Below are 56,506 nucleotides of genomic sequence, written 5' to 3'. Positions count from 1 at the left end.
GAGATGAATATCGGGTTTTTCCCTGATGTCGGCGCGAGCTATTTTTTTAATCAAATGAAGGGAAGTACCGGAAAATATTTGGCTCTTACTTCGGAAATGATTCAGGGAGCCGATGCGATTTATCTCGGTGCCGCTGATCGATACATAAAAAGTGAGCGTTGGGAAGAATTGAAAGGGGCGATCCAGGCAACGGATTGGTCCAAAGGATCTGCTGAGGAAAAATTAGATCGACTGTTGGATCGTTTCTTTGTTGCATCGCCTTCTTCTGCCATTGCAAGATTCCAAAACAAAATCGACCAGCATTTTTCGCTGGATACGGTTGAACAGATTTTGGCTTCCTTGGATGAAGCGGGGGATGAATGGGCGGCGCATTCGGCACAGGTTATTCGTGCGAAATCTCCAACTTCTTTAAAAGTCGCCCTTCGCCAAATTCAAGAGGGGAAGGGGAAGACCCTACAAGAATGCTTAGAAATGGAACTAATGCTTGTCATGCACTTCATGCAAAGTCATGATTTCTACGAAGGCGTAAGAGCGGTACTAATCGATAAAGACCGTAATCCGAAATGGCAACCAGATACCCTGGAACTCGTGACAAAAGACGTCGTGGATGCTTATTTCCAATATGACTGGAGGGCTACTCCGGAATTTCGACTGTAGCGGCACCCTTTGCTTCTTTCCAAATTTCCAGGGAAGGCCGGGGATCCGCCTCCACTTCCTCAAACGAACGGGGATGTTTTTCACACCAGTGGACGTACTGGGTGAACTCTTTTACCGTTAGACCGTTTTCCGCGGCTAATGCGTGGACAAGCTCATCCCACCTTTTTCGGTCTATCAAGGGCTGGATCTCTTTGCGATTAATCCAGCGAAAAGGGTTATGCGATGACTTCAATTTATTAAGTTCACGACCAAGTGGGTAAAGGTTTCCCTTCACATCGCCTCCATGCCCCCAAATGAGAGGAATGAAATGATCGACCGTGGCTATGGTCGATCTTTTTTTCGAAATCACGCAAGGTTGGCAGGCAAGAGCTTCCCATTCCTGGTCTGTAATATTTTTCGGTAGGGCTTTCCGAATCTGTTTTCGTAGATTTTTCATGGGATGGGATTCTTCCTTCTTTGTATTAATGTACATTTGGATCGTCGGCCCGATTCCCCCTTGAAAAAGGGCCTTTTATAAAAAATAACGGATCCACGTTCCGCCCACTATGTTAAAATAAATCTGTTGAACTTTTTTAGCCTAAAGGAGAGTACTGCTTTACTATGAAACTTGTATCATGGAATGTCAATGGAATCCGGGCCTGTGTCAAGAAGGGCTTTTTGGATTATTTTAAGGAAATCGATGCCGACTTATTCTGTGTTCAGGAGACGAAGCTTCAAGAAGGGCAGATCGAACTGGAATTAGAGGGATATGATCAATATTGGAATTACGCAGTGAAGAAGGGATACTCAGGGACAGCGATATTTACAAAGACAAAGCCCCTTTCGGTCAACTATGGGATCGGTGTAGAAGAGTTTGATGCTGAGGGAAGACTGATCACGCTAGAATTTCAAGATTTTTATATGGTGACGTCGTATACACCGAATGCGCAAAGGGATCTGGCACGGCTGGACTATCGCTTGCGTTGGGAGGAGTTATTCCGGGGGTATCTGCAGGGACTAGACGCCCAAAAACCGGTGATTCTCTGCGGCGATCTAAACGTCGCGCATCAAGAGGTTGATCTGAGAAACCCGAAAAACAATCGTGGAAACTCAGGTTTTACAGACGAGGAGCGGGGGAAGATGACCGATTTGCTCCGAGCTGGTTTTGTAGATAGCTTTCGTTATATGTATCCAGATCAGGAGGGAGCTTACACTTGGTGGTCTTATATGGCAAAGGTCAGGGAAAGGAATATTGGCTGGCGTATTGACTATTTTATTGTTTCTGAGCGGTGGAAGGACAAAATTAAGGACGCCCGAATCGATTCGGTGGTCATATGGGCAGTGATCATTGTCCTATCGTTCTGGAAATAGAGTAGTCGGGTGAAACCCGTTTTAAAGGAGTGGTAACGGTGTCGCGTGTCAACTACGGGGAACCATTGGTGATGCTAGCAGCTTTGATCCGGTGGTTTTTCTTGGCTTCAATTACGGGTGTGATCGTTGGGGTTGGAACGAGTCTATTTTTGTTAGGATTAAATTATTTATCGGAACAAACAGCAGGGGTATCCCTTGGGGTGCAGATGCTTCTTTTGCCGTTGGCTGGTTTATTGAATGGGCTGATCCTTTATTACGGATATGAAAAAGTGAAAAACCGCGAAAATGACTCGGTGATTACCGCTGTGCACGAAAGATTTGGCAGAATGCCGTTGAAAACGGGGATTGTTAAGCCCATCGCTGCCATCCTCACCCTTTCTTTTGGGGGATCGGCCGGGAAAGAGGGACCGAGTGCGCATATCGGGGGAACGCTTGCGTCTTGGTTTGCGCGCCTGATTCGATTGCAGCCGGAGACGCAAAAAGTGCTTGTGACCTGCGGGATTAGTGCTGGATTTTCCAGTGTTTTTGGCACCCCTTTAGCGGGAACGATTTACGGGATTGAAGTTTTGACGATCGGCCAGTTGCGCCATGATGTGCTTTTTCCATCACTAGTTGCAGGGGTAACATCGTATCAGGTCAGCCGCTGGTTTGGCATCCCTTATTCCTATTATCGTTATCAGCACGAGGTGCCCCATTTGGAAGATTTGTTTCTGAAGATGATTATAATCGGGATCTTCTGTGGACTAGCTTCCTGGTTATTAATTGAGATGTTAGAGCGGACCCGAACACTCTTTCAATCTATACAGCAGCGTTTTCATATTTGGAAACCTGCGATGCCTCTTTTTGGAGGGATCGTTCTTTCTAGTTTACTTTTGTTTTTGCCGACAGACTACCTTGGATTAAGCCTTCCATTGATGGGTCAAGCCTTGGCAGGGGAGCAGGTGGATTTTTTCACCTTCTTTTGGAAAGCTCTCTTTGTCGCGATCACCTTGGGCTCGGGTTTTTATGGGGGAATCGGGACGCCGCAGTTTGTCATTGGGGCCACTGCCGGGAACGTCATTGCTCGAATGTTAGATCTTGATCCTGTTTTAGGTGCTGCTGTGGGGATGATGGCCGTGCTTGCAGCTTGTTCCAATACACCAGTGGCAGCGATCGTCATGGGATTTGAACTGTTCGGCAGTTCAATTGGTATGTACCTCGTAACGGCATGTGTGACCGCCTATTATATCGTGGGCCATCGGAGTGTCTACCCTGATCAACGGGTGATTTTTCCGAAAACCAGGTGGATGTATTTGGAAAGCGGGGTTTCTCTCGAACGGGAGGATATTCATATTTCCTATCGTCTACTCAGACAAATCAAGCGGTGGCGCCGTGGGCCGCACTAATAGAGGAAGATTTTATACCTATTATCAAATTGAGGGTTATTTTGGGTAAAATAAGAGGAGTTTTTACACTTAAAGCATGGGAAATTCTAAGATTTCCTTGGTTTTTAACTCATTAGGTGGAATTGCTCCCCCTATTTCAGCCATTATTATCCTCTATTTTAAAATTAAGGGGAATTCCTCTACCTATTTTTCTGATTCAGGCTCTAATAAAAATTAAACCAAGCAATAGAAAAAAGAGAGCAACCTTCTGAAGCTGATTCAATCTTTCCTTATATAATAGAATGGATCCAAATACCATCACTAGGCTGTTCGTTGCAAAGATTGGAATAACTACATTCGCTTTTCCAATCGCCAGGGCAAACGCATACAGCTGCAGTCCACCATATGAAAAAAGTCCAGCAATTGCCCCCCATTTCAAACCGACGCGAATGGATTCAGTGGATTCTTTCGCTTTCCAGGCTGTCCATCCAAACCAGATGCAAGATAGCAAATAAGAGAGAAAAAGAATTTGTGTATTCGCCATTCCCATTTCTTCCGTAACCTTTAACCCGCCATTGCGAACGGCAAATAAGAGAATGACACAAACGATCAGCAAGTACCATTTCTTTTCCTTGATTGTAATCGGTTCTTTGCGGACGGAAATCAGAACAATCGAGATGAAGATGAAGGTGATTGCGATGAGCTCCATCAGGCTGAGTGGCTCCTTATAATACCAGGTAGAAACGAGCACGATCAGCACGACATACATATTCATTAATGGCGAAGAAAGGCTTGCCGGCCCGTACTCAAGAACCTTCATAAAAAGGAGGTTTCCTCCTGCTGACCCAAGCCCAATCAATAGGCCTGCCAGCCACAAGGACCAGTCGTTCAAAATCATGTTTCCTTCAAATAGACTGTTCACGTAAAATCCCAACGCCCCAGTTAGGTATAATCCAAACAGCAAATGCTGCAGAGAACCTTTTGCCATTTGCGACACTTTCATCAGAAAGCCCGTTGCTCCAAAGACAACGGCACTTAAGACAGCGATCATAAACCACATACTCTTTACCCCTTTGAAATAGAAGAAGGCGCCCCAAGGATCTCTGGGATCACCTTCTTTTTTTATTTAACTAAAAAACCCAATAAACAGCTTTAACGAAGACCAGATGGCAAGAATCGTACACGCAATCAGGATGAAGTTTTCAAACCAGTTGTTGCGGTATTTCCCAAGCTTTGATTTTTGATTGGATAAGATCAACAAACCGATCGAAATGACAGGTAGCCCCACGACAGAAAGCACGTTGACGAAAACGACGAGGCTGATAAAACCAGGCATCCCGGGAATCGACCAAACGATCGGAGAGATGATGATAAACAAACTGGACCATTTGAACAAAGGATCTCTTTCTAAATCCCCTGCGTATTTCGCACGACGCTCAGGATTCGCGGTTTGCAAGGAGTCAACAATCAGCTTCGGGAAACCGGTGGCAAATCCGACCACACTGCTATAAAGGGCGCCTAGTACACCCAAATAGAAAATGATATAGCCGAATTGTCCAAAAGTGATCGCAAGGGTCTGCGCCAAGTCGTCAATATTCGAAATCTCAATCCCGTTGGGTCGGAGAATCTCTGCACCAACGATCCAAACCGCCAGATCAAGAACAATCGCCATACAGATGGCAAACAATAGATCATTGCGTTGCGCCCGTTTATGAAGAGGACTGGTCCATCCTTTGTCCTTCATAAAATAAGGGTAGATAAAGTTGGCAACTGATCCGGAAACGGCCCCAGTCAAAGAAATGGCAATTAAGAAAGCACCGTATAGACCCACATCAGAGGGAATTCCAAAGCCAATCGTCCCTTTGGCAATTTCCCCCACGCTTGGGGTGGACCAGATTGCGATCACCAGGAAAGATATGGTCATGATGGCAAGAAGAACTTTCATGAAATTTTCCAAGCGTGAGTAAAAGCTTTTGCCAACAAAGATGACAGCGGAAATGACGACAATAATCGCCCAAACAAAGGGATGGCCAAAACCGAGAAGATGTGAAAGGGCTTCACCGGATCCTTTAATCATGTAGGAGTTGAATAAGTGGCCCATCAAGAGACCATAAGCGCCAAGGAAGTAGGGGTAAAACCGGTGTAGTCGGGTAAACCCTTCCAATAGGGAAATTCCCTCGTTGTTACACAATTGGTACCGAGACATCACATTCACAATAACAAAGCGAATGATCAAAGAAAGCGCAAGCACCCACATTAAATCGTAGCCGTAATGGGCTCCGGCAATCGAAGCATCAACCAGATCCCCAGCACCGATCCAGGTCAATACGACGATAATTCCCGGACCAACTGAGGCGATGAGCTCCTTTAACGTTCTGCGTGGTTTGGGACCTGGATCCACTTGGCCTACAGGATTCATCACAATTATACCTCCTTCATTTTCTGTTGTGTACTACCTTGTTTTCACAGCTAGATTTGGTTTTTTTAAACTAGAAACGGATGTGTACCGAAGAACGCCATGGTCACCAATCACCACCCTTATCCTTTCCTTGTTCCAATTAATGGAATGCCATTCAATTCAGTGAGTAGAAACTTGGAGTTAATAATGTATACAAGGTGTAAATGCAACTTATTCTAATAATTACAAAAATAAAAAATAGGCTCACACGGAATAATTTTCACGCATAAAACTATATATGATACTAGTTGGAATACCATCCTACATAATGGAACGAGGGAAGGGAGGGAGGAAGAAAGATGGCATCCTTCAACGCCAATGTGATCTCGAAAACGTTCGCAGTACTCCGAGCCTTTACTGATGTGCAAATGGAATGGGGGGTGCATGAGCTATCTCGTCATTTAAACATTCCAGCAAGCTCTTTACATCGCATGTTGAAGATGTTAAAGGATGAGCATGTGCTTCAGATCTCTCCGATCAGCGGGAAATACCAGTTTGGTCCGGAAATGGTGCGGATGGCGGCAATCATCTCCGTTGATGTAGACATCAAGAAAGCAGCCAAACCTTGTATGAAAAGACTGTCTACAACTTTTAATGAATCCGTGTATCTGACTCAGTATCATCCGCAACACAAAAAGCTTAGCTTCATCGACTGTGTGAACAGCCCCAAGCCGTTGCAGTATGTGTTAGAAATGGGAGTTCTGCAGCCTGTTCATATCGCCGCAAGTGGAAAATCCATTTTGGCTTTTCTCGAGGAAAAGGAAATCGCGGCGGTGTTAGAGCTTGAAGGGGTTGCAGAGGGGAGAAAAGATGAGCTTTATAAAGAAATAGTGAGAATTCGTGAACAAGGCTATTGTATGACGACAAATGAGCGGAAACAGGGGGCATTAAGTATTGGTGCACCGATTTTTGACGCCGCGAAGAAGGTCATTGGCAGCATGATTTATACAATCCCGGAGAACCGCTTTGATATGAGGGAGAAAGAGGCGATTGTTAAACAAGTCATGCAGGAAACAGGAAATATTTCTTATGCCCTTGGCTATCGTCAGGATTTGAATGTGACTGCCAACCTATAGGAGGTGTGCACTTGATGAAATTAAACAACATTATTGACTGTGATGTTCATCCCCATCCAAGAAACATGGAGGAGATCCGTCAATACCTTCCTTTGCCTTGGCGCCATCGCCTGCAAATGGTAAACAGCCGAGGCATGTACATGAATCCGATTCATGTGAACCGGCTCGATTCTGAGACACCAGACGGTGGATTTCCCTGTTCGGACCCCGATTTTATGAGAACACAGCTAATGGATGCCTATGGGATCAACTATGCGATCTTATTGCCGCGGGCATTTGCCACGATGTATCCGAATCCCGATTTCGCGGCAGCGGTTGCTGCTGCTTATAATGATTGGCTGGCTGATCGCTGGCTCGATAACAACAATAAGGATGGTCGCTGCAAAGGTTCGATCACAGTGGCTCCGCAAGATCCCACCCTCGCTGTGAAAGAAATCGAGCGCTGGGCTGGGCACCCGCACATGGTACAAGTCATGATGGATGGGGGATCGCGCGCGCCATACGGGCAGCGACAGTTCTACCCAATATATGAAGCTTGTGCGCATTACGGCCTGCCTGTAGCCTTTCATCCCGGGACAGAAGGGGTGGGAATCAATGAATCACCGGCGCCGGGTTATCCTTCAACCTATATCGAATGGCATGTAGGTTTAATGCTTGCCTTTCAGGCGCATTTGATCAGCTTTATAACAGAAGGTGTGTTTGAGAGATTTCCAAAGTTGAAAGTGGTGCTGGTAGAAGGCGGATCGGCCTGGCTGCCCCCGTTGTTGTGGCGACTCGAGGCAGAATGGAAGGCACTGCGGGAAGAGGTTCCTTGGGTAAAGAAACGACCGAGTGAATATGTACGCGACCATGTCAGGATTACCTCACAGCCTTTGGAGAATCCCGATAACAAACAGCAGTTGCTGCAAATTTTCGAGATGATGGGGGCGAAAGACATTTTAATGTTTTCATCCGATTATCCCCATTGGGATTTTGACTCACCTACGCGCGCATTTCCAAAGCTTGAAGAAGAAATCAAGCGAAGAATCTTCTATGAAAATGCAAAAGAGCTCTATAACCTTGATTAGGAGATTGATAGAAAAAGGAGGATGTCCATGGCACAGCATCGGGTAGCAACAGTCGATGAAATTAGGCCAGGCGAAAGAAAAATTGTGCAGCTTGAAGGGCGATCGATCGGTGTTTTTAATGTAAAGGGGACATTTTATGCGCTGCGCAATGTCTGTCCACACCAAGGGGCAGAGGTCTGCCTGGGGAGTATCGGGGGGATGACGGTCTGCGGCAACCAGGAAGATGGGACCTTAAGTGAGCTGCGCTTTGAAAAGGCGGGGGAGATCTTACGCTGTCCCTGGCATGGCTGGGAATTCGAGATCAGAACGGGCAAGTCCATTTTTAACCCGTTAGGCTGTTATATCAAGAATTATCCCGTGACGATCGGGCAGAAGGATGTGGCTGATGGGGAAACCCTTCGGGTAGAAACCTATCCTACTTCGGTTGAAGAAAAGTTTATCATCGTCCATCTGTAACCCGACCTGAGGGCCGGCCATGGGTTCTCCGGGAGGGGGAGAAATATGCAAGTCATCTTGACGGTTACACATATTGCTTCGTTGATATGTATTGCGTTGTTCAGTTTGCTTGCGTCATTTATTGGCGGTTATGTGTTTGAAGTGGGTTTATGTGTTAGCTCACTCTTTTTGATTCTTGTTTTATTGGTGAAAACCAAAGGGTTTGTAAGAGCATCTTACACCTTTTTCTTTTTCTTAAGTCTGGGTTTATCCTTCTATTACGAAATCCCGTTGGAACAAATGGTCAAAGCCATCATCTCCAATGCCGAATTTATTTTATTGTTTGTCTGTGTTCCATTGATCAAAATCCCGATCGTGCAAGGCAATTATATGGAGCAATTGCTCCCTCTTGTGCGGAACTTATCGATGAAGCGGCTGCACCCGATTCTCGTATTCACCAATTTTGGCTTTAGCTCGTTTTTGAATTTTGGCGGGTATCGGATCGTGCACGAGTTTTTTCAGGATGTGATGAAAGATCGTCCGCTTCTTTACGGGAAAATATTGAGTCGCTCGTTTAGTTTAGGGGCTTTTTGGACGCCTTATTATGGGGCTTTTTCCATTGCGGTAGCCTATAGCCATGCCAAACCAGCCTCGATCATTGGATTTGGACTGTTGATTTGCTTGCTGATTTTGTTTGTTTGGAGTGCGTGGCTGTACAAAAAGGCGGCAGATGAAGGGATGGAACCGCCTGCAGAATGTCCTGAGATTGGCAGATTGTACCATCTTCCCGTGTTCTTTGGGCTGTTGATCGGTTCTGTGATCCTCCTTAATCAGTGGGTCGACCTTGGCGTGATCGTGATTGTCTCCATGATGAGTGTCGCGGTTTCCGTGATTTGGTGCCTGTATTTAGGCAAGTTTAAAGAATTTCTAAAATCCCTTCGCGGCTATGGGACCAATGAAATGCTGTTCGTTCGGGAGGAAGCTTTTCTTTTTATCTCAATTGGTTTCTTAGCGAAAACCCTTCTCTATTTGGACTGGAAGATTGAGCTACCAGAGCTGCACATCGGTCAATCTTGGCTGCTCTTTTTCTTTATATTGCTGTTTGGTTTTATCGTCATTGGCTTGGCTCAGCTTGGGATACACCATTTGGTGACGATTACGCTGTTCAATACCTCTTTACACATGCAAAGTATGGGGATTGAGCCGGTGGTTTATGCGCTGATTATTTTAATGTGTTGGGCGATCAGTCCGATGCTGTCCCCTTTTTCTCCGGCGAATCTTTTAACGGCTCGGATCACTGGAAAGACGACGATGGAGATTGGCGTTAAGGGGAATGGAAGATTCGGGCTTGCTTGTTTAGTATTTGGTGCCATTTTTCTAACGGTAGTTCAACAGTTGGTGGGATAAGGCTGGGATATATCTTGGATCTGGAGATGGAGGGAAAGAGAATGGAAAAGGATCTTGCGGTGAAAACACGTACGGGTGTGATTGATTGTGATGTGCATCATGCTGTTCCTTCCATGGCGGCGCTTTATCCATATTTGTCGGAGCGGTGGCGTGACTATGTGAAGGAACACAATATCAAAAGCTTGGAACCGAATTATTACCCAAGGGGAAATCCGCTTTCGGCAAGGCCGGGGTCTGAACCTTCGCCGGGGGCTTTGCCGGGATCGGATTTGGGGTTGCTGCAAAGGCAGGTGTTGGAGCCCTGGAGTGTTCAGTATGCGATCCTGCATTGTCTGTATGGAGTGCAGATGATTCATAACGAAGATTTGGCGGCACAGTTGGCACAGGCGGTTAACGATTGGCAGGTGGCAGAGTGGCTTGAGAAGGATTCGCGTTTGCGCGCCTCGATTGTAGTGCCGAGTCAAAACCCGCTGCGGGCGGCAGAAGAAATACATCGGGTAGGGAAGCACCCCGGGTTTGTCCAGGTTTTGCTGTTGGTTCGCTCGGAAAAGCCGTATGGAAAAAGGTATTACTGGCCGATCTATGAGGCAGCGGAGCAATACGGGTTGACGGTCGGCATTCATGCCGGTGGGGTCACCGGATATCCGATTATGCCGGTCGGCTGGCCATCCCATTATATTGAGGACTATGTCAGCCATGCTCAAGCTTTTCAGTCGCAATTGATTAGTTTGGTTAGTGAAGGGGTATTTGTGAAATTCCCACGACTTCGGGTCGTGATGATGGAAAGCGGGTTTACCTGGGTGCCATCGTTAATGTGGCGATTCGATAAGAACTGGAAAGGTTTGCGCCGGGAGATCCCTTGGGTGGACCGGTTGCCATCGGAAGTGATGCGTGATCATATTCGTTTCACCCTACAACCGCTTGATGAACCGCCGAAACCGGAGATCTTACTGAAGGTGATCGAGCAGATGGGGTCAGACGAGATGTTGCTATTTTCCAGTGATTATCCGCATTGGCATTATGATGAACGGGAAGAAGCTTTGCCCGCAGGGTTGCCCGTGGATTTGGAAAGGAAGATTTTATTCGAAAATGCACGTGCGGTTTATCGTTTTTAGCATTTGGTGGATTTTTATAGAGGATGGAGTGAGGAAAAGTGAGTGAGGTAAAGGTTGAAACGAAGGGTTCAAAAAGGAAAACAGGGCTGCCTTTTATCGACTGTGACATTCATAATGAAGTCCCTTCCCCTGATGCGCTCAAACCGTATCTATCGCAGCGCTGGCGCCAATACATGGAGATGGTCGGAACCCGGACATATCATGGGTTTGCCCAACATATCCCGTATCCGAAAGGAAATGCCGGTGGAACAAGGCAGGATGCTTGGCCGCCAAACGGGGGAATCCCTGGCTCTGATTTGAATTTTATGCGGAAACAGCTGTTAGATCCATTGAATATGGAGATAGGGATTCTTAATTGCCTGTACCGTGTGGCTGAACAGTTGAATGATGAATTTAGCGCAGCGCTTGCCCGGGCGGTGAATGATTGGCAGATGGAGGAGTGGCTGGATAAAGAACCACGGTTGCGTGCTTCAATTGTCATTCCCTATGAAAACGCGGAGTTTGCCGTCGAGGAAATCAATCGGGTAGCTTCCCATCCGGGATTTGTGCAGGTGCTCTTTTTGCCTCGTACAAGAGAGCCACTTGGCCGCCGAAGATATTGGAAAATCTATGAAGCCGCAGAAAATCACGGATTGCCGATCGTTATTCATTTTGCCGGACTAGGCGGAAACGCCATTACCTCGCATGGATTTCCGTCCTATTATATCGAAGATCATACGACCATGGCCCAGGCTTTTCAATCCCAGGTGATCAGTATGGTTTGCGAAGGCGTGTTTGAACGGTTCCCTGGCTTGCGGGTTGCGTTGTTGGAGGGAGGATTCGCCTGGCTGCCTTCCTTAATGTGGCGGCTTGACCAGCAATGGAAACGGCTCCATGCGGAAGTCCCTTTTCTGAAACGAAAACCATCGGAATATATTCGTGAACATATGCGTGTGACGACCCAACCGATGGAAGAGCCGCCAAAGCTGGAGTATCTCCTGCAGGTCATTGAGTGGCTAGGTTCGAATGAGATGCTGATGTTCTCTACGGATTATCCGCACTGGGACTACGATTCCCCAGAGCTGGCTTTTCCCGCGAAATTTCCCATTGAATTAAAGAAGAAAATCTTTTATGACAACGCTCGTGCATTCTATCGGTTTAAGTGAGAAGGGGGAGAGTTGGATGAAAAAATATGTGGTTGCAATGGTTGACGAAATTGCTCCAGGACAGCGGAAAATCGTGGAGATCGAGGGACGATCGATTGGCGTTTTTAACGTTCACGGGGCGTTCTACGCGATTCGTAACCGCTGTCCGCATGCAGGCGCACCGCTTTGTGAAGGCGTCGTATCCGGATTTGTTACATCCAAATCCCCCGGGGAGTATATTTACTCGAGGCAAGGGGAAATCCTGCGCTGTCCGTGGCATCAATGGGAATTTGATGTGAAGACTGGCCAATCCTACTTCGATCCGGCAAAGACGCGGGTTCGCACCTATCAGGCGGAGGTAGAGGCGGGGTGCAGCTTGGTGTGTGACGATGGCACGGGGATGGCCAAAGGACCATTCGTGGCCGAGACGTATCAGGTGGCGTTGGAAAAGGAGTATGTGGTGGTTGTGATTGAGTAGGGTGGACGGATGAGGGGCTTTTCCTAGCGTGGTACGCGAGGGGAAAGTCCCTTTTGGTTGGTGTGATGAAGAACAAAGTTGGGTCGGGAAAAGAGGGGGAATGATCTTCATCCCCTGGTTGGCAAAGAATAAGGGAAAAACTTTCCGTTATCCATTCCTCTTAATAAGAATTAGGATAAATAGCGGAATTTTTTTCCGTTATCAAAATCTGCAAACGTTTACAAACAGTTACAAAGTAAAAATAACGGAAAAATTTTCCGTTATTTCACCAATTATTTTCGAAATTATTTAATTAACGGAAAAATTTCCGCTATTACTTAGCCCCCACCTAAAAAATTATCAACCGCAACGCCCCAACCGATGCCAACACTAAAATGATATGCTGGAACTGTTTTTGTGGGATGTAGGGGAGCAGTTTGATCCCAATCACGGCACCGGCAATAATACCCGGTAGGAACCAGGTATCGTAGGCCAAAGTATTCATGGTAATTAATCCAAGATCCACGAGGAAAGGAACTTTAATCAGGTTGACAACAAAGAAGAACCAGGCCCCTGTTCCGATAAACTCCTTTTTCGGCAGTCCTTTGGCTAAAAAGTAGATGACCATCACGCTAGCAGCTACATTTCCTACCATCGTGGCGAATCCGGCGAGGATCCCCATGGACGAGGTGAACCAGATGGACTGAGGGAGCTTCTCATTTAATTTTTCTCCTAAGCGTTCGCGGCACACATTTAACACAATCAGACTTAGGATTAACACGCCAAGCATGATCTGCAATTGCGAATTGTTGATCTGATCGAGCACATAATAACCGACGACAAGCCCGATCATTACCCACGGAAGAAGGGACAGCAAGTAGCTCCAAACGACGTTTCGGCGGTAATAAACGACAGCAATAATATCGGCAGCAATCAGCATCACGAGGATAATTCCTGATGCTTCTTTGGCGGGGAAAATTTGCGACATCATCACAATGCTGAAGATACTAATCGTAGCGAATCCTGTTTTGGATAGGCCAATCAACACTCCGGCAAGCAAACCAATTGCAATTTCCCAAAGGGTAATGTCTGGCATCTCACATACACTCCTGTCATCTCTATCGTTGAATATTAAGAATTATAATCTTTTACAGCAAATTTGAAAAGTGGGGAAGACAAACAAAAAAAGGGGGTACCCCCTTTTCAAATTTGCAATATATTTATTCTTTTCTTAACGATAACAAGACAGTGATGAGGAAAAAGGCCACAAACGCAAGGAATGGGATCGTAATGAATCCCAGCCAGTTAATGTACTGTCCACTGCAGGGAACACCCGTAGTACAGGGAAGTACATTTTGCATGGCTGGTATTTTCTGTTGCAAATAATGAAAGAGAGAGATAGCCATTCCGATGATGCTCAATGTCTTCGCGTAAGGAACAATCCCCAGGTCGTCCTTGTAGCTTGCGATCCCTAGTAAAATGAAGAGTGGGTACATAAAGATTCGTTGAAACCAACATAGTTTGCAGGGTTCAAACTGCAGGACTTCACTAAAATATAAGCTCCCACCGAGCGCTATAAGGGAAACCAGCCAAGCTAGGTAGAGATTAAAGGACCTCATTTTCCTGCTTCCTCTAATTCCTTAAGAATCTCTTCTTTTAATAAATTGTAATCAAAAGTGGCGTCGTTTGAGACTTCTTTTCCATTCATGAACAGCGTCGGTGTGCTCCGTACACCCGATTTTCCAGCAATGGTTTCATCTGTATCCACTTTCGAGGCAAAGGTTTGTTCATCAATGGCCTTTTTTAACTTGTCCAAATCTACCGCTACATTAGCATCCTTGGCAATTTGCACGAGACGATCTGAGGTCGCCCAATTTGTTTTTTCATCCCCTTGGGCAGCGAATACGGCTTCGTAGAACTTCCAGAATTCTTCCGGTTTTTGCTGATAGATGGCTTCGCCAGCCATAGCCGCTGTTTTTGAATCAGCATCAGGACTAATGACAAGGTAGTTAGTAAAAAATAACTGGACCTTTCCGGTATCGATAAAGTCTTTTTGCAGCTGTGGCATGATATTTTCACCAAAATACTTGCAGGCTGGGCATTTGAAATCAGCAAACTCAACCAGTTTAATCGGTGCATCATCTGAGCCAAGGGACGGCTGCTCAGCATACTGGAATTCAGTTGCATTGACGACCCTTGCTTCCTTTGGACCTGACAAGGCCCCGGCCACGATGAAGCCAATAAACACTATCAACACTACCAAGAAGGTCCATCCCATTAAACGTTGAGATTTCTTCGCTTGCGCTTCCTTTATTTGCCTTTTTTGCTTTTTTGTTTGAGTTTTATCATTCTTTTTTCCCATACGAACCCCCTGGAAAAGATTTCTTCCTCTCTATTCTATTACAGATTGCGAGATAATCATAGATAAGCAAAAAGCAGTGGCTCAGAGCCACTGCTTTTGAGTTCTTTATGTAAACCGTGCACCCATCGTTGATACGGACATCCAAGCGTTACTTGTGTAAGGAAGCTCGATTAGGCACTCCTGCGGCACATGGTTTGATCCGCTTATGGCTGCTTCCTTCCGGATCTGACCAGATTCACAGATTTCCATTGCACAGGACCCAATGGTCAACACTTCTTACACAAGGCAGGCCTTACATGAACCGTACCGCCGAAGGGAATTCAATCCCGCTAAGGCGGATTGCGGGTAACAGGGCACCGCCATCTCCCCATCTAGCACGGTATGTATTTGTCATTCACATCTGTCAGCGACATAACTAATGTAACACATCCCGCCTTGTCACGTCATTAGTAAATCATGGGATATTTTATCGAGATAGGTTTACTTTTTTCATCTCTGGTAATAATACAAAAGCATGTTTTAAATATGCAAAATTTCATGTTTGGTTTTTAAGGAGGAAGAAATGGAACACGGAAAAGTAAAATGGTTTAACAGTGAGAAAGGTTTTGGGTTTATTGAGCGGGAAGGTGGAGAGGATGTGTTTGTCCACTTCTCGGCAATTCAGGGAGATGGGTTCAAGTCATTGGACGAAGGCCAGGCTGTTACTTTTGACGTAGAGCAAGGCCAACGCGGTCCGCAAGCAACCAACGTGCGGAAGGCGTAATAGATCATAAAAAAACAGACCCTTCGGGGTCTGTTATTTGAGGTGAAAAATGATTACGTGGAAATTGAACCAGTGGGGCAACATTGAAATTTGGAGAGGGGAAGTGAACCTCCAGGAAATCACGCCCGAACACACAGATTTATATTTGGAAACAGAAATTGATGTCGATGCTTTTTTGAAAAGTATTGGTTATAACAATGAAAAGATAAGCCCGGGTGAGTGGGGTTATGCGGAAGAGCCTAGTTATTTTAATAGTGACCCGAAGGAAGAGGATGATTGATGAAAAGCTGCTTGCATTTTACAATTTGTTCGCATACAATGGGAACAGGTGTTCAGATTGGAGGCGAACAATATGATGTATGACCTGCATCGGTACCTAAACACGGAGCAGCTTGTAGAAATCATCTATCAGGACCGTCTGGGACAGATCACCCAGCGCAAATTAAAATTGATCTCTATTGAAGGGAATCGCCTGAAGGCCTACTGTTTGTCCCGCCGGGCGGTTCGCAGTTTCTCTATACCTAATATTCTAGCGGTTTTCCCGGCAGCACTGACAAGAGGAGCTTAGGTTCATTTCAGATAGGTTAAACCTGTAGCATGCATATCACATCGCCAGCCAAGAACGGCTGTGGTGCGAATGACTTGCATCTTTTCTGCTTTATACAGATATACAATTTTACCTAGGATCTGCACCACATGAAACGACGTTCCCTCGTCATCTCAGCAATCTTTTTAGCCACGATGTCAACACTCTCAATATTATTTACTCCGCTAAATTCAATTTCAATAGCTTTCAATTTTCAATATCTCCCATGCATATTCGACAACAAAGAATACATGTTTAACGCCTAGAAAGGCAAAGTGAAAAATGGTCGCTGGTAATGTGATGAAATAAATGAGGTGGAAGGCCGGGCAAGATCTGCCCGGCTCCCGGATTAAAAGTTATCGGGGTCCGGACCATACCTTCGGTTTTCGTTTAAGGCATCAATTTTCTCTAAATCTTCATCAGATAGGGTGAAATTGAAGACCTCCGAGTTTTCTTTGATCCGGTGTGGTGTAACCGATTTTGGAATGGTCACCACGCCGCGCTGCAGGTCCCAGCGAAGGACAATTTGCGCGGCTGTCTTATTGTATTTTTCACTGAGTTCTTTAAGCAGAGGCAAATCTAATTTTCCGTTCATCAGTGGTCTCCAGGCTTCCAATTGGATTCCGTTTTGCTTACAGAAGGAAAGTAAGTCTTTTTGCGTCAAGTGCGGGTGGTATTCTACCTGGTTGATCGCAGGCACCAGATCGCTATCGGCCATTAAATCTTTTAGATGGTGAACCTGGAAGTTACTTACTCCAATTGCTCGGACCCATCCCTCTTGGTAGATTTTCTCCAGGGCTTTCCAGGTTTCTTTGTATTTTCCCGTAACAGGCCAATGGACGAGATACAGATCCAGATAATCAAGACCCAGTTTTTTGCGGCTTAGTTCAAAAGCTTGAAGCGTTGAATCATATCCTTGGTCCGTATTCCAAACCTTGCTGGTGATAAATAACTCCTCACGCGGGATGCTGGATTCACGGACAGCCTTGCCAACCCCCTCTTCATTTTCATACAACGCGGCAGTATCAATGCTTCTGTACCCGTATTCAACGGCATGACGGATAGCGGAGATCACTTCTTCTCCTTCTTTTGCACGATATACACCTAATCCGAGCCAAGGCATTTTTACTCCATTGTTTAAGGTCGTCGTTGCTTGTAGATCTTTCAACGGGTTCCAAACCTCCTTTGGTTTTATATGGAAACAAGTCATCTTTACCAAATTATAGCATGTGAGGGATGATCCTTTAAACTTTTGTCCCACAGTTGACGTTAGTATTGGTAATCGGCTACCATAAAAATGGAATGATGTCTCAAAATTTAGCAACATCGTAAAGTTTAGTAAAAAAAGGAGTCCTTCAAATGTCGAATTCAACAAAGATTGTAAACGTTGTCACAGAGTATTACCGAATTCCTTTACCTGAGCAAATGGGCGATGCGAAACACGGGATTCATACACATTTTGAAGTTCCCATCGTGAGAATCATCCTCGAAAATGGCAGCGAAGGGATAGGTTACACCTATACGGGCGGAATTGGCGGCAGGGCAATTTGCAACATGATCGAATATGATTTGAAGCCATATCTGCTAGGACAAGATGCGAGTTGCGTGGAAAAATTATGGGAAGAGATGAACTGGAAGATTCATTATGTCGGCAGGGGTGGGATTGCATCCTTTGCGATTTCCGCCATCGATATTGCATTATGGGATTTGCGCGCGAAAAAAGCGGGAGAGCCGCTCTGGAAGCTTCTTGGGGGAGCAAACAACAGCACGAAAGCCTATGCTGGTGCCATTGATCTGAATTTCCCGATGGACAAGCTGTTAAACAATATTCAGGGTTACCTTGATCAAGGTTTCCGCGCGGTGAAAATTAAGCTCGGGCAGGAACGGCTTGAAGAAGATATCGAACGGGTTGCAGCAGTCCGCAACCTGATCGGACCGGATGTCGTATTCATGGTCGATGCCAATATGAAATGGACCATCGAAACCGCAATCAAAGCCGCGAAGCTGCTTGAACCGTATAACCTGTTATGGCTGGAAGAACCAACGATCCCAGAGGACTACGAGGGATATCGGAGAATTTCCCAAGAAGGCGGATTGGCCATTGCTGGGGGAGAGAATCTACATACGATTTATGAGTTCCAAAACATGATTTCCCGCGGTCATCTGGATTTTCCACAGCCGGACGCTTCCAATATCGGAGGGATTACTGGCTGGGTGAAAGTGGCCCAATTGGCCTATGCGCATAATTTGCCTGTTTGCACCCACGGGATGCAGGAGCTTCATGTCAGCCTCATGTCCGCGATGTCGCATGCCGCGTATATGGAAGTTCATAGTTTCCCCATTGATAAGTATACGACGAGACCCCTCGTGCTGGAGAATGGCAGGGCGGTTGCACCAGATACACCAGGTACCGGGGTCGAATTCCGTTGGGACCTTTTGCAAGAGTTTAAGACTTCATTTTAAAAGAAGCTAAATTTGGGAGGGTTGGAGAAATGAAAGCAACATTTTATGAGGGAAACAAAACGATCCGTATAGGTGAATGTCAACCAGTAGCACCCAAAGCAGGGGAAGTGCAAATTGCGGTTTCGTATGCCGGGATTTGCGGGACAGATCTGCATCTGTATTTAGGCCATATGGATAGACGGGTCACGTTCCCGCAAACGTTGGGTCATGAAATGTCAGGAGTTGTTCATGCTGTCGGAGAGGGTGTCACACATGTATCGGTTGGCGAACCGGTAACGGTGATGCCTTTGGATCCTTGTGGCGATTGCCCGGCCTGTCATGCGGGACATAATCACATCTGCCAGAATCTAAAATTCCTCGGGATTGAAACGCCGGGTGCTTTTCAAAGCTACTGGACTGTCCCAGCATTCACTGTCCTGCCACTCCCGAAAGGAATGTCCATGGAGCACGGGGCAATGATTGAGCCTTTAGCTGTTGCTTGTCACGATGTGCGAATCGGTGAAGTAAAAGCTGGCGAGTATGCCGTCGTTCTTGGAGGAGGGCCAATCGGCACATTGATTGCCCTAGTAGCGAGAGAAGCAGGGGCTAAGGTTCTCGTTTCTGAGATTAATCCATATCGCTTAGAACTGCTGAAGGAATTAGGCTTGGAGACTATCAATCCGAAAGAACAGGATCTTTTGGCATATGTGCAACAGCAAACCGCTGGAGCTGGTGCGGATGTTGTCTTTGAGGTGACATCATCAAGTGTTGGGGCCGAAGTGATGACACAGCTACCGCGGACCCGAGGTCGGATTGTTGTTGTCGCAATCTTCAGCGAACCAGTGAAAGTCGATCTTTTCCGCTTTTTCTGGAGAGAATTAAAATTGGCGGGAGCCAGGGTTTATGAGCGAGAAGATTTCGACCAGGCGATTGCTTTGGCGGCCAGCGGAAAACTGCCATTAGACCAGATCATTACAGATATTTATCCATTAGAGGATCTAGAAAAAGGACTAAAACAAATGGAAAGCGGAGGAAAAGTAATGAAAATTTTGCTTCGCTGTTCGGCTGATGAATAAAAGGGGGAAGAGAAGATGGGCGTTCTTGATCTGTTTAAACTAGATGGAAAAACAGCACTCGTTACCGGGGCGAAACGCGGAATTGGCAAAGCGATGGCTCTTGCCTTGGCGGAAGCAGGCGCTGACATTATTGGGGTGAGCGCTTCCCTAGAGACCGAGGGAAGTGAGGTTGAAAAAGAGGTACGGGCTCTGGGCCGTAATTTTAAAGGGTACAGCTGTGATTTTTCTGATCGGGATGCTTTATATGCTTTCATCCGCCAGGTAAAAAGCGATTTTTCACGGATTGATATCCTCGTGAATAACGCTGGGACCATCTTGCGTCAACCGGCTACGGAACATTCTGATGAATATTGGGACCAAGTGATGAATGTGAACCTTGATTCGCAATTTATCCTCAGCAGGGAAATCGGCAAGGAGATGGTTGAACGCGGCGCAGGGAAAATCATCTTTACCGCATCTCTTTTAAGTTTCCAAGGTGGCATCACGGTTCCAGGATACGCAGCTAGTAAGGGTGCGATTGGACAATTAACCAAAGCGCTAGCTAATGAATGGGCAAGCAAAGGCGTTCAGGTTAATGCCATTGCTCCAGGATATATCTCGACGGACAATACGGAGGCTTTGCGTAACAACCCGCAAAGATTCCAGGCGATCTTGGAGCGAATTCCAGCTGAACGTTGGGGAGTTCCTGACGATTTTAAAGGGTCGGTCGTTTTCCTGGCCTCAGATGCCTCAAATTACATGAACGGACATCTGATGGTGGTAGATGGAGGCTGGATGGCGAGGTAGACAGTTATGGTGGGGGGCATATAAAGGAAAAATTTTCCGCTATCATCTTGAATCAGCAGAAAAAGTGCTAAATAACGGAAAGTTTTTCCGCTAAGCCCTCCTAAATTTGCTTGAAAGCCGGTTAATATGCTAATTAGCGGAAACTTTTTCCTTTATTTGATCAGAATCTCGCCCTGTTTTACGAAGAACGGAAAAGTTTTCCGCTATTGCTCCCAACTCGTGATACCCCCCTTGATAATCTCCCCACAAAGTGCCAAAATGGAAAAAATAGGTTTAAAGGAGTTTGAAATCATGAACAAAGAGCAGGCTCTGAGTAAATTCAAAGAACTCGAAGAGAAATTATCTCATTATCGAAGTATCCTGGCCTTGGTTCAGTGGGATATGGAGACGGGGGCGCCGAAACAGGGGATCCCTTACATGGCGAGTGCTATGGGAACGTTATCTACAGAGGTGTTTCGAATCACAACTTCTGAGGAAATGGGAGAGTGCTTACAGGTTCTGACAGAGGACACCAACCCTGCAGATGGGGACCTGCGAACAATGGCCTCACTGCGCGAAGCGAAGCGATCCTATGAACAATCGAAAAAAATCCCGGAGAAATTGTACAGTGAATTTGTTGTGTTAACTGCCAATGCGCAAAGCATCTGGGCCGAAGCAAAAAAGACGGACAACTATTCGCTCTATGAACCCACATTGCAGCGGATAATTGAAATCAATCGGGAATTCACAAAGTGTTATGGATATGAAGAACACCCCTACGATGCCCTATTAGATCTGTACGAACCGGGATATACCGTTAGGGTATTGGATCCACTGTTCGCGAATTTGAAAGACCGCACCCTATCCCTACTGCAACGTATTCAGACTTCTCCCAATAAACCGAGAGAAGATATTTTTGGGCAGGGATTTGATAAACAAAAGCAAAAGGAATTCTGCTTTCATCTGCTGCCGAAGCTCGGCTTCAATCTGGAAGCCGGAGTGCTGGGAGCGAGTGCGCATCCGTTTGCTACGGGAATTTCCTTACGTGACGTGAGAATTACGACCCGTTATATTGACGATGTTCGTTCATCGGTATTGAGTGTGATCCATGAAACCGGTCATGCTTTGTATGAGCAGGGGATCGATCCGGAACTTGAAGGAACTTTCCTGCGGGATGGTGCATCGATGGGGATCCACGAATCCCAGTCACGCTTTTTAGAAAATATGGTGGGCCGGAGTAAAGAGTTTTGGTCTTCTTTGTACCCAGATTTGCAGAGGACTTTTCCATCCCAACTACAGCAGGTTTCCTTGGAAGACTTCTACCGCTCGCTCAATATCGTAGAGCCTTCTTTGATTCGCACAGAGGCTGATGAATTAACCTATAACCTGCATATCATGATCCGCTATGAATTGGAAAAAGCGATGATACAGGGAGAAATAAATGCCAAGGATCTCCCGGAAATCTGGAACAGCAAAATGAAAGAGTACTTAGGTGTCGTACCGCCAACAAACGCAGAAGGAGTCCTGCAGGATATTCATTGGTCTTTTGGTGAATTTGGTTATTTCCCTTCGTATACCCTAGGGAATTTGTATTCCGCCCAAATTTATCATGTGATCCAACAAAAAATCCCGGGATTCCACCAACTGCTTACGGAAGGCAATCTTCTTCCCATTCGGGAATGGCTAAGAGAGCAGATCCATCAATATGGAAAGATCTATACACCAGGAGAGCTTATCGAAAAGGTGTCCGGAGAGAAATTGAATGCAGACTACCTGATCCAATATTTCGAAGAGAAATTCTCCAAGGTATACCAATTGGGTCAATAAAAAAAGAGGAGTTAGACAACAATCTAACGTGTTCAATGCAAGGTGCAAAATTACAGATGAAGGGTCATTTTGAGCGTTGATTCATCCATAGAATCACGCTTTTTTTATTTATTCGGACAGTAGAGGAGAAAAAAGGGAATCACACTGAAATGAAGTATGGAAGTGCGATTTTATTTTAACTAAACGATAGTAACTGTAAATTTATGGATATAATAATCAAAAATAAAAAAAACTTGGTGTTAACTAATGACCTTTTCTACGACTTTATTTGTAATTTCCTGGATTTGCTTTTTTGTTTTTGCAGATAAGAAAAAGATTATATACTTCTACCCTACTTGCCTATTAGCAACATACTTTTCCGCCGCTGTTGATTTCCTGTTTACTGAGCATTATCCATTATGGGACTACCCACATGGAACCAAAATGCAAACGTATATATATCACTTAATGCAACAATTTGGAATATATCCTGTGGTTACCTATCTTTTTCTACAGACGATCCCCAAACGAAAGACTAAGTTTAAGCTCATAAGACATATCTTTTATTGGACGCTTTTAGCCATTTTTATCGAATGGCTTGCCATTACCACTCATTTTATGGAGCACATGAAATGGTGGAATCTTGGTTATTCGTACACAGCTGATTGGCTCCTCTTTTTTCTATTCTATGGTCATTTCAGATGGTGGAATAAAAAGTTGCAAGAGTAAAAAAAGACACGAGAATATGATTTGAAAGGGAGGAAAATACTAACAAAAAAAGAAAGAGGTTGCTCGGAAAAGGATGAAACCAATTAATATAAGTTCCAATAAAACAAACACTGTGGAAAATCTAACATCGGCAGAAATGGGCAAACTTTGGGCTACCTATATGGGAAACAGCATGGCAATACGCATTTTAAACTATTATCTTCAGCACGTTGAGGATGAGGATATTAAAACCTTATTAGAGAATGCATTAGAATTAAGTCAAGAGTTTATGAAAACGATTGAAGAAATTTTTACGAAAGAAAGCTTCCCAATACCTCATGGATTTTCAGACGAGGACGTAAATTTAAGTGCTCCTCGCTTATTTCAAGATGAATTTTATGTCCATTATCTCAAATATACCGCAAAAGCAGGCTTGAGTATTTATAGTGTTGGATTACCATTATTATTTAGAAAAGATGTTAAGGATTTTTTTAGATATTGTATTGATTCAACCCTTGATTTAATGGAGCAGATCAAAGAAATCTTAATGGGGAAAGGGCTCATCATTAAACCACCGTTAATTCCAATTCCTGACAAGGTTGAATATGTTCAACATGATTTTCTTAATGGTTTCTTTGGGCATGTTCGACCCATGCATGCATTGGAAATTACCCATTTATACGATAATATAGAAAATAATGTAACGAGTAAAGCGCTCATTATGGCGTTCGCCCAAGTAGCACAGGATAAAAAGGTTAGGGAATTGTTTGAAAGAGGCAGAGATATGACAACTACCAATGTGGAAAACTATATGCAAAAGCTATATGATGAAAATTTGCCTGCACCCACTTTTCTTGACGATTTAGTCACATCATCAACCATATCTCCTTTTTCAGATAAGATTATGCTATACCATAAAATGGATATGTTTTCAATGAAAATACGGGCTTTTGGAAATTCAGTTGCAGTAAATGGAAGAAGAGATATTGGCATCCTATATACTCAATCGTTAACGAAGATCGCAGCCTATGTTGAAGATATCCAAAAAACTATCATTAAGAGAGGGTGGCTAGAACAGCCCCCGTATGCGGCAGATCGTGGTAAATTAGCTTCAGACCAATAACTAAACCTTGTGGGAAAGTCAAAAGAGCAAAGGACTTCTTCATAACATAACTGTTATGAGAAGTCCTTTAATTGTCATTTTGATTTCGAGTTTTATCTACTTTTCTTACAGGCTCTCTTCAGCAATCAGTCCGGCAATATACTCGGTGATCGCATGGTCTTCACTTGCCGCAAGGCCACTAATTCCGACGCAACCGATAACTTGGCCTGATTTATTTTTCAGCGGATGCCCGCCTGGGAGTGCCGTTAATTTCGAATCACAGTAATAACTGATTTCCAGCCCGTCCTCTTTTAGCCTGCGAAGAAAGATATCCGTCGGAATTCCCATGCGAATCGCGGTATAAGCCTTTTGTTGGGAAATCTGGATACTGCGCACGGGAGAGCCTTCCATTCGGTCAAAGGTCAGCAATTCGCCCGAAGAATCCCCAATGGCAATACAGATCGGACGGCCAAAATCCTGTGTGGCTTTTTCCTTTCCGATTTCAATCAGTTTTCTCGCCAGACTTAATGTCATCTCCATAGTTTTGTTCCTCCTTAACTATTCTGAAAAGTTTATTTTGTCCTACTTTTCATCATACCTAATTCTTCAACTGAAATCATCCCTATTTATAAAATAGTTTTTTCATTCGGCTTGTTATTTGGTTCCATGAACGAGGGGATATTACCAATAACACTGAAAGTCGGGGAGATATGATGATGTACCAACGCATAAGTCTTAGTACAGATGATTTGATTAATATTGCCAATCATCTTGATATCGCCATATGGATTATCGATACAGTGAACCACACGGCTTATTTCTCCAAAGGATTTGAAAACATCTTTGGCAAGCCTGCGGAGGAATTCTATCAAGACCCGGATCTCTGGATCAAATCTTTGTATCCAGATGATGTGCCCATTGCCCTCAAGCGGAGAGAGAAAAAACAAAAAGGGGAAATCACCATTGATGAATACCGGATTATTAGGCCTGATGGAGAAATTCGCTGGGTGGAGGATTGGGGGATTCCTTATCATGTGCAGGAAGATCAACAAAACAAATATATTGGGGTCATTATCGATATTACGGAACGGAAACTAACCGAGGAGAAAATGAAATACCGTGCTTTCCATGATGACCTGACGGGGCTTGCCAATCGCAAGTTTTTGCATGACCAACTGGAGCGAGCCATTCGTCAGGCTGTATCGGAGACTACGAGCCTGGCGATTCTCTTTATCGATTTGGACCAGTTTAAAATGGTCAATGATACGCTCGGACACAATATCGGAGATCATTTATTAAGACAAGTTGCTAAAAGGCTTCGCGGTTGTCTGAGAGAAGGGGATTTGGTTGCCCGGCAAGGAGGGGACGAGTTTATCATCCTGATCCAAAATGTCTCTAAAATGGACGTGGATCCAATCGCCGAACGCATCCTTGATGCGCTTGGTTTTCCTTTTTTGATTGACAATAATGAGATTTTTATTACCCCTAGCATTGGGATCAGTCTTTTTCCACAGCATGGAAGTGATCCGCAAACATTAATCAAAAATGCCGATGCGGCCATGTACGACGTAAAATTTAATGGGAAAAACCATTGGAGATACTATTCCCAGGGGATTGAGGATTCCAATCAAAGGCGCATGATGATTGCCAACGGCCTTCGCAAGGCGCTGGAAAGAGGGGAACTCGAATTATACTACCAACCTAAAATTCAGATTTCTTCCGGTGCCGTCATGGCTGTTGAGGTATTATTGCGTTGGGAACATCCATTGTACGGACGAATCATGCCTAGTGAGTTTATTCCGATTGCCGAAGAGACAGGGATGGTCCTCCCGATTGGGGAGTGGGTTTTGCGCAAGGCTTGTAAAGACTATAAAGCATGGGAGAAAGTGGGATGTGCACCAGAAAAGTTATGTGTCAATATATCTCCGCGGCAATTTTCGGATCATCAATTAATCCCCAAAATAAAGCAAGTGCTTGAAGAAACTAATTTTCACCCTCAACGTTTGGGCCTGGAAATTACAGAGAATGTGGCCATGTACAATATGGCTGAAGCAGAAACCAAGTTAACAGAGTTAAAGGAGATGGGGATCTTACTAGCTTTGGATGATTTTGGTACGGGGTATTCCTCTTTAAACTATTTGCGCAGGATCACATTTGATAAGGTGAAAATTGATCGTTCATTTATAAAAGATGTCCTCAGCCATGAACAGACAGCAAAGATTGTGCAATCGATTATTTTCACTGCACAAAGCTTGAATATGACAGTCGTCGCAGAAGGGGTAGAGACAAAGGAACAATTGGATTTTCTCAAAGCGAATCATTGTGATATGGCACAAGGCTTTTATATTTGTAAGCCGTTACCGAGCAAAGAGCTGATAGAATTTTTACAGAAAGAATAAGACGAGGAAAAGAGGTTAGCAAATAAAGAAGGCATGTAACACCTCTTATGTGACACCCATCACTAACAAGATGTTCACGACATGATACCCTATCTATGAGAAAGCTTATCATTCGCACTTGACGAATTATAATAAATTATAGGGGTACGAGCCATGAGTGAGATCATTAATAACCGTGAACAGCATACAGAGGAAGTTTCAAAGCGCCTTCTGAAGATCCTTGACATCTTTCGTTCTTTATACAATGGGGAAGACGTGGATCAGGTAAAAGCCCGTTTTGATCAAGAGATCGGTACAGTCACTGTGGAGGAAGTTGCGCAAATTTCTCAGATGCAACGTGACATCTTGGAGGCTGGAGATTTTTCTGAAAGTGAAACGAAACGATTATCTGATGCACATATGTCCATTTTAAAAGGAAACATCGAAGAACCACTGAATCCAGAGGACGTACCGGGGCATCCGGTTCATACTTTTAAATTAGAGAATAAAGCCTTGGATGAATTGATCCAGACGAAGCTTAAACCGCATGTGGGACAGTTCATTGAGGAGGATTCGGAAGAACACGTCTATAAATTGCTAGAGGATTGTAATCTTTTGCTCGATATCGATAAACACTATATGCGCAAAGAACATTTGATTTTCCCCTATTTGGAGAAGTATGGAATTTATGGACCATCCACCAATATGTGGAGAATGGACGATATGATTCGTGACGCCATAAAAGCATTAAAAGGGAACCTAACGGATTATAAAGGGTACCAGCAGGCGATCCTGGAACGGATAAAGTATATGGTGGACGAGATATATGGAATGATTTACCGGGAAGAGACCATTCTATTCCCGATGGCAATGAGTCAATTTACCGAGGATGAGTGGGTAAAGATCGCCGCCGAAAGCGATGAAATCGGCTTTTGCCTCACTGCCCCAACAGTCGAATGGAAACCGGAAAGAAAAGAGTTGGATGCAAAAATCATGTCTGACGGTTTCGTGAAGTTTGAGACTGGGGTATTGTCCTTGAAACAACTGGAGCTAATCCTGAACCACTTGCCAGTAGATATCACCTTCATCGACCATGAGGACGTGGTTCGCTACTTCTCTCAAGGAAAAGAGCGAATCTTCGCCCGAACCAAAGCCGTCATCGGACGCACTGTGCAAAATTGCCACCCACCAAAAAGTGTCCACATGGTCGAAGATTTACTGGATGACTTCAGATCTGGTAAAAAAGATGTAGAGGATTTCTGGATCAAATTCCGAGATCGTTACGTGTATATCCGCTACTTTGCCGTTCGCGATGAAAACAAGAATTACCTTGGAACCCTTGAATTCACGCAAGATATTGGGCCGATTCAGGCTATTGAAGGAGAGAAGCGGATTTTGACTTAGTGGTTGGTATACAGGTAGATAGATTTGCGAGAAAGCTGTCCTGTGGGGTCTGGTTCGGAGACCTTATGGGGCGGCTTTTTATATTGAGGAGAGTCATTGTCCGAGGGCATAACGGAAAAAAATTCCGCTATCATGTGGGATCGAATAAATGAAGGTTGATTAGCGGAAAATATTTCCGTTAGGGATCTATGCAACTGATTTGTAAACGATTACAGAAACGAATAGCGGAAAACTTTTCCGCTATTCCGGTTCAATTGACTTAGAAAAAAGAAATAACGGAAAAAACTTCCGTTATTTTCGGAAACTTGTATGATGCAACCTTAAAACGATTTACTACGTCTAAGGAATAGCAAAAGAAAAGAGGGATAGACCATGAAAAAAGGATTTATGTTCCCCTTAATTATCATGACTGGGTTGATCGTTGGCTGTACACAGCAGACGAATCAAAAACCTACACAGGGGGAAGACATTCAACCACCACCAGCACAGACACAGGTGGAACCACCTGCTAAAGAATCGGGTTCTTCGCAACCGCAAAAGCCAACGCAAGAACAAGAAAAAGAGCAAGAACCAGAGCAAGCCAACAGCATCATCTACAAAAATGGCGAATATGGTTTTACCTTTACGCTCCCAAAAAGTTGGGAAGGGTATCAGATCGTTAACGAGAAATGGGTAGGGGAACCGATTGGGGATCAATCACAGGGTGAGACGGGGCCGATGCTTCTTATTCGACATCCTGAATGGAAGAAAGAAAATCCACGGCAGGATATCCCGATCATGATCTTTACCTTGCAGCAATGGGAAGGCTTGCAACAGGAAAAATTCCATATTGGTGCGGCGCCGATCGGTCCGAGGGAACTTGGACGAAATAGAAAATATGTTTTTGCTCTGCCTGCAAGGTATAATTTCGCCTTTCCACCAGGATATGAAGAAGTTGAGAAAATTATCGAAAGCCAACCTCTTAAGCCAACGGAATAAAATGAAAAAGCCCTTTTTATTTTTCGAGCGTCGATTCGTATACCGAATCACGCTTTTCTTTTTTGTTGTTTTACATGGTTTTACTTTAGCATTTAGTATTAGCTGGATCCGTTTTTCACTTTCGCGGACTAGATTTCCTGATTCTCTAATTTATGTTTAAATATGGTAACATAGCATTAATAAATTAGTGAGGTGGAGAAATTGAAAAACAAAGTCATTTTACTTGCTTCAGATCAGCTTGGTAAAGGAGAAAGAGAACTAGGAGAAGGAATCTTAGAAACCTTCTTTACTATTCTTAAGCAAAGAGAAGAACTGCCTGTAGCTGTTTTTTGCATGAACCGCGGTGTGTTTACATTAACGGAAAGTTCGCTTGTTTCTCTCCAATTAAAAGAACTGGAAGAAAAGGGTGTTGACGTTCTTGCTTGTAAAACATGTGTTGACTTTTATAAGCTAAATGAGAAGTTAGTGGCTGGGAAAATCAGCGGAATGGCCCAATTTATTGAGTTAGCCTCAAAATATGAAGTAATTACCTTATCTTAATTTTGAGTTGGTTTTCCTTAAGATTAAAGGCAATGCAGGTCTACTTTCAGATAAAGAGGGAAAATTAGGGGTGAAAGTCCTATCTATGTAAAGGATCAAAGAAAGGGGTTTTGGCCTGTGCAATATGATTGCATTATTGTAGGTGGCGGTATTGCTGGTCTTCAGGCAGCTATCCAATTAGGGAGGTATAAACATAAAGTTCTTGTTATTGATTCAAATCACGGTCGTTCAACATTATGTAAAAGCTATCATAATATATTAGGTTGGCCAGATGGGATTAGTGGGCAAGACCTTCGTCAGATTGGAAAAAGGCAAGCAGAAAAAATTGGAGTTGAGTTTCAATCGGAAATAGTAGACAGTGCCAAAAAGATGGACAAAGGATTTCTGCTCACTGTAAAAACCGGCCTCCAATATGAAACAAAGCGATTGTTATTAGCAACAGGTGTAATGGACAGGATTCCCGCCTTTCCCGAGCTTCTAAATTGTCTAGGAATTAGCGTTTACGTTTGTCCAGATTGTGATGGCTATGAAGTGAAGAATAAACGTACGATAGTCATGGGTGCGGGAAATGTAGGGGCCAAGATGGCCCTCACTCTCTCTTACTGGACAAACGATCTTGTTTACATCAATCATGAACAGACGGAAATCTCGGAACAACTCATAAACGAACTTCACGTTCATCGGATTCAATATGTTAACGAAGCCATTCAAAAGGTCATGGAGGAAAATTCCTACCTACAAGGAGTGATCTTGAAAAGTGGGCAGGAAATTACAGGTGAACGCGGTTTTGTTGCGTTCGGGGGGAACGAAGTGAAGTCGGCCCTTGCGAAACAATTAGGTGTAGAAGTTCTTGAAAATCAACATATTGTTGTCCATCCTCGAACCAAAATGACAAATATACGCCATGTATGGGCTGCTGGTGATGTGGTTGCCCATTCGGAACAAGTGACCATTGCCATGGGCGACGGTTCTGGGGCAGCTATTTGGATACATAAGAGTTTGATGGATGAAAGAGAAGTTTGAGGATCTAGGGAGGACCCTCACCTTCACAAAAATACTGACGTAATTTTTAGGAGGCTGGCTGTCATGACTAACGAAATGTTGCTAAGACAAGTGGAAGTGGTTCGAGCCATTACTCTCCATAGTTTAGAATCTATCACAGAAGATCTGGCGGATATTATGCCTAAGGGATTTAACAATACGATTCGTTGGAACGTTGGTCATATTTTAATCGTCCAAGATCAGCTTGCTTCGAACTTTGCAGGGTTACCCCAACAACTTTCTCCAGAAATTGTGACGCTGTTTGGCAATCGGACAAGACCAAGCGAATGGCAAATAGAACCTCCAACGTTGAAAACCTTGTCAGATGAACTAAAAAAGCAAACGGTTTATATTAAGGAATCTCTTGGCAACCGCTTGCAGGAAAATGCAATAAAACCCTTTGTACGGCTTGGAATTAAGATGGATACAATTGGTGAGATCCTCTCGTTTAGTTTACATCATGAAGGAATGCATACGGGAGTGATTCATGCCATTCAACGGGCAATTAGTGGTTCCAAAAATTGACAAGGCTTTTGTTGTGAATACCATTAAAAAACAAGCCACATATCATCCCATATGTGGCTACTGCATTATACAACCTATTTATCTTCCCTCAATATATACCTGTTCCCATCCTGATCAAAGAACGTAAACATAGTGCCGAATGGCATTTTTAATAGTTGCTCGACTTGAACTCCTTGTTGTTGCATTTTTTCATAGCCGGATTCAATGTCTGTTGTACTAAAAAGAATGGAGGGATGGGCAACTGCGGATGGGTTTTGTTTTTCCATCGCCGACTTGGAATAGAGTACAAGGGTGGTGAACTCGTCTTCGCTCGGTCCGACCTCAATCCAAGAAAAGTCCGGCCCTATGGGTTGTTCAAACTTCAATACAAAGCCTAGCTTATTGATCCAAAAATCTTTCGCTTGTTCCTGATCATTCACATACAAAGTAATTTTTCCAACTTTATTAATCATCACGATTTCTCCTTAGGAAAGTTTTACCGCATAGCCAAAGTGTACCGTTCCCAATAAGCAAACGCAACCTACTACCGAAACGCTCCACTCCGAAACACCGAGCGGCACAGTAGAGAGAAAAGGAGAAAACATACGACAGTGATCCCCAGCATCACTTCCGCACCGCCATATTCATACACATAGCCAAGGATCGCTGGTCCAATCCCGGTACCGATGAAGAGAAAGAAGGCAAAAAGCGACATGCAGGTTCCACGCGCTTCTGGCAAAAGCTCTGTCGCGAACGTTTGTAGAGTGGAATGACAGAAGCTGTATCCGATCCCGAGTAGGAAAAAGCCAAGAGCAAGTGCCCAAGGGGCTGGAATTAGCCAAATCACGGTAAACCCACCTGTCATGATGAGACCGCCGAATAGCGCCATATTTTTTTGTCCAATTCTATGAATCGCCCGGGTAATGAACTGGCTCCCGACCAAAGCAGAAAGGCTAAACAAGGCGGCGAGCAGACCGACGACCAAATAAGAGAGGTGCAGATTTTGGTTGGCATAAACACTTAAATAGGTAAAACCGCCAAAAAATAAGGAGCCTTCAAGGAAGACCAGCAAATAGATGATACGGGCCCGTTTACTTGACAATATCCGCTTATACCTCTCTTTCAAGGGGATGGAAGCCACCACGGGTGCTGCTCCAACTCCTCCGTTTTCCCTACCTCTTTGCCAAAAAAAGAAGAGGAGTGTAGGAAGCCCGCCGAGGCCGATTAGCAAGAACAGCCATTTCCAGGTGAAAAATTCTGAAACGAAAGCACCGATGACGATGCCAAGGGCCTGACCGGAAGTGGAGAAGGCCATAAAAAGCGAGATCGCCTTGGGACGCTCTGCAAAGTCAAAGCTGTCGCCAATTTGCGCCAAAGCAATGGGGATAATTCCCGCAGCAAAAACGCCTGTGATCACCCGTAGAATAAAAAGGGATTCGTATGAGGAAACCAAACCGCATCCTACTGTACCGATGGAAAAGAGGGCAAGTGCCAGGGTGATTGTTCGTGTTTTACCGATGTGATCGGCAATAGGTCCATAGACTAATTGAAACAATCCATAAGGTATGGCGTAGGCGGAAATTAACAAACCGGCAGTCGATTCGCGAATTTGCAGGTCATCAGCGATGGCGGGAAGCACAGGAGCGACCGCGCGGCTATCAGCATTGACCAAAAAGGCGGCCAGCCCTAATGCCCACAACAAGACGAGTGCGGAATTTCTACCGGTTGGGATCTGCCTTCTTTGTTCGATCAAAACAAGACTTTCTTTACTCATTAAGATTCTCTCTCCCTATTTTTTCTATCTCTCCGATTCTTGAAGAGTATGGGTGCCGCTCATGAACGATTCACTTGAATATGTCTCAATATTTTAACAGAGGGTGATACATAGGTGAAGAAAAAAATCTGGTCTCGATGTAATCGCTTGAATCTTTTCACCAATTTATGCGTATAACCAATATAGATTCATTTCGTTAATAGGAAAGAGGGATATGATGAGAAACGCACATGAAATAGACTATCAAATTTATGGCGATGACATGCAATTTGTAGAAATTGAATTGGATCCACGGGAGACGGTTGTTGCCGAAGCAGGAAGTATGATGTACATGGATCAGGCGATTGAGATGGAGACGATTTTCGGCGACGGAAGCCAGGAGAACCGCGGACTTTTTGGAAGCCTATTAGGGGCAGGGAAACGCCTTTTGACCGGGGAAAGTTTATTCATGACAGTTTTTACGAATGCAGGGAATGGAAAACGGCATGTTGCCCTTGCAGCCCCCTATCCGGGGAAAATCATAACTTTAGATTTGGCTGAATTGCAGGGGAAAGTGATTTGTCAGAAGGACTCCTTCCTCGGTGCAGCCAAAGGGGTCAGTGTGGGCATTGAGTTCCAACGTAAGTTAGGTGCGGGATTCTTTGGCGGTGAAGGTTTTATTATGCAAAAGCTGGAAGGAGATGGGCTTGCCTTCGTCCATGCTGGCGGAACGATCATCGAAAAGGAACTGCAGCACGGGGATATGCTAAGGGTCGATACCGGCTGTTTGGTGGCGATGACGAGGGACGTGCATTATGATATCCAATTCGTTAAAGGGGTCAAGACTGCCCTGTTCGGTGGTGAAGGGCTATTCTTCGCGACCTTGCGCGGTCCTGGGAAGGTATGGATCCAATCCCTTCCATTTAGTCGCCTGGCTGACCGGATTTATGCCGCAGCACCCCAAACAGGTGGGCAAAGAAAAGGGGAAGGCAGCATCCTCGGTTCATTAGGGGATCTGCTTGATGGAGATCGCAGATAGTAGAGGGGCTAGGCGGATGCCTAGCCCTTTTGCATGGAATGGGATAAAATGGGGATATCGAAATGGAAAAAAAGGAGGAGATCTAATGGATTGCCTGGAAAAGCACCGCGTAAAGTTGCCGGATGGGATATCGTTGCCATCTCTTGGGCAGGGAACGTGGAATATGGGGGAAAAACCCCACTGTGAGAAAGAGGAAGTCAAAGCTTTACAAATCGGGTTGGAGCTTGGGATGAAGCTGATTGATACGGCGGAAATGTATGCCGATGGAAATGCCGAACGAGTCGTCGGACAAGCGATCCGCGGGCGAAGAGAGGACGTCTTTTTAGTATCCAAAGTATATCCCCACAATGCAGGCCACAGTAAGATTATATCAGCTTGTGAAAACAGCCTCAGAAGGCTTGGCACTGATCACCTAGATTTATATTTGCTGCACTGGAGAGGCCGTGTTCCCCTGGCGGAGACGATTGAAGGAATGGAGAAATTGCGTGAAGCGGGGAAAATCGCTAGATGGGGCGTCTCCAACTTTGACGTGGCAGACATGAAAGAGCTGTGGAACAATCCTGGCGGGCAGAACTGTGCCACAAATCAAGTGCTGTATCATCTTGGATCAAGGGGAATCGATTTTGACCTTCTTCCGTGGCAAGAGGAGCAGGGGGTACCGCTCATGGCCTATAGTCCTTTGGCACAGGGAGGATCTCTGCGCAAGCAATTATTGTCAGATCCAATCGTGCTGCAACTGGCTAATCAATACAACGCGACCCCTTTGCAAATTGCCCTCGCCTGGACGATCCGCACACCTTACGTGCTAGCTATTCCAAAAGCCGTTCAGGAACATCATGTGAAACTAAACGCAGAAGCGGCATGTATCGAATTAACTGCTGAGGATCTAGAGAAATTGGACCGGGTATTTCCGAAACCGCAGAGAAAGGTTCCTTTGGATATTATTTAAGAAGTCATGAAGAAAAAAATTAGTTTATGGTTACTGGCATTTTGTATAGCCTTCGTCTGTTACAGTGGCTTGTCCATCTGGTCATATGGCAGTGAAAATCAGCGGGCAAGAACGGATGCAGCGATTGTTTTAGGCGCAGCTGTCTGGGGAAATCAACCTTCCCCGGTTTTTCAGGAACGGATCAACCATGGGATTCGGCTCTACACGAATGGGTATGTGCAAAAGTTGATTTTTACCGGAGGAAAAGGGGAAGCGAATGAATTTGCAGAATCAGAAGTAGCACGCTTGTACGCCCTGGAACATGGGGTGAGGGATGAGGATATTTTAATTGAGACCGAATCAAGGATCACCGAAGAAAATTTAAAGTATGCTTATAAACTTGCAATTGAAAAGGGATTGCAGACGTTTACGATCGTAAGCGATCCCCTACATATGAAGCGAGCGATGACGATGGCTGCGGATTTTGGAATGGAGGCTTACTCCTCTCCTACACAGAGCACAGTTTATCGAAGTTGGCAGGCAAAGTTGCCTTTTTTCTTTAGAGAATTGTTCTATTATCTGTTGTATTTAGTAAGCAGCCCCTTTCGCTGATTGCTTTGTAACCTTTTTTACATTGAACCCGTCCTATTTACTAGAGGTGAAATGATGAAAAAGGTTATTTTTATGCTGGGAATTTTCGGCTTACTCGGGTGCAACGCCAGTCAGGGGCAGAATAGTTTTATCGAACCTGAGCCATCAGATTGGGTAGAATGGATAAAACCTGTTAGAGAATACATGTACTATCGAACACAAGCCGTTTTGCAGAACGATGTTCAGGTATTGTGGGACCGATACCCCCTTTTAGAATCCAGCTCAAGCCGTCAAAACGGGGTCAATACGGAAAAATATGAAGTAGAATCATTAAATGATAGTTTTAAGCTAATCGATGCCAATTTTAGTGAGGAAGGCTATGAGCGGATTAAGGTAAAACAATTATCCGATCAGGAAGCTGTCATCCTGGTTCATGGGGGAATCGGCTATTTGCGCGATGATTTCGAGGAATCGGGTGGGGAAATTTTAATTGAGCTTTATGTGGAGGAAAAAGATCATCATTGGACGGTTGTTAAAACCGATGAATACACATTGGAAGAGTATAAGGAATGGATTAAAGGGAGGATCCCGTGAACATATTGATAGTGGAAGATGATAAATCCATTGCAGCGGGGATTGAATACTCGTTTTTATGGAGTAAAGGCGTTGCTCTACGGACTTCCGATCAGCATCGTGCTAATGTACTGGGTCCATCAGGCAGCGATGAATAGTTTTGATTTTGCCTTTACATTGCCTTGGACGAGTATCCTTTGGTGCTTAGTGGCGGTATTTGTGATCGTAGGTTCAGCTATGCTTTATTCAGGGGCCAAGGTTAAAAAAGAAAACATTTTGGATGGATTGAAGCAGGAGAGTATTTAGGGGGGGACTTCGGTCCTTCTTTTTGATATTCGTCAGGAAAAATATGGTACGATTAGTTAAGTGAATGGGGGGATGGTAATATGGAACTTTTAAGTTTAATAATCTATGCAATACTAGTCATTGTTTCGGTCGCAGCTTGGGTAAATACCAAAATCATCTTGGAGGAAATCGATACAATAAAAAAACATCTGGGTATACAGGAGAAAAAAACTAACGATTTGCTACTCTCAAGCAACCCTTCCGATGAGAATGAATAAATAAAATGGTAGCTAGTTGATTTGAAGGCGAGCAATAGCGGAAAAATTTTCCGTTATCTATGAATTTCGGATCGCTTTGATCTAATTAACGGAAAACTTTTCCGTTAATCTTAATTGCAAACGTTTACAATTTGTTTAGTAAAACACATAACGGAAAAAGTTTCCGCTATCTTGGTCGCCGAGCCCCTATTTTTAGGGATAACGGAAACTTTTTCCGTTATTAACGTGATGAAGGACAAGTCTCGTACGAAAAATCCTCGAAAAGTCCTTCATCAGCAAGTAACCTCCCTTCGAGAAGGTCCACAAACACTTACTCTACCCGACTCCGGTTCCGATTCTCAAAATAATCGGGGTTATTACCTAACTTCTGCAAAACGGGCTCGGACAATTCGTTCATCCGATGGATCACATCTTCCGATAGACGATAGGACGCAGCCTCTACATTCAGCTCCAACTGTGCCAGGTTGCGGGATCCGACGATAGTAGAGGTGATCGCTGGGTTGGCGATCGCCCAGGCCAAGGAAAGGACGGTCATGGTCACGCCTAGTTCTTGTGCTAACTCTCTCAGTCCTGCAAGGGCTTCCATCATTTCCGCTTCGGCGCCTTCTTCACCGTGACGGGAATCGGCAGCGCGGGAACGATGATAGTGTCTGGTGCGAACAAGGCTTGGTTTCATCTGTTCGATCGCGTCGTATTTTCCTGACAATAGCCCTTGAAGCAGGGGACTATAGCCAATGATGCCCATCCCGTGTTCCTCACAATAAGGAAGGATTTCTGCCTCAATTCCACGCGAAAAGAGGTTATAGGCTAATTCGTTGGCCACAACGCTAACACCAGTTTTCCGCACGACTTCCATTTGCTTCACTCCGTGGTTGCTGATCCCGATATAGCGGATCTTTCCTTCTTTTTGTAAAGCGGCCAACATCTCAAACGCCTCCTGGTTCCTCGGAGATTGGGTGAGAATGCTTTCGTCATGGGTATAGTGCTTTAGCGATTGTTCATTAATCGGCCAATGGACCATGTACAGATCAATATAATCGGTCTGAAGTCGCTTCAGGCTCTCGTCGCAGTGTTTACGAATATCTGCCGGATAGAGCTTTGATGGTGGGATCTTCGTGCCGATGATGGCTTTGTCCCTTTTTCCTTTCAAGGCTAGTCCTAGGGACTTTTCACTTTCCCCATCATTATAGACTTCAGCGGTATCAAAATAGTTGATTCCTAAATCAAATGCTCGGTCGACGACCTCTTGAACATCCTGTTGGCTTTGCTCTCCCCAATAGGCACCGCCTCCAAAGGCCCAACATCCCAAGCCCAGTGTGCTCAATTTCAAATCAGATGTGCCGCAGCGTCTTTGTTTCATTTTTACGTCACCTCAATTCTAGTAATCAACCATATTTTAACAGAGAGATGTCGCTAACTAAAGAAAAATTCACTCTTTTCTTTATTTCTAATAAAAACTTTCATTTCCAGAGAAAAATGTCACCAAGTTATGACATTTTGTGATACAATGACTTTGCATATTCATGTGCACAATCCACACGATAGATGGACTAGCTGGATCACAATTTTTGATGGGGGATCAGCAGATATCATAGAAAAAATCAGTGTGGCTATGAAAAGGATATATAAGGGATAACGAAAAAGGAGAGAGAGATCTATGAACACATCTTACCAATTTGAAGAAGTCGCTCGACTTCCGTTACCTGGGGATAATTGCGCGATTGCTACCCGCCAATTGGACGCTGGCACGATCATTCATTATCAAGGCCAAGAGTTGACTCTTGATCATACCGTAATGGAAGGACATCGCTTCGCACTGAAAGCGATTGCACCTGGTGAAGCTTTATTATCCTGGGAACTGCCATTTGGGACGGCCTTACAAGCGATTAATCCAGGAAACTATGTGATTAACCAAGGTGTGTTGGATGCATTAAGTGTGCGTCAACTGAAATTTTCCTTACCCGAGAAGGCTAATTTTTCCGATGACATTCCTCCTTTTATATTAGATGAAAAGAACTTTAAACCAGCGGAAGCTGTTCCTGCCTATACTGAAACACGCACGTTCATGGGGTATCGCCGCAGTGAATCACGCGGTGTAGGGACCCGTAACAATATCGTTCTATTAGGGACAACCTCCCGTACAGGAAGCTTTGTAAAGCAGCTTGCTGCACGTATGCAAGGCGAATTGAAAAACTATGAAAATGTCGACGGCATTGTTCCAGTGGCACACACTGAGGGTGGCGCGGAAAAGCCAAATAACCTTGATTTATTGCTTCGTACGTTGTCCGGATTTATGGTCAATCCAAATGTGGGTGCAGTGCTTGCTGTAGACCTTGGGATTGAAGCTGTAACCAATGAGATGGTTGAAAAGTATATGCGCGAACACAACTATCCATTGGATGATGTCCTGCATAAATTTATCTCCGTACATGGAGGGTTCGAAGAAAATCTAGCAAAGGCGGAAGCGGTCGTTCAAGAGTGGTTGCCAATCGTCAATAAAACAGGACGGACTCCAGAGTCCATCAGCCATCTAAAAATTGCACTCCAATGCGGTGGATCTGATGCGTTTTCCGGAATTTCTGCCAACCCACTACTTGGCTGGATTGCCAAAGAATTGATCCGTTACGGCGGTGCTGCCAACTTAGCTGAAACTGACGAATTGATCGGAGCAGAGCCATATGTGTTGCGCAAAGTTCGCGATTTGGAAACGGCTAAGAAATTTTTATCTTTAGTTGATAACTTTAAGGCACGTGCCGGCTTCCATGGTGCGAGTGCAGAAGGAAACCCATCTGGCGGGAATAAATTCCGTGGTCTTTACAATATTTATCTGAAGTCTATTGGAGCCGCCAACAAGAAGGATCCAGAATCCCGTTTGGATTATGCCATTGATTACGGTCAACCGATGAATGAATCCGGATACCATTTTATGGACAGTCCTGGAAATGACTTAGAGAGTATTGCAGGTCAAGTGGCTTCCGGCTGTAACTTGATTTTCTTTACAACAGGGAATGGATCGATTACCAACTTCCCGTTTGTTCCAACCTTGAAAGTGGTCACCACTTCCCGTCGTTTTGAATTGCTATCCAATGATATGGATATCAACGCGGGTCAATACCAAGAGGGTATGTCGATGGATGATCTTGGTTCACAAACCTTTGAACTGACCTTAAACGTCGCTTCAGGCCAACGAAGTGTAGGGGAGAAGGCAGGCCATGCGCAGGTACAAATTTGGCGGAACTGGAAGCAAACAGATACAAGCAAGTTGGATGTGCTGTTGAATGCTCCAGAACCAACTGGCGAACCGATTGTGATCAAAACAGAGGGCGTTCCAGCTGTGAACTTCCAAATGAATCGTGCAGAAAACGATGGTCATATTGGATTGATTTTGCCAACTAGCTTATGTTCTGGTCAGGTTGCAAACATGATTGCCAAAGACTTGAACAACAAAAAAGCGGGCCAACCTGAGTTATCTCGTTTTGTAGCTTTGGCTCACACAGAAGGATGCGGAAACAATGCTGGTAAATCTGAGCAAATGTATGCAACTACTATGGTAGGGTATATTGTTCATCCACTTGTTAAACATGTCCTGTTGCTTGAACATGGTTGTGAAAAAACCCACAACGACTACATGCGTAATCAAATGAACAAAATGGGTATCGAGCAAAAAGACCTTGGTTTTGCGAGCATCCAATTGGATGGCGGAATCAAGAAAGTAACCGACAAAGTGGAAAATTGGTTTGCCGCTCAATTAGCAGCAGATCAACCAGCCGAAAAGAAAGCCGTTGGACTTGAGGGGTTGCGCGTTGGGATCTTAACCGATGGCCCGATTAACGATGCAAGCGCTGAACAATTGGCGGGACTAACGAAAGCCATTGTAGCTGCAGGCGGACTTGTGGTCATCCCTGAAAACAGCGGTGTTCTAGAGACAGCTGCATACAAGGATAACGTATTAACTTCAGCTGAAGTTCAGCCGTCCCTAAGTTATGGACAGCATGCCAGCAAAAATGGGTTCCACATCATGGAAACTCCAACACAGCACTGGGTAGAAACCGTTACTGGTTTAGCTGCTACAGGGGTTGAGTTGATGATCTCCTTGGTGAACCGCCAGCCTATGCAAACACACCCATTTGTTCCAATGTTACAAGTGGCTGCTGCACCAAACATGCAGACCTATGCAGATGATTTGGATTTGGTGCTCAGTGGAGACACCAGCACCTGGATGGACCAAATTCTTGAACTTAGCAAGCAAACAATTGAACAGAACTATACCCCGAAACTTTATCAGAAGGGGAACGTCGATTTCCAATTTACACGCGGACTTCTTGGCGTTTCGCTATAAGAGGGGATGGAAAGTGGGCAGCTTGCTGTCCACTTTTGTTTTGTAACAGGATTCTAAATGGTGCACGGTTAATAAGCGGAGATATTCCGGTTATTTAATGGAAAATGCAAAATTAATAAAGAATAGGCGGAGTTTATCCGATTAAACATTGAAAAGCAGTAATTCTACGCGACTTTATTAATAATAATCGGAAAATTTCCGCTTATTTTTGCTCATTTTACTAAAACTCAATCCATTAGCGGAATTTCTCCCCTTATTTATAATAGGACTACTTTCTCTTGCTTTTCGGTCCCTTGTTCGGATCAATCATCTTTGTCTTTCCACGCTCATCATTGGCCTCATCCCAATTGGTCGCACTTCGGTCATTCTTTTTACCCTTTTCCATGATTCAATCACCTCTCATTTTTTTTCTAATATTCCATGGTTAAGCAGGATCTATCCAGAACATCAAAAAGAGGCATCTTCGTCCGAAAAGGGTATAATAATGGCAAAAAGGTGTAAAGGAGGTCCTATGACAAAAAATATGATTGAAGCCGGGTGGAATTTTGACAATAGTTATGCCCGCTTGCCGCAACCGTTATTTACGCTCCTTAAACCAACCCCTGTGCGTGAACCGCAGTTGGTTATTCTTAATCAAGCTTTAGCGACATCGTTAGGGCTAAATCCTAATGCGTTGAAATGTGAGGATGGCGTTGGCGTACTTGCTGGGAATCAAGTGCCGGAAGGGGCGATGCCGTTGGCTCAGGCTTATGCTGGGCATCAGTTTGGAAATTTTACGATGTTGGGGGACGGCCGCGCAGTTCTATTAGGGGAGCAGATTACACCCGAAGGAGAACGGGTTGATATTCAATTGAAGGGATCGGGACCGACTCCGTATTCACGTGGGGGAGATGGTCGGGCAGCATTGGGGCCCATGCTTCGGGAGTACATTATCAGTGAAGCCATGCATGCACTTGGAATCCCAACCACTCGTAGTCTTGCTGTCGTTGCTACTGGGGAACCGGTGATTCGTGAAGAGTTCCTGCCGGGTGCTATCCTTACTCGTGTGGCGGCCAGTCACATTCGTGTAGGGACCTTTCAATACGCTGCCAATTGGGAGTCTATAGAGGACCTAAGGACTTTGGCGGATTATACATTGGAGCGTCATTATCCTGAAATAGCTGAGGATGTACCTAATCGATTCCTTGCCCTGCTCGAGGGAGTGATCAAACGGCAGGCAGCTCTTATTGCCAAATGGCAACTAGTTGGTTTTATTCATGGAGTGATGAACACTGATAACATGGCGATCAGCGGGGAAACCATTGACTATGGACCGTGTGCTTTCATGGATACGTATGATTTGGCTACGGTCTTTAGTTCGATTGATCGGGGTGGTCGCTATGCCTATGGGAATCAACCGTCGATTGGGGCGTGGAACCTGACTCGTTTTGCGGAAACCCTTCTGCCTCTTCTTGATGAAAATCAGGAACAGGCTATTACCATAGCTCAGGATGCGTTGGCAAAATATGGTGAGCTATACCGGGAAAATTGGTTTTCCGGGATGCGAAAAAAGTTGGGGATTATGGGTGAAGAAGAGGAAGATGTATCACTTGTCGGTGATCTTTTGGATTTGATGCAGAAATATCAGGCAGACTATACGAATACCTTCCTCGCTTTAACGTTTGGACGAAAAGTGGAAAATTCGGTGTTAATGGAGACGCCGGAGTTTGCCGAATGGCGGGAACGCTGGCAGGCAAGGCTTGGCAGGCAGCAGGAGGGGGAAGCTAGTTCACAGCAGTTGATGCAGGAAAATAACCCTGCCGTTATTCCGCGGAATCACCGCGTAGAGGAAGCGCTGGAAGCTGCGGTAGAGCGGGAAGACTTCAGCGTGATGGAACGGTTGCTGGCTGTGCTTGCGAACCCCTTTGCCCACACACCGGAACAGGCGGAATACGCCATTTTGCCGCCGCCATCGCCGGTTCGTTATCGTACCTATTGCGGGACATAATGGAACAGTTTCGGAAACAGAAAATGGTCTTCAAAAGCGCGATGAAGACCATTTTCACAAATTCTGCAGGTAGAAACGGTCATCATGAGCCCGATGAAGACCATTTTCACAAATTCCGCAGGTAGAAACGGTCATCATGAGCCCGATGAAGACCATTTTCACAAAACCCAAAGGTTGAAATGGTCATCATGAGCCCAATGAAGAACATTTCCCCGAATTCCGCAGGTAGAAACGGTCATCATAAGCCCAAATATAGACTTTACACATCCGGTGTTTTGTCAGCAATATCTAATTCGTGAAGAATGGTACGGATCGTTTCGATGGAGCAACCCTTAGGGTCTTCAATGGTTACTAACAAGTTGATTTTGGTAGAAAAAGTAGGGATGCTTTCTCGAATCTCCGCATTCGTGGTGCCAAATTGTTTGCGGAAAAGGTGATTACGATAGGCCTTCCATCCCAACTCCACTAGATTTTCTTCATAGACCTCAAAATCTTTTTCCTCAATGGTGATCGATATTTCGGTAATTTTCATAGAATAGTACCCCCACAATATTTTCAATGTTTGCTAGATTATACCACAAAAAAGCCGAAACTTCTAAGGGTTTCGGCTTTTAAAGCGGGACTGATCTACCCACACTACACGATTTTTAGTCTGAAACGGGTAGGAATGCGGTAATATTTTTTCTATACAATGCAAAGACTTGGTCCCAATCCCAATGTTCGTAGTACCAGGCTCCAAGGTCCAGATTTTGAATCCAGATTTTCTGGTCCAGCCCGTTGGGACTGGCGATCCAGACATTGGCTTTTTCCCGATTGGTGCGAATCCAGAGCAAATGCCCTCCCGTAGATTCAGGACGAAAATCTCCTTCCTTTGCTGAAGGGGAGGTGATTTTCATAACGGTTTTGGTCCGTGTATCGAGCTTATAAAGGGATGGCATGGGTCTTTCACTGGCACTGAATCCTTTGCTTTCTTTGGAGCGGGAAACGACCACCATCTGGTCGGTCTGCCAATCGAAATCGCGATCCACATAGCCTGCGGGGGTAAACTCGGAAGCTGCATTTTGCTCAGGATTGAACACTTTAAATTTCTTATTTTCCGTGGCCAGTCGGCTAACCCCTTGGATATATCCTAATTGAGAAACAGTCGGCGCCCATTGGAACCAGTTTTCATAATTTAGCATTTGATCGATTTTCCGAAAAAGCTTGGCATCACTAGATATCACACTTAACGTATTGCTGTCTGCCGACAGAGAGGCGGTAGGGACTAGCTCAAAGGCGATCCACCTCCGATCAGGCGACCATTTGAATGCGCTTGTTCCATAAAAATAGTCGTTCGCTCCAACTTTTATCGTATAAAAAGGATGGCTTTTGTACCGATCTGTCTGTTGATTCCAGAGGAATTTTGATAACACGATGTCCGAATAGACGTTTTCACCGGCTTTGGATGAGGTTAAAAATCCTGTTCCATCAGGCAGCCAGGAAAAGTTGATTACCCCGGATGCAATTTTTTGGGCTTGCCCGGACGTTGCAGTTTGGAGTAAGTCCTGATCTGATTGAAAAGCAAGTACGTTTTGTTTTGGAGACCACGAAAAATTGGCGCTGGCATTGGGTGAAACTTTTGTATGCTTTTCAGAATCCAGATGATAGAGCCATAGTTCCCCCGCACGGGGGGCGAATTCAACGTCCTTCGGTACGCTGAGATAAGCGATCCATTGTCCATCTGGGGACCATTTTGGATAGGCTGCTCGTATTCCGTCAGTAAGCTTGATTTCGCCATTGCCCATTTTGATCCAAAGATCGTGGTTTCGGATAAAAGCGGCTTGCGGAAAACCGGTGGCAAGGGATATAGGTTGTAGGAGCAGAAGAAAAGCGATTAGTAGGGCCAACATTTTTTTCATTTGGAACACCACCTCCTGTTTTTAAATAGAGTTCCAATTTTTAGTGATTTAAAACCAGAGCTTATAGGTGAAGATGAGAGGAGGAGGTGACTGGACATGAAACTTTTTATTATCTTGGGAAGTATATTTGGGCCGCTCATCATGGTTTACTTGCAGAAAATTTGGCCGCGGATCGAACCGCTTTTTCATGTTTTAGCTTATATATCCGTATTAGTTTTTGGCAATATTGCGGCACTGGCGATCTATGGCATTATCCGAGACCAAACGGTTTTCATGACGGAGATTCATGGGATCTTTCTCAACCCATGGTTTTTGTTGACGGGTTCCTATCTCGGGGTTTATTTGATCTATAAAATTATTGGGTGGGCATTGGAGGAAACCAGGGCATAATAAATCCAACCAAAGATCGTCACCAAGGGGGAGTTTGCTTGCAACGGTTTGATCCGGATTATGTCTTTTTTGAACCAGGGGCTTTGGAATATCCATTAGGAAAAACATTGTATGAACAGTTTCAAAAGCAGGGCGTTCCGATTCAAATGACGACTTCTCATAATCAGGTGCGTGGAATCCCGGGGGAAACAGAAACAGAAAAATACCGTAACGCGAAAAGAACGCTGGTTGTTGGAGTACGTAAAACGCTGAAATTTGATACCTCAAAACCCTCGGCAGAGTATGCCATTCCTTTAACAACGGGTTGTGCCGGTCACTGTCATTATTGTTATCTGCAAACAACAATGAGTTCGAAACCGTACATTCGAATTTATGTGAATTTGGATGAGATCCTTGATCAGGCAGGGGCCTATATCATGGAAAGAGCACCGGAAATCACCCGCTTTGAGGCGGCTTGTACGGGGGATCCGGTTTCTGTTGAACATCTGACTGGTTCGCTGAGGAGATATATCGAGTATATGGCGACAAAGGAATATGGCCGTTTGCGCTTTGTCACGAAATTTGCCAATGTCGACACTCTCTTGGGGGTCCAACACAATGGACACACGCGTATTCGCTTCTCGATTAACAGCCGGTATGTGATCCGTCATTTTGAACCTGCAACCTCCACATTTGAGGAGAGGATTGAAGCAGCAGGAAAAATTGCTGAAGCGGGATATCCCTTGGGGTTTATTGTCGCGCCGATTATGAAATATGAGGGTTGGGAAGAAGAGTACCGGGAGCTCCTTCATCGACTGCATGAACGATTGAAAAACGTGGAGATTCAGGATCTAACCTTTGAATTGATTCAACACCGCTTTACCAAAGTGGCCAAAAACACCATTATGAAAAGATATCCGAAAACGAAATTAGACATGAATGAGGAAAATCGCAAATTGAAGTGGGGGAGATACGGGCGTTTTAAGTATGTTTACCCACCGGAAACGGTCGATGAGATGAAGCAATTGTTTGAAGAGACGATTCCGGGCTATTTTCCGCAGGCTGAGATTAGTTATTTTGTGTAGGTTGACGCATAAAAAAGAGGGCTTGAGACCCTCTAGCAAAACTCTTTAAATTCCTCTAAAAACTGATCAATCATCTCTACTTCTTTTTGATCCAGTGAATAATTGGGTTTGCGGCAGTAATTGCTTTCGATGATTCCGCGTTTTTGGAGGATGGTTTTCTCGGCTTTGACGATCAGTTCAACCCCCTGCATCCAATAGGATATGTAGGGAAGCAGACGGGAGAATAGGTTTTCAAATTTTTCGGTTTGAGCTGATGTGTAAAGTTGGTACAACTCCACATAAATCTCGCTAAAGGAACAACCGGGTTGGATCCCTGCCGCTTCTCTGCTCAACACGTCAGGCATTTGGATTCCTGCGTAACCAACCAGTGCTTGCAATCTCCCTTTGGATCCGGAAATGAGTTCGCTGATGTAACGTCCAGGTGGTTGGGTTTCCACTTTTACATATTGAATCTGTTCATACTTTTCCCGCAGACGGATGAACGTGTCTGGGGCAATCCGCACGCCGGTTTGTGCGGGTGCGTACTGAACAACAATCGGGATGTTGACAGCTGTGGCAACCGCAGCAATATGCTCGAAAATGGCCTCTTCGGAAGGTTGGAGAAAGTAGGGGGGAAGCAGCATCAATGAGTTGGCCCCCATGTCTTCCGCGTTCTTAGCCCGCTCGGACGCTATTTCCAAAGAATGATCAGTGATGGAAATCATACTGGCGATTTCGGGATGCTTTTCAGTTTCTGCCAAGAGGATCTGCATCATCCGCGATCTTTCGTCGTCTGTCAGCTTATAAAACTCTGTCGCCAAACCAAACAAGGTGATCCCCTGAATCCCCGTTTTGACTAAGTGCCGCACCATATTTTGAAAGCTGTCTTCATCGACCAACCCACTTTTCGTAAACGGAGCAGCGGCGATGGGGACAATGCCTTTGATAGAATACATCTATTCAACCCTCCCTGATTAAATCTCTCTATATACTTTACCATTATAGGTGAACTGTTGTAATTATTTTAAATATATTTAATCCTTAATGTGCCTTTTCCGAGCTAATCTCTGAAAAGGTTTCTTCCGTACATATCACATACAGTTGTGCATCATCAGGAATGGGTTGATCGAGTTTATGGTTGATATGGAGATCACCGCGGTCCGCTACAAGCGTAGCTCCTTTGTCAATAAGATCGGTAAAGGCATCGCGATAGGACTTCCAATGATTCTGTTTCGGAATTTGATACATTCCCTCGTCACATTGTCTGCTCATAAGTTCCGAATACATTCGCGTCACCCCATGGGAAAATATGGATCTGACTGCAGCGTGAGAAATCATTTCTTGTGTTGGGATAAATTCATCCACCTTCACATGCTTGAATAAGCGAATGTGTTTTTCATTGATCACTTCAACTGTAACGTGGATTGGGGTATTCATCTTTTTTTCAATCGAGGTAATGGCTGTAGCAATTAATAGGGTCTTGCCATCGATAAAGAGGGGATTGATGACTGCCTGATTTTCTTCTATGATTTGATCAGCAAAGATGATCACTCCCTTTGCCTTAGTCAAGTTGGCCTGAAGCAAGGTTTCTTCATCGGCTGCATCCCCTCGAACATAGAAAACACGCTCTTCCATGATGGGAATCTTCCCCAGATGATCAATGAGGATCACCTCCGTTTTTTCGTCTGATTTCAAGATCTCTTGGATTGCTAACTTAGACTTCTCACTCCATCCAATAAGAATAATATGATCCTTACCTTTGAATGTCATTTTGCCACCAACTTTAAGATTTTCGATTCGCTTTGCAGATCCTATCGATTTCTTTATAAAGACACTGATGAGCCCGATCCCTGTAATGTAAAGGCCAATTGTAAAAATCTTACCAGCGTTTGTAACAGGTGAATAGTCACCGAACCCCACTGTAGCGAGTGTCGTAAGTACCCAGTATAGGGCGTTTAAATAGGAATCAAAGTTTTGGGGTTCAAGAATTAAGGCAATATATGCAGCCATCCAAATATAAAAAATAACAAAGGGGATAAAAATTTTCCCTCTTAACTTGATCAAGTAGTGCAATAATTTTTTGAAAAAGGTGCTCATCCGTCTCCGCCCCATACGTCAAGTCATGAATTAGGTATATTTTTCCCAAATTCTTCAATAAGATGAATGATCCCTTTTGTTTTGAGCTTTGATCTTAATAAGAGGAAAAGTTCCACTTGATCTATAATAAATCGACAGCATCCAAAGCCTATCCACTAAGTAGACTTAATTGTTAATGTCCTCATCCGATGATGGCGGTCCTCGTCTACCTCCACAGCAGAGCGTGGCAAGATTTCTTGTCCTGGCTTGTCAATGTGAATTAGCCCGCTTTTTCCCGTCCCTTTGCGATTTCTTTCTAGCAGATGGATCCGCGAGGCGGCTTGTCTCGTAATAAAGTCTTCCAATGCGGTTCGGCGAGAGGTTGGATGGATCCAATCCGGTTTGATGTTAGCCTTGCGTAGGCTCATCACACAGCGAATCCTTGATGGACTCGCGAAAGGATCCCCTTGTACGTAATCGATATGAAGCAACCAGCCATTCCCTTGATGGGAGGTTCCTTGGAGATCTTTGTAAGCTTTATAGCTTTTTTTGTCTAGCTGGAGAAGTTTGTTTTTTAAGGTTTGCATGATGACTGTCACCTTTTCTATTAAGTTTACGAGCGTTGTCGAATCAAGTATTTCGGATTCGTGACAGAGATGATGAGCTATACCCCGATCCAGTCAGACAAGGAACGGATACTCGAAAAAAGAAGAAGCCCATCCCCTTAAGGATGAGCTTCTGTGCCATTTTATACAAAAAACTTCTTCAGCAATTCGACCACTTCATCCTGATCATTATCAACAACTTGCTGATATTGCGGCTTATCAAACAGCTGCTTGATCTGCTCTGGATAGGTCTGCTCGATGTTACAGCGTTCAATCGATTCATTAAATTTCGCCGGGTGGGCAGTGGAAAGGGTGATGCAAACTTCATCGGACCCATTGCACTGTTCAAAAGCAGCCACACCACAAGCGGTATGCGGATCTAACAGGTATTGATGCTGTTGGTAATAGGCGCTGATGGTTTGTAAGCATTCGGCACCCATAACTCCATGTGCAGCGAAGAGTTCCTGCGTTTTTGCCAGGTTTTCTTGGTTGATCGTAATCTGTCCTTCCTTCTTGAACTGGGCCATCAAGGAAGCGACAAGCTCTGCATTTTCATCTAGCAAGTAGTACAGGTAACGCTCGAAATTACTGGCGACTTGGATGTCCATCGAAGGGCTGTAGGTCATATGGAATTGGCCTGGTTTGTAGACGCCTTCTTTGATGAAACGCTCCAAAATGTTATTTTCGTTCGTAGCCAAGATCAACTTGTTTACAGGAAGTCCCATTCTTTTCGCTAGATACCCAGCAAATATGTCTCCAAAATTCCCGGTTGGAACGCTAAAGTTTACTTTTTGTTCATCCGCATTCTGCACCTTGAAGTAAGCATAGAAATAGTAAACGGTCTGCGCCAGGATACGGGCAAAATTGATCGAGTTGATCGCACGCAAATGGTATTGATTCTTAAATACGGTATCTGCGAACAAATCCTTGATCATGCCTTGGCAATCGTCAAAGGTACCTTTCACAGCCAAATTCATGACATTCTCATCGTGAACAGTGGTCATTTGCAGTTCCTGCACCTTGCTCACTTTTTGATGGGGGTGAAGGATACAAATGCGAATTCCTTCTTTTCCTCTGACCCCTTCGATCGCTGAAGCACCGGTATCACCGGAGGTTGCACCGAGGATGTTGATGATTTCGTTTTGCTTTTTGGATATATACGCATATAAATTCCCCAAGAACTGCAAGGCAACGTCCTTGAAGGCGAAAGTTGGTCCGTGGAAGAGTTCGAGAACATACAGCTTGTCCGTGATTTTTCGAACGGGAGTCACTTCCGGATCGCGGAAGGTCGCGTAGCTTTCTGCGATCAGCTGTTTTAGTTCATTCTTGGGAATTTCCTCTCCGATATAAAGGGAGAAGATCTCATATGCCAAGTCCTGGTAGGAAAGCTGGCTCCATTCCTTTAGCTTGGATGCGGAAACCTGAGGGATCTCACTCGGAATGAGCAGACCGCCGTCATCAGCTAGTCCCATAAGAACAGCGTCTAAAAATCCAATCTTTTCTACTTTTCCTCTAGTACTGATAAATTCCATGGTTCTCTCCTTATGCCAAAATGGGATGGCGATATAATCTTTTATCCCTTATTATAACGGATAATAGGAGATATTTAAAAGAAATGTTACAGATAGTTTGACGCATATAATGAAAAAATGACGTATATAGTCAAAAAATGACGCAAATTTAGAGCAAAACGATGCATAAATAGGAGGGATGGCAGTGCTTTTGAATAAGATAAAAGGGGCCCTGTTTGGGCTTGCAATCGGGGATGCGCTTGGAATTCGAAGAAGTTGTGCAGTTCGCGGCCAATCTTGGCGGGGATTCCGATACGATTGGAGCGATTGCGGGTGGCTTAGCGGGACTTGATGCAGGGTATGATGCTTTGCCTGAACGGTATCGAGAGATCATTTTAATAAAAGAGGAACTAACTAGTCTTTCTGAAGAGCTGTATCGGCTGAGGAAATAAATAAGCGGTGAAATTCCGCCTAATTCTCTGATAAATAGAAAATAGAGCAAAATAAGCGGAGGTTTTCCGCCTAATTTGAAAAAAGTTACGTAGAATGAATCGGTTTTAAGATTTAATCGGAAAAGCTCCGTCTATTTTTGCCTGATTTCTAGTTATTAAATAAATAGTCGGAAAAAATCCGCTTATCCCAAAAATGCCTGACAAATCTTGTCAGGTCTTTGATATACTAAACTTAAAAATGAAAGGAGAGCACCCACTATGCCCATTTACAATAAACTTGTTCGTGACCGGATTCCTGAAATCATTGAAAAATCGGGAAAGAAGTGCACCTTGCGATTGCTAGATCGAGAGGAATATACCACTGAATTACAAAAAAAATGCCGCGAAGAATTGGACGAGTACCTCCAGGCAGATACAGACGCGGAAGCCGTTGAGGAGCTGGCAGATCTACTTGAATTGATCCATGCCCTTGCAGAAGTTCACGGTTCGAGTGCGGAAGAAGTGGAGCAAATCCGCAAGGAAAAAGCGGAGCGGAGAGGCGGCTTTCAAGAAGGGTTATTTTTAATAGAAGTAAAAGATCTATAAAAGGAGGATGCTAGAGTTGGTTTATAAATCCGATTTGGCAAAACAAAGCCACGTCAAAGCCCTGCTGGAACTCCTCTCAGAATACCCCCAGATTCCTTATCATTCGATTGTTGTCTTTGATAATCGCTCGAAGCTGAAAATTGATGTAACATCGAAAGTCGTTTACACCTCCGAGCTGCTTTTCACCATTCAAATGATCTCTGAAACGAAGGTTTCGGATGACCAAGTGAAAGACATCTATCACATGATATTATCCAATAACCAAACGAATAGAAAGGCAAAAAAGCTCATGTTAAACAAATCAACCAGGACCTTCAACAGGAAACATTAAAGGTAGCCGAATTAATTTGTCCCCGTTGTGAAAGGGAATTGGTTCAGAGAAAAGGGAAGTATGGGACCTTTTTGGGCTGTTCCAATTATCCGAAGTGCCGTTATGTGGTGAAGGAGAAACAGGTGGAGAGGATTCGCTAAATTAAGGGAATCCCTTTTTCTGGGAATCAAACGGACAAGGCTATACCTTATAACATGTTAAGGGTCAAATGAATGGATAAATTTGACATACCCCATTTGAATTAAGGATAATATTTTTGTGATTAACACAATCATTCAAATCACAGGGGGGATATAAATGAAACAGCGTATTAACCATTACCAAGTTGCGCCCGGTGCAATTGATGCGGATCTTTTGGGACAGCCTTTTATTATATAAATCCTGTTAATTATTAATCACTATTTTATTATTTTTATGAATATCTTCCGTTCCAGCATCCAAAGCAGTCTTGTAATAGAAGCATTTATGATCGATAAGTTCCAATGTTTTTTTTAGTTCTTCCATCTGTGCCTCTACCATTGCTTTTCGTTCCACAAACATATCATATCTTTGTTGCAACGTGGAATCCCCTTCAGAGCACCAATCAATGAAATGCTTAATTTCCTTGATCGGCATCCCCGTCGCTTTTAGACATTCAATGATTTTTAAAGCGGAGATATCGGATTCCTTAAACACTCTTATTCCGCTGGCTGTTCGTTCTACAAAAGGCAGAAGCCCCTCCTTATCGTAGTATCGCAAGGTATAGACTGTAAGATTTAATTCATTCGCCGCTTCACTGATCGAATAGGTCTTCATCATTTGTCTCCAATCCTCATGCATATAGACTTCGAGTTAACTCTAGATTATACGAAAATTTTATCACGGTATTTGTAGGGTGTCAAAGTCACCTAATAGGGGAGTATGCCGGGGAAATTTCCAAAAGAAATATAAGTTACCCCCTTGACCTAGAGTTAACTATAAGGTTTAACATAGTTTTGTAAGAGAAGAAGAGAGCACATTCTCTTGAAACGTATAAATTATAGGAGGTTTTTATAGATGATAACTGCTAAAGCACGTGCTGTGGACGGTCCAGACAAACCGTTTCGAGCAACTGAAATTAAACGACGCGATCTTGATTTGCATGATGTGTTAATTGAAATTAAATATGCAGGAATATGCCATTCAGACATCCACACGGCACACGGAGAATGGGGTCCTGTGAACTATCCTCTTGTACCTGGACACGAAATTGCAGGGATTGTTACAGCGGTCGGAGCAGAGGTTTCAAAATACAAGGTGGGTGACCGGGTAGGGGTCGGATGTATGGTTGACTCCTGCGGCGAATGCGAGAATTGCCTTAAAGGGGAAGAACAATACTGTCTCAAAGGAAACATTCCTACCTATGCTGGTGTTGACAAATACGGTGAGCCTACTCAAGGTGGCTATTCTACTCACATTGTCGTAACGGAGGGCTTCGTCTTAAGAATTCCAGATAATATTGAGCTTGTTGACGCAGCACCATTACTTTGTGCAGGGATTACGACCTTTTCGCCACTAAACCATTGGGGAGCGGGTCCTGGAAAGAAAGTCGCTGTGATCGGGATGGGCGGTCTTGGCCATATGGCTGTCCAAATTGCACATGCCATGGGTGCTGAGGTCACTGTTCTGTCGCAATCATTAAAGAAAAAAGAGGATGGCTTGCAACTCGGCGCAGACCACTACTATGCCACAAGCGACCCCGAAACATTTGAGAAACTTGCCAGAACCTTTGATTTAATTATTAATACAGTAAGCGCCAAGATTAACTTGAATGCCTATTTAGGACTGCTCACTCTTGATGGCACCCTGGTAAATGTCGGTGCTCCTGCAGAACCGCTGTCACTAAACGTGTTCAATTTAATCGGCCATCGTCGTTCATTTGCTGGTTCCTTGATTGGAGGCATCCGCGAAACACAGGAAATGTTAGACTTCTGTGCAAAGCACAACATTGTTCCTAAAATTGAGGTCATTTCCGCTGACCAAATTGATGAAGCCTACGACCGAGTATTGGCTTCAGATGTGAAGTATCGATTCGTGATTGACATTAGCACAATGTAAATTAGCGTCATTTTGGACGATTTTATAGTATGCGACCAAGGTTGCAAGTTTAAGTGGTAGAGCATTTCCCTGTAATGGGAAATGCTTTTATTTTGTCGGAAATGAATAGGGTAATAATTATAAAGCAATAAAAACATAATAAAAATCAAATAAAATTTATTGTAAAACGATAAAATATGTGATAAATATTAATAAAGGGGAGTTACTCAGGGATTAACCATTCAAAAATGGAGGTACAAATCATGAGAGCATTAAAACAACTCGTTCGTTTTGGTTGGGAGCAGGCCCTATCCTGTTTGTTTCCTGTTGTTATTTTTGCCTCTTTGGCTTTGACACAATTCATGCCGCTTCCTTTCCTGGCACGTTATGATTGGCTGCTCATCATCTGTCTTCTAATGCAGTGGTGGATGGTGAGATCTGGGCTTGAAACACGGGATGAACTCAAGGTGATCACATTGTTCCACCTTATTGGACTTGCGCTTGAACTTTTTAAGGTACATATGGGCTCCTGGTCTTATCCAGAGGACGGATATTTCAAAATTTTCGGAGTTCCTTTGTATAGTGGATTCATGTACGCAAGTGTAGCGAGTTATCTTTGCCAAGCGTGGAGGAGGCTAAAGGTTCAACTGATTAAGTGGCCGCCGTTTTTGGTCGTTGTACCTCTTGCAGCTGCGATTTATTTAAATTTTTTCACCCACCATTATTGGATTGATATTCGTTGGTGGTTATCTGGACTTGTGCTCATTGTCTTTTGGCAATCATGGGTCGCATACGAGATTGGTGGAATTCGTTACCGTATGCCACTCGCCCTTTCTTTTGTGCTCATTGGATTTTTTATATGGATAGCTGAAAATATTGCAACGTTCTTTGGAGCTTGGAAATATCCAAATCAAACCGATGCATGGAGTCTTGTTCATTTAGGAAAGGTGAGTTCATGGCTTTTATTAGTGATTGTTAGCTTTCTCATCGTAGCAACGTTAAAGCAGGTTAAGGGGAAAGGGGAAAGATTCCACTAGGATAGATACTAGAAAAAAGCAAAGTCTATTTCAGGAGACTTAGTTGAAACCGCTACGGTATGGGAAGTGGAATGGTAGTGGCTATAAATTTTAAGTATTGAAAGAAAGGAAACTTACCAAGAAAATTGAATATATTTGGTAGTAAATGCCTTCCCCTAGGAGAGTGTTAGATGAAAAAATTCCTGTTTGGGTTTGTTACTGGAGCTCTTGTGTTTGGATCCATCGGTGCAATCGCGGCATCATCTGAAATGAAGTTGATTGTGAATGGGTATGAAGTCAAATCTGATGTGCCGCCACAAGTCATTAATGGAAGAACCGTTATCCCAGCAAGACCTTTAGCTGAAGCATTAGGAGCAAAAGTGGAGTGGGATGAACAAAACCGTGCTGTTGTAATCACAACTTCCTCCGGTAATCAACAGACGATTATTGATGACAATCCGAACCATGATGTCTATCATGATTTAAATGACGATGGGCCTACACATCACCAAGGGGATGATGATCCAAACCATGATTTAAATGATGATAACGGTGTGGGAGAGGATCATCATGGCGGTAAAGATGGGAACGATGATCATGGCGAACACCAAAATAGAGATCGTGATGGGGAAGATCGCTAGATAAAATGAAGATAAGATCATTTCGAGGTAATTCTCGGGATGATCTTTTCTTATTAGAGAACGTACAAATGAAAAAGTTAGTATAATCTTACCATTTTTGGGGAACTAATCTTGATATTATGAAGTCATTGTAGAGGGTGGATTATGTGAACAAAGAAAACAAAAATTTATTTATCTCTGGATTAATTCTAGGGTTGGGATTATTAGGAGCAATCGATGGAATTGTATTTCACCAGTTACTTCAATGGCACCATATGGTCCTCAGCCCTAATATAGAACTTGAGATCTTCACCGATGGATTATTTACTGCCTTATTTTCAGCATTGTTGATTTGGGGTGGAGTGAAAAACTTTCAGGATGCCAGGAAAAATGAACTGGGACATAGTTGGAAAATTTTCCTGGGGGGGTTATTTATAGGTGGTGGTTCATTCAATCTAGTGGAAGGAATTATTGATCACCACATATTGCAAGTCCATCGTGTAAAACCTTTAGCAGAAAACCCGTTGCTATATGACCTAACATTTTTGGCTATTGGTCTCTTGCTCGTGATTATCGGTTTTATGATCAAACGACTTGAAACGAATTTATAGGAAGGACTTTTTATTATGAAAAGGTTCCGAAGCTTTTTGATCTTTTTTATACCATTTTTACTCTTCTTTTTTTATTTTACGAATGAAAATGGTCACAGCCATTTTTCCGCTAATTCATCACATCCCGGGCATGATTATGTAGAAATTCCCAAAGGCTATGACGTTCCTTCTGTAAAAATATTTGTTACTCAAGACCAATCTGACACATGGCTTTTGGAAGTTCAGACAGAAAATTTTAAATTTAATCCTAAAAAAGTAGGGGATAAGGTTCCAAGTTATAATGAAGGTCATGCACATTTATACATAAATGGAGAGAAGTTTAATCGTTTATATGGAAAATATTATAATTTGGGTACTCTGAAACAAGGAAAAAACAAAATTAAAGTTACTCTAAATTCTAATAATCATGGGACTTTAATATATAACGAAAAAACGATTGAAGATAGTATGGTTGTGGATGTAGCTTATTAACGTGAAGGCTGCGAATGTCAATAAAAAAGTAGACCACGTGCTGAGAAAATAGTAGGCCACTAGTGATGGAAAAATAATAGACCATTTTTATAAAAACGCTGAAA

60 protein-coding genes, 1 other RNA gene and 2 pseudogenes (1 of these 63 cut by a window edge) are annotated in these 56,506 nt (G+C 44.1%); 44 read left to right on the top strand and 19 right to left on the bottom strand.

The window, feature by feature from the left end:
* Positions 1 to 657, top strand: the 3' portion of a protein-coding gene (locus J2Z37_RS20935; protein WP_209812268.1) for an enoyl-CoA hydratase/isomerase family protein. Its footprint begins 405 nt before the window's first position; the window shows 657 of its 1,062 coding nt (coding positions 406-1,062); its start codon lies off the left edge, out of view; the stop codon is at positions 655 to 657.
* Here the strand turns inward: J2Z37_RS20935 and J2Z37_RS20930 are convergent.
* Positions 635 to 1,129, bottom strand: a complete 495-nt coding sequence (locus J2Z37_RS20930) for a hypothetical protein (RefSeq protein ID WP_209812267.1) — start codon at positions 1,127 to 1,129, stop codon at positions 635 to 637. The two genes, J2Z37_RS20935 and J2Z37_RS20930, sit on opposite strands and share 23 nt — an antisense overlap.
* Before the next feature lie 128 nt (positions 1,130 to 1,257).
* On the opposite strand from J2Z37_RS20930, the pseudogene J2Z37_RS20925 reads away from it, so the two are divergent.
* Both J2Z37_RS20925 and J2Z37_RS20920 read left to right on the top strand, forming a co-directional pair.
* A pseudogene (locus J2Z37_RS20925) lies at positions 1,258 to 2,012 on the top strand (exodeoxyribonuclease III).
* 33 nt (positions 2,013 to 2,045) lie between these two features.
* Complete coding sequence (locus tag J2Z37_RS20920) at positions 2,046 to 3,392, top strand: chloride channel protein (RefSeq protein WP_209812266.1); 1,347 nt, start codon at positions 2,046 to 2,048, stop codon at positions 3,390 to 3,392.
* A 196-nt stretch (positions 3,393 to 3,588) separates the two neighbouring features.
* Here J2Z37_RS20920 and J2Z37_RS20915 read toward each other — a convergent pair whose 3' ends face one another.
* Both J2Z37_RS20915 and J2Z37_RS20910 read right to left on the bottom strand, forming a co-directional pair.
* Complete coding sequence (locus J2Z37_RS20915) at positions 3,589 to 4,431, bottom strand: EamA family transporter (protein ID WP_209812265.1); 843 nt, start codon at positions 4,429 to 4,431, stop codon at positions 3,589 to 3,591.
* Between the two features lie 66 nt (positions 4,432 to 4,497).
* Positions 4,498 to 5,790 carry an Nramp family divalent metal transporter gene (locus J2Z37_RS20910; protein WP_245204056.1) on the bottom strand — a complete coding sequence of 431 codons (1,293 nt, stop codon included), beginning with the start codon at positions 5,788 to 5,790 and terminating at the stop codon, positions 4,498 to 4,500.
* Positions 5,791 to 6,128: 338 nt separating this feature from the next.
* Between J2Z37_RS20910 and J2Z37_RS20905 the strand changes: the two genes are divergently transcribed.
* The 7 genes from J2Z37_RS20905 to J2Z37_RS20875 are packed head-to-tail and all read left to right on the top strand — an operon-like array spanning position 6,129 to position 12,531.
* Positions 6,129 to 6,905, top strand: a complete 777-nt coding sequence (locus tag J2Z37_RS20905; RefSeq protein ID WP_209812263.1) for an IclR family transcriptional regulator — start codon at positions 6,129 to 6,131, stop codon at positions 6,903 to 6,905.
* 14 nt (positions 6,906 to 6,919) lie between these two features.
* Positions 6,920 to 7,972, top strand: a complete 1,053-nt coding sequence (locus tag J2Z37_RS20900) for an amidohydrolase family protein (RefSeq protein WP_209812262.1) — start codon at positions 6,920 to 6,922, stop codon at positions 7,970 to 7,972.
* 27 nt (positions 7,973 to 7,999) lie between these two features.
* Positions 8,000 to 8,428, top strand: coding sequence for a Rieske (2Fe-2S) protein (locus J2Z37_RS20895; RefSeq protein WP_209812261.1), 429 nt, complete (start codon positions 8,000 to 8,002; stop codon positions 8,426 to 8,428).
* Positions 8,429 to 8,473: 45 nt separating this feature from the next.
* On the top strand, positions 8,474 to 9,814 hold the full coding sequence (locus J2Z37_RS20890; RefSeq protein WP_209812260.1) for a hypothetical protein: 1,341 nt from the start codon (positions 8,474 to 8,476) through the stop codon (positions 9,812 to 9,814).
* A 41-nt stretch (positions 9,815 to 9,855) separates the two neighbouring features.
* Positions 9,856 to 10,929 (top strand): amidohydrolase family protein, encoded by a 1,074-nt coding sequence (locus J2Z37_RS20885; RefSeq protein WP_209812259.1) that lies wholly within the window; start codon positions 9,856 to 9,858, stop codon positions 10,927 to 10,929.
* A 38-nt stretch (positions 10,930 to 10,967) separates the two neighbouring features.
* Positions 10,968 to 12,074, top strand: coding sequence for an amidohydrolase family protein (locus J2Z37_RS20880; RefSeq protein ID WP_209812258.1), 1,107 nt, complete (start codon positions 10,968 to 10,970; stop codon positions 12,072 to 12,074).
* Between the two features lie 16 nt (positions 12,075 to 12,090).
* On the top strand, positions 12,091 to 12,531 hold the full coding sequence (locus tag J2Z37_RS20875; RefSeq protein WP_209812257.1) for a Rieske (2Fe-2S) protein: 441 nt from the start codon (positions 12,091 to 12,093) through the stop codon (positions 12,529 to 12,531).
* Positions 12,532 to 12,859: 328 nt separating this feature from the next.
* Here J2Z37_RS20875 and J2Z37_RS20870 read toward each other — a convergent pair whose 3' ends face one another.
* The 4 genes from J2Z37_RS20870 to ffs form a co-directional block, all read right to left on the bottom strand.
* Positions 12,860 to 13,606, bottom strand: a complete 747-nt coding sequence (locus J2Z37_RS20870) for a sulfite exporter TauE/SafE family protein (protein ID WP_209812256.1) — start codon at positions 13,604 to 13,606, stop codon at positions 12,860 to 12,862.
* Between the two features lie 124 nt (positions 13,607 to 13,730).
* The gene (locus tag J2Z37_RS20865) at positions 13,731 to 14,129 is read right to left on the bottom strand and encodes a disulfide oxidoreductase (protein ID WP_209812255.1); all 399 of its coding nucleotides are present in this window, start codon (positions 14,127 to 14,129) and stop codon (positions 13,731 to 13,733) included.
* Positions 14,126 to 14,872 carry a DsbA family protein gene (locus tag J2Z37_RS20860; protein ID WP_209812254.1) on the bottom strand — a complete coding sequence of 249 codons (747 nt, stop codon included), beginning with the start codon at positions 14,870 to 14,872 and terminating at the stop codon, positions 14,126 to 14,128. Before J2Z37_RS20860 ends, J2Z37_RS20865 begins: the two co-directional genes overlap by 4 nt.
* Before the next feature lie 114 nt (positions 14,873 to 14,986).
* Positions 14,987 to 15,252: signal recognition particle sRNA large type (gene ffs / locus J2Z37_RS20855), an RNA gene on the bottom strand.
* A 182-nt stretch (positions 15,253 to 15,434) separates the two neighbouring features.
* Between ffs and J2Z37_RS20850 the strand changes: the two genes are divergently transcribed.
* The 3 genes from J2Z37_RS20850 (at position 15,435) to J2Z37_RS20840 (ending at position 16,203) form a co-directional block, all read left to right on the top strand.
* The gene (locus J2Z37_RS20850) at positions 15,435 to 15,635 is read left to right on the top strand and encodes a cold-shock protein (protein ID WP_209812253.1); all 201 of its coding nucleotides are present in this window, start codon (positions 15,435 to 15,437) and stop codon (positions 15,633 to 15,635) included.
* A 49-nt stretch (positions 15,636 to 15,684) separates the two neighbouring features.
* A complete protein-coding gene (locus tag J2Z37_RS20845) occupies positions 15,685 to 15,915 on the top strand; it encodes a hypothetical protein (RefSeq protein ID WP_209812252.1) in 231 nt (76 codons plus the stop codon).
* 72 nt (positions 15,916 to 15,987) lie between these two features.
* Complete coding sequence (locus J2Z37_RS20840; protein ID WP_209812251.1) at positions 15,988 to 16,203, top strand: WYL domain-containing protein; 216 nt, start codon at positions 15,988 to 15,990, stop codon at positions 16,201 to 16,203.
* Between the two features lie 367 nt (positions 16,204 to 16,570).
* On the opposite strand, the gene J2Z37_RS20835 is transcribed toward J2Z37_RS20840, so the two are convergent.
* Positions 16,571 to 17,344 carry an aldo/keto reductase gene (locus J2Z37_RS20835; RefSeq protein WP_245204052.1) on the bottom strand — a complete coding sequence of 258 codons (774 nt, stop codon included), beginning with the start codon at positions 17,342 to 17,344 and terminating at the stop codon, positions 16,571 to 16,573.
* Positions 17,345 to 17,580: 236 nt separating this feature from the next.
* Between J2Z37_RS20835 and J2Z37_RS20830 the strand changes: the two genes are divergently transcribed.
* The 6 genes from J2Z37_RS20830 to J2Z37_RS20805 all read left to right on the top strand — a co-directional run bounded on the left by J2Z37_RS20830 (position 17,581) and on the right by J2Z37_RS20805 (position 24,141).
* Positions 17,581 to 18,684, top strand: a complete 1,104-nt coding sequence (locus J2Z37_RS20830; RefSeq protein ID WP_209812249.1) for a mandelate racemase/muconate lactonizing enzyme family protein — start codon at positions 17,581 to 17,583, stop codon at positions 18,682 to 18,684.
* A gap of 29 nt (positions 18,685 to 18,713) precedes the next feature.
* On the top strand, positions 18,714 to 19,739 hold the full coding sequence (locus J2Z37_RS20825) for a zinc-dependent alcohol dehydrogenase (RefSeq protein ID WP_209812248.1): 1,026 nt from the start codon (positions 18,714 to 18,716) through the stop codon (positions 19,737 to 19,739).
* Positions 19,740 to 19,754: 15 nt separating this feature from the next.
* A complete protein-coding gene (locus tag J2Z37_RS20820; protein WP_209812247.1) occupies positions 19,755 to 20,525 on the top strand; it encodes an SDR family oxidoreductase in 771 nt (256 codons plus the stop codon).
* A 291-nt stretch (positions 20,526 to 20,816) separates the two neighbouring features.
* Positions 20,817 to 22,331 carry a carboxypeptidase M32 gene (locus J2Z37_RS20815; protein WP_209812246.1) on the top strand — a complete coding sequence of 505 codons (1,515 nt, stop codon included), beginning with the start codon at positions 20,817 to 20,819 and terminating at the stop codon, positions 22,329 to 22,331.
* A gap of 246 nt (positions 22,332 to 22,577) precedes the next feature.
* Complete coding sequence (locus J2Z37_RS25900; protein ID WP_280922247.1) at positions 22,578 to 23,039, top strand: CBO0543 family protein; 462 nt, start codon at positions 22,578 to 22,580, stop codon at positions 23,037 to 23,039.
* A 73-nt stretch (positions 23,040 to 23,112) separates the two neighbouring features.
* Positions 23,113 to 24,141, top strand: a complete 1,029-nt coding sequence (locus J2Z37_RS20805) for a DUF3231 family protein (protein WP_209812244.1) — start codon at positions 23,113 to 23,115, stop codon at positions 24,139 to 24,141.
* A gap of 105 nt (positions 24,142 to 24,246) precedes the next feature.
* Here the strand turns inward: J2Z37_RS20805 and J2Z37_RS20800 are convergent, their stop codons facing one another.
* Positions 24,247 to 24,660 carry a GlcG/HbpS family heme-binding protein gene (locus tag J2Z37_RS20800; RefSeq protein WP_209812243.1) on the bottom strand — a complete coding sequence of 138 codons (414 nt, stop codon included), beginning with the start codon at positions 24,658 to 24,660 and terminating at the stop codon, positions 24,247 to 24,249.
* 176 nt (positions 24,661 to 24,836) lie between these two features.
* Here J2Z37_RS20800 and J2Z37_RS20795 point away from each other — a divergent pair, with 176 nt between their 5' ends.
* From J2Z37_RS20795 to J2Z37_RS20770, 6 genes are all read left to right on the top strand, one after another.
* On the top strand, positions 24,837 to 26,519 hold the full coding sequence (locus J2Z37_RS20795) for a putative bifunctional diguanylate cyclase/phosphodiesterase (protein ID WP_209812242.1): 1,683 nt from the start codon (positions 24,837 to 24,839) through the stop codon (positions 26,517 to 26,519).
* A gap of 153 nt (positions 26,520 to 26,672) precedes the next feature.
* Positions 26,673 to 27,902: a DUF438 domain-containing protein gene (locus J2Z37_RS20790; protein WP_209812241.1), complete on the top strand. Its 1,230-nt coding sequence runs from the start codon at positions 26,673 to 26,675 to the stop codon at positions 27,900 to 27,902.
* A 372-nt stretch (positions 27,903 to 28,274) separates the two neighbouring features.
* Entirely contained in the window at positions 28,275 to 28,880 is a 606-nt protein-coding gene (locus J2Z37_RS20785) for a hypothetical protein (protein WP_209812240.1), read from the top strand.
* Positions 28,881 to 29,081: 201 nt separating this feature from the next.
* Positions 29,082 to 29,420, top strand: coding sequence for a DsrE family protein (locus tag J2Z37_RS20780; RefSeq protein ID WP_209812239.1), 339 nt, complete (start codon positions 29,082 to 29,084; stop codon positions 29,418 to 29,420).
* 117 nt (positions 29,421 to 29,537) lie between these two features.
* The gene (locus tag J2Z37_RS20775; RefSeq protein ID WP_209812238.1) at positions 29,538 to 30,443 is read left to right on the top strand and encodes an NAD(P)/FAD-dependent oxidoreductase; all 906 of its coding nucleotides are present in this window, start codon (positions 29,538 to 29,540) and stop codon (positions 30,441 to 30,443) included.
* A 63-nt stretch (positions 30,444 to 30,506) separates the two neighbouring features.
* The gene (locus J2Z37_RS20770) at positions 30,507 to 30,986 is read left to right on the top strand and encodes a DinB family protein (RefSeq protein WP_209812237.1); all 480 of its coding nucleotides are present in this window, start codon (positions 30,507 to 30,509) and stop codon (positions 30,984 to 30,986) included.
* Positions 30,987 to 31,060: 74 nt separating this feature from the next.
* Here J2Z37_RS20770 and J2Z37_RS20765 read toward each other — a convergent pair whose 3' ends face one another.
* Both J2Z37_RS20765 and J2Z37_RS20760 read right to left on the bottom strand, forming a co-directional pair.
* Entirely contained in the window at positions 31,061 to 31,438 is a 378-nt protein-coding gene (locus tag J2Z37_RS20765) for a VOC family protein (protein WP_209812236.1), read from the bottom strand.
* A gap of 71 nt (positions 31,439 to 31,509) precedes the next feature.
* The gene (locus J2Z37_RS20760) at positions 31,510 to 32,739 is read right to left on the bottom strand and encodes an MFS transporter (protein WP_209812235.1); all 1,230 of its coding nucleotides are present in this window, start codon (positions 32,737 to 32,739) and stop codon (positions 31,510 to 31,512) included.
* A 217-nt stretch (positions 32,740 to 32,956) separates the two neighbouring features.
* Here J2Z37_RS20760 and J2Z37_RS20755 point away from each other — a divergent pair, with 217 nt between their 5' ends.
* The 6 genes and pseudogenes from J2Z37_RS20755 (at position 32,957) to J2Z37_RS20725 (ending at position 36,412) form a co-directional block, all read left to right on the top strand.
* Positions 32,957 to 33,757, top strand: a complete 801-nt coding sequence (locus J2Z37_RS20755; RefSeq protein WP_209812234.1) for a TIGR00266 family protein — start codon at positions 32,957 to 32,959, stop codon at positions 33,755 to 33,757.
* Between the two features lie 85 nt (positions 33,758 to 33,842).
* The gene (locus tag J2Z37_RS20750) at positions 33,843 to 34,706 is read left to right on the top strand and encodes an aldo/keto reductase (protein WP_209812281.1); all 864 of its coding nucleotides are present in this window, start codon (positions 33,843 to 33,845) and stop codon (positions 34,704 to 34,706) included.
* Between the two features lie 6 nt (positions 34,707 to 34,712).
* Positions 34,713 to 35,297: a YdcF family protein gene (locus J2Z37_RS20745; RefSeq protein WP_209812233.1), complete on the top strand. Its 585-nt coding sequence runs from the start codon at positions 34,713 to 34,715 to the stop codon at positions 35,295 to 35,297.
* A 54-nt stretch (positions 35,298 to 35,351) separates the two neighbouring features.
* On the top strand, positions 35,352 to 35,870 hold the full coding sequence (locus tag J2Z37_RS20740) for a hypothetical protein (RefSeq protein ID WP_209812232.1): 519 nt from the start codon (positions 35,352 to 35,354) through the stop codon (positions 35,868 to 35,870).
* Between the two features lie 54 nt (positions 35,871 to 35,924).
* Positions 35,925 to 36,155, top strand: a pseudogene (locus J2Z37_RS20730) (hypothetical protein); the annotation flags it as partial.
* Positions 36,156 to 36,235: 80 nt separating this feature from the next.
* The gene (locus tag J2Z37_RS20725; protein WP_209812229.1) at positions 36,236 to 36,412 is read left to right on the top strand and encodes a hypothetical protein; all 177 of its coding nucleotides are present in this window, start codon (positions 36,236 to 36,238) and stop codon (positions 36,410 to 36,412) included.
* A gap of 310 nt (positions 36,413 to 36,722) precedes the next feature.
* On the opposite strand, the gene J2Z37_RS20720 is transcribed toward J2Z37_RS20725, so the two are convergent.
* Entirely contained in the window at positions 36,723 to 37,772 is a 1,050-nt protein-coding gene (locus J2Z37_RS20720) for an aldo/keto reductase (protein WP_209812228.1), read from the bottom strand.
* Positions 37,773 to 38,069: 297 nt separating this feature from the next.
* On the opposite strand from J2Z37_RS20720, the gene J2Z37_RS20715 reads away from it, so the two are divergent.
* Together J2Z37_RS20715 and J2Z37_RS20710 are read left to right on the top strand one after the other, a co-directional pair.
* Positions 38,070 to 40,751 carry a UxaA family hydrolase gene (locus tag J2Z37_RS20715; RefSeq protein WP_209812227.1) on the top strand — a complete coding sequence of 894 codons (2,682 nt, stop codon included), beginning with the start codon at positions 38,070 to 38,072 and terminating at the stop codon, positions 40,749 to 40,751.
* Between the two features lie 511 nt (positions 40,752 to 41,262).
* Positions 41,263 to 42,738, top strand: a complete 1,476-nt coding sequence (locus J2Z37_RS20710; RefSeq protein WP_209812226.1) for a protein adenylyltransferase SelO — start codon at positions 41,263 to 41,265, stop codon at positions 42,736 to 42,738.
* 259 nt (positions 42,739 to 42,997) lie between these two features.
* On the opposite strand, the gene J2Z37_RS20705 is transcribed toward J2Z37_RS20710, so the two are convergent.
* Both J2Z37_RS20705 and J2Z37_RS20700 read right to left on the bottom strand, forming a co-directional pair.
* The gene (locus J2Z37_RS20705; RefSeq protein ID WP_209812225.1) at positions 42,998 to 43,270 is read right to left on the bottom strand and encodes a hypothetical protein; all 273 of its coding nucleotides are present in this window, start codon (positions 43,268 to 43,270) and stop codon (positions 42,998 to 43,000) included.
* A gap of 115 nt (positions 43,271 to 43,385) precedes the next feature.
* Positions 43,386 to 44,636, bottom strand: a complete 1,251-nt coding sequence (locus J2Z37_RS20700) for a TolB family protein (RefSeq protein ID WP_209812224.1) — start codon at positions 44,634 to 44,636, stop codon at positions 43,386 to 43,388.
* A 96-nt stretch (positions 44,637 to 44,732) separates the two neighbouring features.
* Here J2Z37_RS20700 and J2Z37_RS20695 point away from each other — a divergent pair, with 96 nt between their 5' ends.
* Together J2Z37_RS20695 and splB are read left to right on the top strand one after the other, a co-directional pair.
* Positions 44,733 to 45,026 carry a transposase gene (locus J2Z37_RS20695; protein ID WP_209812223.1) on the top strand — a complete coding sequence of 98 codons (294 nt, stop codon included), beginning with the start codon at positions 44,733 to 44,735 and terminating at the stop codon, positions 45,024 to 45,026.
* A gap of 38 nt (positions 45,027 to 45,064) precedes the next feature.
* A complete protein-coding gene (gene splB / locus J2Z37_RS20690) occupies positions 45,065 to 46,090 on the top strand; it encodes a spore photoproduct lyase (RefSeq protein ID WP_209812222.1) in 1,026 nt (341 codons plus the stop codon).
* A 32-nt stretch (positions 46,091 to 46,122) separates the two neighbouring features.
* Here splB and J2Z37_RS20685 read toward each other — a convergent pair whose 3' ends face one another.
* The 4 genes from J2Z37_RS20685 to thrC form a co-directional block, all read right to left on the bottom strand.
* On the bottom strand, positions 46,123 to 47,025 hold the full coding sequence (locus tag J2Z37_RS20685; protein ID WP_209812221.1) for a dihydrodipicolinate synthase family protein: 903 nt from the start codon (positions 47,023 to 47,025) through the stop codon (positions 46,123 to 46,125).
* 85 nt (positions 47,026 to 47,110) lie between these two features.
* Positions 47,111 to 48,166 (bottom strand): ion channel, encoded by a 1,056-nt coding sequence (locus J2Z37_RS20680; RefSeq protein ID WP_209812220.1) that lies wholly within the window; start codon positions 48,164 to 48,166, stop codon positions 47,111 to 47,113.
* A gap of 155 nt (positions 48,167 to 48,321) precedes the next feature.
* Positions 48,322 to 48,732, bottom strand: a complete 411-nt coding sequence (locus J2Z37_RS20675) for an ABC-ATPase domain-containing protein (RefSeq protein ID WP_209812219.1) — start codon at positions 48,730 to 48,732, stop codon at positions 48,322 to 48,324.
* A gap of 161 nt (positions 48,733 to 48,893) precedes the next feature.
* On the bottom strand, positions 48,894 to 50,282 hold the full coding sequence (gene thrC, locus J2Z37_RS20670; RefSeq protein ID WP_209812218.1) for a threonine synthase: 1,389 nt from the start codon (positions 50,280 to 50,282) through the stop codon (positions 48,894 to 48,896).
* Between the two features lie 215 nt (positions 50,283 to 50,497).
* Between thrC and J2Z37_RS20665 the strand changes: the two genes are divergently transcribed.
* From J2Z37_RS20665 to J2Z37_RS25625, 4 genes are all read left to right on the top strand, one after another.
* On the top strand, positions 50,498 to 50,713 hold the full coding sequence (locus J2Z37_RS20665; protein ID WP_245204043.1) for an ADP-ribosylglycohydrolase family protein: 216 nt from the start codon (positions 50,498 to 50,500) through the stop codon (positions 50,711 to 50,713).
* A gap of 258 nt (positions 50,714 to 50,971) precedes the next feature.
* On the top strand, positions 50,972 to 51,298 hold the full coding sequence (locus J2Z37_RS20660; RefSeq protein WP_209812217.1) for a nucleoside triphosphate pyrophosphohydrolase: 327 nt from the start codon (positions 50,972 to 50,974) through the stop codon (positions 51,296 to 51,298).
* A gap of 16 nt (positions 51,299 to 51,314) precedes the next feature.
* Positions 51,315 to 51,629 (top strand): hypothetical protein, encoded by a 315-nt coding sequence (locus tag J2Z37_RS20655; RefSeq protein ID WP_209812216.1) that lies wholly within the window; start codon positions 51,315 to 51,317, stop codon positions 51,627 to 51,629.
* On the top strand, positions 51,599 to 51,769 hold the full coding sequence (locus J2Z37_RS25625) for a topoisomerase DNA-binding C4 zinc finger domain-containing protein (RefSeq protein WP_209812279.1): 171 nt from the start codon (positions 51,599 to 51,601) through the stop codon (positions 51,767 to 51,769). The genes J2Z37_RS20655 and J2Z37_RS25625 overlap by 31 nt, the downstream gene beginning before the upstream one ends.
* A 244-nt stretch (positions 51,770 to 52,013) precedes the next feature.
* On the opposite strand, the gene J2Z37_RS20645 is transcribed toward J2Z37_RS25625, so the two are convergent.
* A complete protein-coding gene (locus J2Z37_RS20645) occupies positions 52,014 to 52,424 on the bottom strand; it encodes a MerR family transcriptional regulator (protein WP_209812215.1) in 411 nt (136 codons plus the stop codon).
* A 240-nt stretch (positions 52,425 to 52,664) separates the two neighbouring features.
* Here J2Z37_RS20645 and J2Z37_RS20640 point away from each other — a divergent pair, with 240 nt between their 5' ends.
* From J2Z37_RS20640 to J2Z37_RS20620, 5 genes are all read left to right on the top strand, one after another.
* Positions 52,665 to 53,705 (top strand): NAD(P)-dependent alcohol dehydrogenase, encoded by a 1,041-nt coding sequence (locus J2Z37_RS20640; protein WP_209812214.1) that lies wholly within the window; start codon positions 52,665 to 52,667, stop codon positions 53,703 to 53,705.
* Positions 53,706 to 53,947: 242 nt separating this feature from the next.
* The gene (locus tag J2Z37_RS20635; protein WP_209812213.1) at positions 53,948 to 54,721 is read left to right on the top strand and encodes a DUF817 domain-containing protein; all 774 of its coding nucleotides are present in this window, start codon (positions 53,948 to 53,950) and stop codon (positions 54,719 to 54,721) included.
* Positions 54,722 to 54,891: 170 nt separating this feature from the next.
* Positions 54,892 to 55,341 (top strand): copper amine oxidase N-terminal domain-containing protein, encoded by a 450-nt coding sequence (locus tag J2Z37_RS20630; RefSeq protein WP_209812212.1) that lies wholly within the window; start codon positions 54,892 to 54,894, stop codon positions 55,339 to 55,341.
* 146 nt (positions 55,342 to 55,487) lie between these two features.
* Entirely contained in the window at positions 55,488 to 55,931 is a 444-nt protein-coding gene (locus tag J2Z37_RS20625; RefSeq protein WP_209812211.1) for a DUF2243 domain-containing protein, read from the top strand.
* A 36-nt stretch (positions 55,932 to 55,967) separates the two neighbouring features.
* The gene (locus tag J2Z37_RS20620; protein ID WP_209812210.1) at positions 55,968 to 56,402 is read left to right on the top strand and encodes a hypothetical protein; all 435 of its coding nucleotides are present in this window, start codon (positions 55,968 to 55,970) and stop codon (positions 56,400 to 56,402) included.
* Positions 56,403 to 56,506 lie beyond the last annotated feature (104 nt).

The organism is Ammoniphilus resinae (assembly GCF_017873965.1).
GTDB lineage: Bacteria > Bacillota > Bacilli > Aneurinibacillales > RAOX-1 > Ammoniphilus_A > Ammoniphilus_A resinae.
Note: the sequence above shows the minus strand (reverse complement) of the source record. Positions and strands in the feature narration are given on the sequence as shown.

Bases quoted from the DNA above. Each gene is read 5' to 3' on its own strand.
- J2Z37_RS20930 (WP_209812267.1), bottom strand. From the start codon at position 1,129: ATGTACATTAATACAAAGAAGGAAGAATCCCATCCCATGAAAAATCTA.
- J2Z37_RS20915 (WP_209812265.1), bottom strand. From the start codon at position 4,431: ATGTGGTTTATGATCGCTGTCTTAAGTGCCGTTGTCTTTGGAGCAACG.
- J2Z37_RS20910 (WP_245204056.1), bottom strand. From the start codon at position 5,790: ATGAATCCTGTAGGCCAAGTGGATCCAGGTCCCAAACCACGCAGAACG.
- J2Z37_RS20905 (WP_209812263.1), top strand. From the start codon at position 6,129: ATGGCATCCTTCAACGCCAATGTGATCTCGAAAACGTTCGCAGTACTC.
- J2Z37_RS20900 (WP_209812262.1), top strand. From the start codon at position 6,920: ATGAAATTAAACAACATTATTGACTGTGATGTTCATCCCCATCCAAGA.
- J2Z37_RS20895 (WP_209812261.1), top strand. From the start codon at position 8,000: ATGGCACAGCATCGGGTAGCAACAGTCGATGAAATTAGGCCAGGCGAA.
- J2Z37_RS20890 (WP_209812260.1), top strand. From the start codon at position 8,474: ATGCAAGTCATCTTGACGGTTACACATATTGCTTCGTTGATATGTATT.
- J2Z37_RS20885 (WP_209812259.1), top strand. From the start codon at position 9,856: ATGGAAAAGGATCTTGCGGTGAAAACACGTACGGGTGTGATTGATTGT.
- J2Z37_RS20875 (WP_209812257.1), top strand. From the start codon at position 12,091: ATGAAAAAATATGTGGTTGCAATGGTTGACGAAATTGCTCCAGGACAG.
- J2Z37_RS20870 (WP_209812256.1), bottom strand. From the start codon at position 13,606: ATGCCAGACATTACCCTTTGGGAAATTGCAATTGGTTTGCTTGCCGGA.
- J2Z37_RS20865 (WP_209812255.1), bottom strand. From the start codon at position 14,129: ATGAGGTCCTTTAATCTCTACCTAGCTTGGCTGGTTTCCCTTATAGCG.
- J2Z37_RS20860 (WP_209812254.1), bottom strand. From the start codon at position 14,872: ATGGGAAAAAAGAATGATAAAACTCAAACAAAAAAGCAAAAAAGGCAA.
- J2Z37_RS20850 (WP_209812253.1), top strand. From the start codon at position 15,435: ATGGAACACGGAAAAGTAAAATGGTTTAACAGTGAGAAAGGTTTTGGG.
- J2Z37_RS20845 (WP_209812252.1), top strand. From the start codon at position 15,685: ATGATTACGTGGAAATTGAACCAGTGGGGCAACATTGAAATTTGGAGA.
- J2Z37_RS20840 (WP_209812251.1), top strand. From the start codon at position 15,988: ATGATGTATGACCTGCATCGGTACCTAAACACGGAGCAGCTTGTAGAA.
- J2Z37_RS20835 (WP_245204052.1), bottom strand. From the start codon at position 17,344: ATGCCTTGGCTCGGATTAGGTGTATATCGTGCAAAAGAAGGAGAAGAA.
- J2Z37_RS20830 (WP_209812249.1), top strand. From the start codon at position 17,581: ATGTCGAATTCAACAAAGATTGTAAACGTTGTCACAGAGTATTACCGA.
- J2Z37_RS20825 (WP_209812248.1), top strand. From the start codon at position 18,714: ATGAAAGCAACATTTTATGAGGGAAACAAAACGATCCGTATAGGTGAA.
- J2Z37_RS20820 (WP_209812247.1), top strand. From the start codon at position 19,755: ATGGGCGTTCTTGATCTGTTTAAACTAGATGGAAAAACAGCACTCGTT.
- J2Z37_RS20815 (WP_209812246.1), top strand. From the start codon at position 20,817: ATGAACAAAGAGCAGGCTCTGAGTAAATTCAAAGAACTCGAAGAGAAA.
- J2Z37_RS25900 (WP_280922247.1), top strand. From the start codon at position 22,578: ATGACCTTTTCTACGACTTTATTTGTAATTTCCTGGATTTGCTTTTTT.
- J2Z37_RS20805 (WP_209812244.1), top strand. From the start codon at position 23,113: ATGAAACCAATTAATATAAGTTCCAATAAAACAAACACTGTGGAAAAT.
- J2Z37_RS20800 (WP_209812243.1), bottom strand. From the start codon at position 24,660: ATGGAGATGACATTAAGTCTGGCGAGAAAACTGATTGAAATCGGAAAG.
- J2Z37_RS20795 (WP_209812242.1), top strand. From the start codon at position 24,837: ATGTACCAACGCATAAGTCTTAGTACAGATGATTTGATTAATATTGCC.
- J2Z37_RS20790 (WP_209812241.1), top strand. From the start codon at position 26,673: ATGAGTGAGATCATTAATAACCGTGAACAGCATACAGAGGAAGTTTCA.
- J2Z37_RS20785 (WP_209812240.1), top strand. From the start codon at position 28,275: ATGAAAAAAGGATTTATGTTCCCCTTAATTATCATGACTGGGTTGATC.
- J2Z37_RS20770 (WP_209812237.1), top strand. From the start codon at position 30,507: ATGACTAACGAAATGTTGCTAAGACAAGTGGAAGTGGTTCGAGCCATT.
- J2Z37_RS20765 (WP_209812236.1), bottom strand. From the start codon at position 31,438: ATGATTAATAAAGTTGGAAAAATTACTTTGTATGTGAATGATCAGGAA.
- J2Z37_RS20760 (WP_209812235.1), bottom strand. From the start codon at position 32,739: ATGAGTAAAGAAAGTCTTGTTTTGATCGAACAAAGAAGGCAGATCCCA.
- J2Z37_RS20755 (WP_209812234.1), top strand. From the start codon at position 32,957: ATGAGAAACGCACATGAAATAGACTATCAAATTTATGGCGATGACATG.
- J2Z37_RS20750 (WP_209812281.1), top strand. From the start codon at position 33,843: ATGGATTGCCTGGAAAAGCACCGCGTAAAGTTGCCGGATGGGATATCG.
- J2Z37_RS20745 (WP_209812233.1), top strand. From the start codon at position 34,713: ATGAAGAAAAAAATTAGTTTATGGTTACTGGCATTTTGTATAGCCTTC.
- J2Z37_RS20740 (WP_209812232.1), top strand. From the start codon at position 35,352: ATGAAAAAGGTTATTTTTATGCTGGGAATTTTCGGCTTACTCGGGTGC.
- J2Z37_RS20725 (WP_209812229.1), top strand. From the start codon at position 36,236: ATGGAACTTTTAAGTTTAATAATCTATGCAATACTAGTCATTGTTTCG.
- J2Z37_RS20720 (WP_209812228.1), bottom strand. From the start codon at position 37,772: ATGAAACAAAGACGCTGCGGCACATCTGATTTGAAATTGAGCACACTG.
- J2Z37_RS20715 (WP_209812227.1), top strand. From the start codon at position 38,070: ATGAACACATCTTACCAATTTGAAGAAGTCGCTCGACTTCCGTTACCT.
- J2Z37_RS20710 (WP_209812226.1), top strand. From the start codon at position 41,263: ATGACAAAAAATATGATTGAAGCCGGGTGGAATTTTGACAATAGTTAT.
- J2Z37_RS20705 (WP_209812225.1), bottom strand. From the start codon at position 43,270: ATGAAAATTACCGAAATATCGATCACCATTGAGGAAAAAGATTTTGAG.
- J2Z37_RS20700 (WP_209812224.1), bottom strand. From the start codon at position 44,636: ATGAAAAAAATGTTGGCCCTACTAATCGCTTTTCTTCTGCTCCTACAA.
- J2Z37_RS20695 (WP_209812223.1), top strand. From the start codon at position 44,733: ATGAAACTTTTTATTATCTTGGGAAGTATATTTGGGCCGCTCATCATG.
- J2Z37_RS20685 (WP_209812221.1), bottom strand. From the start codon at position 47,025: ATGTATTCTATCAAAGGCATTGTCCCCATCGCCGCTGCTCCGTTTACG.
- J2Z37_RS20680 (WP_209812220.1), bottom strand. From the start codon at position 48,166: ATGAGCACCTTTTTCAAAAAATTATTGCACTACTTGATCAAGTTAAGA.
- J2Z37_RS20675 (WP_209812219.1), bottom strand. From the start codon at position 48,732: ATGCAAACCTTAAAAAACAAACTTCTCCAGCTAGACAAAAAAAGCTAT.
- thrC (WP_209812218.1), bottom strand. From the start codon at position 50,282: ATGGAATTTATCAGTACTAGAGGAAAAGTAGAAAAGATTGGATTTTTA.
- J2Z37_RS20660 (WP_209812217.1), top strand. From the start codon at position 50,972: ATGCCCATTTACAATAAACTTGTTCGTGACCGGATTCCTGAAATCATT.
- J2Z37_RS20645 (WP_209812215.1), bottom strand. From the start codon at position 52,424: ATGAAGACCTATTCGATCAGTGAAGCGGCGAATGAATTAAATCTTACA.
- J2Z37_RS20640 (WP_209812214.1), top strand. From the start codon at position 52,665: ATGATAACTGCTAAAGCACGTGCTGTGGACGGTCCAGACAAACCGTTT.
- J2Z37_RS20635 (WP_209812213.1), top strand. From the start codon at position 53,948: ATGAGAGCATTAAAACAACTCGTTCGTTTTGGTTGGGAGCAGGCCCTA.
- J2Z37_RS20630 (WP_209812212.1), top strand. From the start codon at position 54,892: ATGAAAAAATTCCTGTTTGGGTTTGTTACTGGAGCTCTTGTGTTTGGA.